The organism is Mycobacterium vicinigordonae (assembly GCF_013466425.1).
In the GTDB taxonomy this organism is placed as follows: Bacteria; Actinomycetota; Actinomycetes; order Mycobacteriales; family Mycobacteriaceae; genus Mycobacterium; species Mycobacterium vicinigordonae.
Map to the genome: position 1 here is coordinate 6,090,804 of NZ_CP059165.1, position 57,671 is coordinate 6,148,474.

Consider the following 57,671-nt stretch of genomic DNA (forward strand, 5'->3'; position numbering starts at 1 on the left):
TGAGGTCGGCAGTCACCTCCTGGTAGGCGGTGATCAGGGCATGGCCCTCAGGAGTGAGCCGGAACTCGTGGATGTCCGAGGATAGGTCTCCGCCGGGGGTGAGGGTGGTGAGCACGTTGTAGTGCTGGTCCGCGATGCAGTTGAAGCCGATACCGTGGCTGCCCATCCGCAGGCCCTGCCACCAGGTGAGCACCGGCCTGCCCTGATAGTTCTGCACCCGCAGGTTGCCGCCGACCTGGCCGGGCGGCAGCTCACGCTGCCACACCACGCGGCCGGCCTTGTCGGCGATGAGGAGGATCGAGACACCCCCATCGGCGTTGGGATCGGCCGCCGAGGTACCGGAAACGAAGAATACATAGCCGGGTGCGCCGCCAGGCTTGTTGACATTGACGGTGTAGCCCAACGAACGTGCCGACACCTCGATGTTGCCCGGCGCGGGCGGCGGGCCCGGTGAATTGGGTGCCGCGTCATGGTCCCGCGAACTGCACGCGACCGCGGTCGCTCCCAGGGCACCACCGGCAATTAACCCGAATCCTCGCCTCGATATCCCGTTGGGCACCCGGCCATTACATCAGGCGGCGCTGCGGGACCGATGAAACACTGGGCTGCATGGGGTCGAAGCGGCTGGGCATCGCCATGCTGGTGGCCGGCGTGTGCGCCAGCTGCGCGACACCGCCGCCGGCGGGTCCGGGGTCGGCGGCGCGCTCCCGCTATGTCGCGATGGGCGACTCCTTCGCGGCCGCACCCGGCGTACCGGAGCCCGCCGAACCCGAACGATGTCACAAGTCGACCAACAACTATCCTGCCGTGCTGGCCCGGCGGCTCGCATCGGCCGCCTTCCGCGACGCTACGTGCAGCGGCGCGACCGCCGACGACATCTACAGTCGCGCCCAGCAGACCGGCGATGGCCTCATGCCGCGCCAACTGGACGCGCTCGACGCATCCACGGAACTGGTCACGATCACCATCGGCGCCAACGACGTCGGACTGGCCGCCGACGCCGAGTCCTGCCAGGCCAAGGGCCCCGATCCGCAGCCGTGCATTGGGGGATTCGTCATCGACCAGGTCGACAGCGTTTCTCGGCTGATCGCTGACCAGGTACCGGTCTGGGCCGCAATGCTCGACGAGGTCCGCGCCCGGTCCCCGCGCGCGCGGATCATCCTGGTGGGGTACGGGCTGTTCCTGCGGGCCGACGGCTGTTATCCCGAGCAGCCGGTCTTGCCGCACGACGCCAATTATCTACAAGCCAAAATTGACGAGCTCGACGACAGGCAGCGGGAACTCGCGGCCGAAAAGGGGGTCGAATTCTTCGACACCCGTCCAATGTCGGTTGGCCACGACATGTGCGCACCTCACGCGGAGCGATATGTAGAGGGTTACGTCACCAAGAAACATGCGGTGCCGTTGCATCCAACTGCCCTGGGCGCGGCGGCGATCGGTAACGCGCTGACCGATTATTTGGTGTTGTCGCAGAACAAGTGAGGCCCGGCGTTCACCGGGTTCATCGGAATTTACGTTGCATCAACGCTTTTCGTAGGCCTCCGGAATGGCATCTGACTTACCGAATATTGACGTTAGATCAAATGCCAGGCGTTTCTCCCTGCAGAAATCAAGATCAGTCGGTAGTTAAGCGAACAAAATAGTCAATCGGCGGAAACCGAATGTTTGGTTTGGGGGAATTGCGTCAATATCTGGATCGCTATCAATGCGAAATCAGAGATTGGCAGGGCAATGCGTCCGATTCGATTGGGTTTACCCGCTGCGACAATCACTGTCCTCATGGCGTCGACGGTGATCTTGGGAGCGGGCGCGGCGGGCGCCACCGGGGCGATACCGATCAACGCCGTTCTCCGAAATTGCGACTTCAGTCAAGTCCAGACCGCCCTGGAGGTACCGCATTCCAACATGGGCCACGGCACCGCCCAGATCACCAGCACCGGATCAAGCGTCACCGCCCACGTGAATCTGCTCGTCGCCGGCGAACCCGGCCATCACTTCGACGTCGGACTGATCCAGGAACCGATGCCTTCGTCGGCAACCTGCGGTCCCGGCGCCCCGGGCACCACGTTCACCGGCGTGGATACCGACGCGAGCGGCCAGGTCGACGTGACCCTCCAGGCGCCGATTAGGCAAGGGACGACGGGCGTCTGGATCATGATCGAATCCGGCAACCCGCACAACAACGCCCCGGCCGAGTTCTACACCACCGAATTCCTGGCACCGGTCTAGCCCGAAAGAGTCCGGCGCTGTAATAGCGTCGAGTTCATGACGGAGTACGCCCCGGAGTCCGTGGATCGGCTACCGTTCTCCACGCCAGCCAAATCGCTGCGCTACCGAACCGAAAACTACCGCGGTGCAACGGGTCTCAACTGGTACCTGAGCGATCCCACGTTGCAGTTCACCATGGCCTACTATCTGCAGCCCGATGAGCTGGCCGTGGCCGAACCCCAGCTGAGGAACATCGGCGCACTGATGGGCGGGCCGGTCACGCGCTGGGCCGACGAGACCGACCGCAACCCGCCGCGGCTGGAACGCTACGACCGGTGGGGCCATGACATCAGTCGCGTCGTGTTACCCGAGTCGTTCCAGCAATCCAAGCGGGCAGTGCTCGATGCGCAGCAGGAGTTGCGTACGGCGATGCGCGGCGCGGGTTTTCGCTCAACACTGCCGCTGTTCGCGGCCAACTACCTGCTGGACCAGGCCGACATCGGGATGGCCTGCGCGCTGGGCACCGGAGGCGGCATGGTCCAGTCGCTGGTGGCCGCCTACGCGCCGCCCGACGTGCGTGAGCATGTGCTGGCCAAGTTCGAGTCCGGCGAGTGGGCCGGCGAGACGGCGCAGCTGCTCACCGAGCGCACTGGCGGGTCGGATCTGGGCGCGCTGGAAACAACGGCCACGCCCACGGGCGACGGCGGCGTTTGGCTCATCAATGGCTTCAAATGGTTCGCGTCCAACTGCGCCGGTGAGGCATTCGTGGTGCTGGCCAAGCCCGAAGGCGCCCCAGACTCCAGCCGCGGGGTTGCCAACTTCCTGGTGCTGCGGACACGGCGGGACGGCACCCGCAACGGGGTACGGTTGCGTCGGCTCAAGGACAAACTCGGCACCCGCTCGGTCGCATCCGGCGAGGTGGAATTTGTCGACGCAGAAGCGTTCCTGCTGTCCCAGGAACCCTCAGCCGAGGCCGGTCCGTCCGACGGCAAGGGACTGGGCCGAATGATGGAGCTGACCAACGCCGCACGGTTGGGCATCGCCCTGTTCGCGCTCGGCAACGCCCGCAGGGCCCTGGTCGAATCGCTGTGCTACGCCCGGCAGCGACAGGCGTTCGGCGGTCCGCTGATCGACAAGCCGTTGGTCCGTCGCAAGCTGGCCGAGATGATCGTCGACGTCGAGGCGGCCCAGACGCTGGTGTTCGACGGCACCGGCGCGGTCAACCATCGCCAACCGCGTAGCCTGCGCCAGCGCATCGCGGTACCGGTCACCAAGCTGCGGGTCGCCCGGCTGGGCATTACCGCCGCCTCGGACGCGATCGAGATGCACGGCGGCAACGGTTACATTGAAACCTGGCCGGTAGCAAGGCTTTTGCGTGACGCCCAGGTGAACACCATCTGGGAGGGCCCGGACAACATTCTCTGTCTGGACGTGCGACGCGGCATCGCGAAGGCGCGTGCGCACGAGCCGCTGCTGGCGCGGTTGCGAGACGCGGTGTCAGTGTCCGATGACGACGCCACGACCGGCCTGGTCGCCGAGCGGATCGAGGATCTGGCCGCGGCCGTGACGGCCTGGGAAAAGCTGGACGATCGGGCGGGTGAAGCGCGGCTGTTCCCGCTGGCTCAGTTCATGGGCGACGTCTACGCGGGCGCACTGCTCACCGAGCAGGCGGCATGGGAGCGGGATGCTCGCCATGGAGAACGCAAGGCGCTGGTGGCGCGGCTGTACGCGCAGCGCTACCTTGCCGATCGCGGACCGCTGCGCGGTATCGACACCGACTGCGACGAAGCACTGGAACGCTTCGACGAGCTGGCCGACGGCGCACTGGCGCAGTAATTCCCTCTCGACTGTGAGCCCCACGACGCTCAATCGGCGTGTCGCGCAGCAGGATTCACCCTCACCGGAGAAACGGGCCGACGGCAGAGACGGCGGAGCCGGCAAAGGGAGGCGACGGTAGGAAGACGACGAGGTGCTTAGACCGGGATCAGGCCGTGCTTACGGCCAACCCGCCACCACAACTGCTTGTCCCGCAACAGGTGCAGCGACCTGCGTAGCAGCAGTCGAGTGTCATGCGGGTCGATCACCGCGTCGATGAATCCGCGTTCGGCGGCGGTCCACGGGATCGCCATGTTGAGGTTGTAGCCCTCGATGAAGTCCTTCTTGATTTGCTGCGCCTCGGGCGTCGTCGGATCGGGGAAGCGCTTCATCAGCAACTGCGCAGCCCCCTCGGCGCCGATCACCGCGATACGCGCGGTCGGCCACGCGAAGTTGAAGTCGGCGGTCAGCTGCTTGGAGCCCATCACCGCGTACGCGCCGCCGAACGACTTCCGCACGGTGATCGTCACCTTCGGCACGTCCGCCTCGACCACCGCGTACAGGAACCGCCCACCGCGCTTGATGATGCCGTTCTTCTCCTGCTCGGCTCCGGGCAGGAAGCCGGGCGTGTCCACTACGAACACCAGCGGGACGTTGAACGCGTCGCAGAACCGGATGAAACGCGCCGCCTTGTCCGAGGCCTCGTTGTCGATCGATCCGGACAGGTGCATCGGCTGGTTGGCGATCACGCCGACAGGACGCCCGTCCACCCGGGCGAAGCCGGTGATGATGGCCGGTCCCTGACCGGCGGCGACGTCCAGGAAGTCGCCGTCGTCGAAGATCCGCAGCAGGATCTCGTGCATGTCGTAGGCCATGTTGTCCGAATCCGGCACGATCGAGTCGAGCTCGAGATCCGTCGGCGTGATCTCTGGCTCCAATCCCGGGTTGACGATCGGCGCGTTGTCGAAGCAGTTGGACGGCAGGAACGACAGGAAGTCCCGCACGTACTGGAAGGCGGCCTCCTCGGACTCGACCACCTGATGCAGGTTGCCGTACCGGGCTTGGGCGTCGGCGCCACCGAGCTCGTCCAGGCTCACCTCTTCGCCGGTGACCTCCTTGATCACATCGGGGCCGGTGACGAAGAAGTAGCCCTGGTCGCGGACCGCGACCAGCAAATCATCCTGGATTGGCGAATACACCGCACCGCCCGCGCACTTTCCGAAGATCAAGGAGATCTGCGGCACCTGCCCGGACAGGATCTCGTGACGCCGGCCAAGTTCGGCGTACCAGGCCAGCGAGGTAGCCGCGTCCTGGATGCGGGCGCCGCCGGAGTCCTGGATGCCGATAATCGGGCAGTTGACCATCGCGCACCACTCCATCAGGCGCGCGACCTTGCGGCCGAACATCTCCCCGACGGTGCCCTGGAACACGGTCTGGTCGTGCGAGAACACTCCGACCGGGCGACCGTCGATCAACCCGTGACCGGTGACCACCCCGTCGCCGTACAGCGCGTTCGGGTCGCCCGGGGTCTTGCACAGCGCACCGATCTCAAAGAAGGTGCCCGGGTCCAGCAGGGCATGCACGCGGGCCCGCGCACTTGGGATGCCCTTTTTCTCGCGCTTGGCGGCAGCCTTCTCGCCGCCGGGTTCCTTGGCCAGCTCCAAGCGGTCACGAAGCTCGGCCAGCTTCTCGGCGGTGGAATGGACGACGACGGGGGCTGGAGCTGCTTCGGTCACGTGGCTACCTAACTGGTCCGTGCGGCATCGATGTTGTCCAGGGCACGACTCATATGTTCGCCCACCTTGGCGATGATCGGCTCGTCGATGGCCTGGATGTGCTCACCACCGATCGGCACGACCTCGAGGTCGGAAACGTACTCACCCCAGCCGCCGTCCGGTTTGCGGACGGCATACCGTGGCTCGAACATGATCGCGTCGTCATGGTAGCGATCGGCCATGTAGAGCGTGACATGCCCATCGAACGGCTGGATCTCGGCGGTGTCGATCGCCCGGTTGTCCAGGTACGACGTCCGCTGGTGCTCGATGATGCCGGCCGGAATCTGCACCCCGCTCTGGCTCACCGCCTCCAGCACGAACCGGACCTGACCCTCGTCGTCGAGCTCCTCGAGCTGCTCGTACGGGATCGGCGGAACGGTGACGTTGAACGTCTTCTCGGCGAACTTGGCGTAGCGGTCCCAGCGTTTGCGGACCTCTTCCTTTGTCTGCGGGATCTCCTCGCCGGCGCGCACCGCGTCGATCAGCCCGACGAACCGGACGTCTTTGCCCAGTCGCTTGAGTCCGATCGCGCAGGCGTAGGCCAGCACCCCACCCAGCGACCAGCCGACCAGAATGTAAGGCCCGTCGCCCTGCATCTCGATCAGCTTCGGAACGTACTGCGCGGCACGCTCTTCGATCGACCCCTCGACTCGTTCGAAACCGTACATCGGGGTGTCCGCGGGCAGGCGGGCCAGCAGCGGCTCGTAGACCACCGTCGAACCTCCGGCCGGGTGGAACACAAAGACCGGCGCCTTGGTGCTGCCCTCCGGCCGTGCGCGCAGGGTGCGCACGAAGCCGTCGATCACCCCGGCCTCCAGGTACCCGCGCACCTTGTCGGCCAGCGCCTCAATGTTCTGCGAGCTCTGCACGTCTTCGGCGGTGATCGGACCTTCGGCGCGCTCGGACAACCGCTGCGCCATCTTGGCCGCCTTCTCGTCGTCCAGTTTGGGCAGCGGGTTGAAGATGCCGCCCGCGGACTTGCCGGTGACGATCGCCCACGTGGCGAAGACGACCCGTTCGGCCGCGTCACGCGGCGGCACATCGGAGTTCAGGGCCCTGGCCACGGCCTCCTGGTTGAGTGCCTCGGCGGCGCCCTTGAGGTCTGCCTTCGGCTGCTCACCGTTGGAGCCGTTAGCCGCCGGGCCGGCAGGGTTCGTCGGCGGCGGCGGGATCGGCACGTCGGACGGCGGCGGCGCGGGCGCCTCCGAAGGCACCTCCGCGGTCGCCTCGGCAGCCGGAGCCTGCGCGGGAGCCGCTTCAACCGGAGCCTTGACGGCCTTGGCGTGAATCAACTCTGCCTGCGCCCGCGCGATGTCCTCGGCCGTCTGCGTCTTCTGGTGCTCATGCAGCGCCTCGACCTCGTCGCGGTGCTCGATCGCATACTCGATCAGCTTCTCGACGTTGTACAGATTGGCGTCACGCACCGCCGTCAGCTGGATCGGGGGCAGGTCGAAGTCATACTCGACGCGGTTCTTGATCCGCACCGCCATCAGCGAGTCCAACCCCAGCTCGATCAGCGGCACCTCCCACGGCAGGTCCTCGGGCTCGTAGCCCATTGCCGCACCGACGATGGCCCCCAGCCGTTCGGCGATCGTCTCGCCAGACTCCGGTGACCACTTGGTGAAGCCGGCCGGCATATAGCGGGTGGTGAGGCTGTCGCCCAGCGTTTCGGCGTCATCGTCGTGGGCTTCCGGTGCCGCTGCCGCGACATCCGGCATGGCCTCGGCGGATGCGATCGCCGTCCCGGAGCTCACCTGAGCGACCGGCAATACCGATTCCGTACCACCCCGGGTCACCAGCGCGTCGTAGATCAGCGTGAACGACTCCTCGATGCGGGCGTGCACCTGCACCGATGCCCCGCCGGGATGCCGCGTCATCGTCGTCACCAGACGCGCACCCAGGCCGGGCACCGCGCGCTGCTCGGCGGCGGTCAACACGGCATCGGGCAAGACCGTCGTCGCGGCGGACCGTACCAACGCGGCGAGGTCGGTCTTCTCCCGCGGCGCGTACTCCCACACGTGCCGGCCGTCCGGCAACGCGACGTGGCTACCGGGCATCAGCACCGAGCTGTCACCGGCGAAGTGCGCGTCGAGCCAGTGCTCCTTGCGCTTGAACCGGGTCGGCGGAATAGCCGCAAAGTCCTGGGGCCCAGATGCCCGGGTGAACAGCGTCCGCACATCCAGGTCGTGGCCGTACACGTAGAGCTGAGCCATTGTCGAGATCATCGACTCGACCTCGTCCTGCTTGCGGGCCAGCGTCGCGATCAGCTGGGCATCATGCAGGCCCGCGTCGGCGGTGGTCAGACCCACCTGCATCAGCGCTACTGGGTTGGGCGCCAACTCCAGGAACGTGGTGTACCCACTGTCCACCGCGTTGCGGATGCCGTGGGTGAAGTAGACCGAGTGCCGCATCCCCTTCATCCAGTACTCCACATCGTGGATCGGCTCGCCGCCGGGCTTGACGAATGTGCCTTCGTGCACCGTCGAGAAGATGCCGACGGACGGACTCAGCGGCTTGATGCCCTGCAGTTCGGCGGAGAACTCACCGAGCAGCGGATCCATCTGCGACGTGTGCCCGGCGCCCTTGGTCTGCAGCTTGCGGGCGAACTTGCCCTCGGACTCCGCGCGGGCGACGATCGCGTCGATTTGCTCCGGCGGCCCGCCGATGACGGTCTGGCTCGGCGCGGCGTAAACGCACACCTCCAGATCGGGGAAGTCGGCGAACACCGTCTTGAGCTCGTCCGCGGAGTACTCGACGATCGCCATGAACCGGATGTACTCGCCGAACAGCATCGCCTCACCCTCGCCCATTAGGTGCGAGCGCGAGCAAATCACCCGGGTCGCGTCCCGCAGCGACAACCCGCCGGCGAAGTAAGCCGACGCGGGCTCGCCCAGCGACTGACCCACCACCGCGGCGGGTTTGGCGCCGTGGTGCTTGAGCAGTTCACCGAGCGCGATCTGGATCGCGAAGATGGTGACGTTGCTGGTTTCGATGCCGTACTCGTGCGAGTCGTCCAGGATCAGCTCGAGCACCGAATAGCCGCGCTCGTCCTGGATCAGCGCATCGACCTTCTCGATCCATTCGGCGAAGACCTCGTTGCGCAAGTACAGGCTCTTGGCCATCTTGCGGTGCTGCGCACCGAAACCGGCCATCACCCATACCGGGCCGTTGGTCACCGGCCCGTCGACGCTGAACACGTTGGGCCGTTGCTTGCCTTCGGCAACCGCACGCAGACCCTTGACGGCCTCTTCGTGGTTGTGGGCCAGCACCACCGCGCGGGAACGCCCATGGTTACGCCGCGACAGCGCGCGCCCAATCGACTCCAGCGAGGACGCCTGGCCCTCGGGGCTTTCCATCCAGTCGGCCAGCTCGGCGGCGGCCGCCTTCTTCCGGGAGGTCAGGAACGCCGAGACGACCAGCGGAATGAGCGGCTCGGCGACTTCCTGCGCCGCGAGCTCTTGCAGCGCTGCTTCCTTGAGCGCCAGTGCTTCTTCGGTGACACCGGGCAGCTCGTACGCCGGCTCCGCCACGGGTGCGGCGCCGTCGGCGAGGATCTCGCCGTACTCGTCGAACCGCAGCGAGTGGCCTGCACCTTCGGCCAAATCGCCACCGGCGGAGACAACCGCCGCCTGCGGTGCCGTTTCCACCTCGACCTCACGCTCGATGACATCGCGGGGCAGCACCTCACGCACGACCACGTGGGCGTTTGCGCCACCGAAGCCGAAGCTGGACACCCCGGCCAGCGCATAGCCGCCGTACCGCGGCCAGTCGGTGGGCTCGGTGACCACCTTCAGCCGCATCGCGTCGAAGTCGATGTACGGGCTGGGGCCGGCGAAGTTGATCGACGGGGGCAGCTTGTCGTGCTGCAGAGCCAGCACCACCTTGGCCATGCTGGCCACCCCGGCGGCCGCCTCGGTGTGGCCGATGTTGGTCTTGATCGCACCCAGCAGCGCGGGCCGATCGGCGGGGCGGCCCTTGCCGACCACGCGGCCCAGCGCCTCGGCCTCGATCGGGTCACCCAGGATGGTGCCGGTGCCGTGCGCCTCGACGTAGTCGACGGTGCGGGGATCGATGCCGGCGTCCTTGTAGGCGCGGCGCAGCACGTCGGCCTGAGCGTCCTGGTTGGGGGCAATCAGTCCGTTGGACCGGCCGTCGTGGTTGACGGCCGTGCCGGCGATCACGGCCAGAATCTGGTCGCCGTCGCGGCGGGCGTCGTCGACGCGTTTGAGCACCAGCATCCCGGCGCCCTCAGAGCGGGTGTAGCCGTCGGCGTCCGAAGAGAATGATTTGATCCGGCCGTCCGGCGCCAACACCGCGCCGATCTCGTCGAACCCGAGGGTGACCGCGGGCGTGATCAACGCGTTGACACCGCCGGCCACCGCCACGTCGGCTTCGCCGTTGCGCAGCGCCTGCACGGCCTGGTGGATGGCGACCAGCGAACTAGAGCATGCGGTGTCGACCATGACCGACGGGCCGCGGAAGTCGTAGAAGTAGGACACCCGGTTGGCGATGATCGCCCCCGAGTTACCGGTGATCGCATACGGGTGGGCCACGCTGGGGTCCGAGATGGCTAGGAAGCCATAGTCGTTATTGGTGACGCCGACGAAGACGCCCACCGACTCGCCGCGCAGGCTCGACGCCGGGATGCGCGCGTTCTCGAGTGCTTCCCAGGTCAGCTCCAGCGCCATCCGCTGCTGTGGGTCGATGTTGTCGGCCTCGGTCTTGGCGACCGCGAAGAACTCCGAGTCGAAGCCCTTGATGTCTTTCAGATAGCCGCCGCGGGTGCGCGCCTTTCCGACGCGTTCGGCCAGCCGCGGTTCGACCAGGAACTCCGACCAGCGCCCATCGGGCAGGTCGGTGATGGCGTCGCGGCCCTCCATCAGCGCCTGCCACGTCTCAGCCGGGGAGTTCATGTCGCCGGGCAACCGGGTGGAAAGGCCCACAACCGCGATATCCACCCGCTCGGCCGGTCCGGCGCGTGTCCAATCGAGGGCATCCGCGGCGTCTTCTTGTACCTCGGGTTCGCCCTCGATGATCCGAGTCGCCAGCGACTCGATGGTCGGATGCTGGAACGCGACCGCGACGGACAGGGTGACGCCGGTCAGGTCCTCGATGTCGGCGGCCATTGCCACCGCATCACGCGACGCCAGGCCCAGCTCCACCATCGGCACCGACTCGTCGATCGAGTCCGGCGACTTCCCGACCGCCTTGCCCACCCATTCACGCAGCCAGCGGCGCATCTCGGGGACAGTTGTGATGCCCTCGTTGCTTGTCGTCTTGGCGGGCAGGTTCTCCTGGGAATTCTCGATCTCAGACATAGTTACCTTGTTCAGTCTTGTTTCAGGCCGGGTTCAGTCCCGGGGGTCATTCCCGGCTTCATTCCTAGGTGGCGAAGGCCGTCGGCGAACTAACGCCGCTGCGCAAACTGCCGTCGATGTAGGCCGTGCGGCAGGCGCGGCGACCGATCTTGCCGCTGGAGGTGCGCGGAATCGAGCCGGCCTGCACCAGCAGCACGTCGCGCACGGTTACGCCGTGCCCCACGGCGATGGCCGCGCGGATGTCGTCGGCAATCGGCTGGTATTCCAGCTTATGCGCGCCGGCGGCACGCTCGGCGACGATCACCAGCTGTTCGGAGGTGTCGTCGGGGTCGGCGGCCAGACCGGCGTGCGGGTCGTCGAACACCTTCTGCGGTAGCTGGTTGGCGGGTACCGAGAAGGCCGCGACATAGCCCACCCGCAACGCCTTGCTGGCTTCCTGGGCGGTGTACTCCAGGTCCTGCGGGTAATGGTTGCGGCCGTCGATGATGACCAGGTCTTTGATCCGGCCCGCGATGTAGAGGTGGCCATCGTGGTAGGTGCCGAAGTCGCCGGTGCGCACCCACATCCCGTCGTCCGGTGCTCCCTCGGCGTGCGACTCGGCGACCCGGGACTTGAGGATGTTCTTGAAGACGTCGCTGGTCTCTGCTTCCTTGCCCCAGTAGCCGACACCGAGGTTGTTGCCGTGCAGCCAGATCTCGCCGATCTGTCCGTCCGGCAACTCGCTGGCCGAGTCGGCATCGACGATGACCGCCCACTCGTCGACGCCGACCTTGCCCGCCGAAACCTGTGCGACCGCGTTGGGCGCGTCGGCGGCGACCTCGACGAAACGCTGGTTGTTCAGCTCGTCGCGGTCGACGTGGATGATCCTGGGTTCTTGGTCCATCGGTGTGGTCGAGACGAACAGCGTCGCCTCCGCCAATCCGTAAGAAGGCTTGACTGCCGTGGGCTTGAGGCCGTAAGGCTCGAATGCTTTGAAGAACTTGCGCATCGAGGCCGGCGACACGGGCTCGCTGCCGTTGAGGATGCCCTTGACGTTGCTCAGGTCCAGCGGCGGCTCACCCTCCTTGGGCACGCCGCGCACCGCGGCGTGCTCGAACGCAAAGTTGGGTGCGGCCGAGTAGACGCCGCCGGTCTCGCCGGGCTTGCGGGCAAGTTCGCGGATCCAGCGCCCGGGCCGCCGCACGAACGCCGCGGGGGTCATGAAGGTGAAGCTCTGGCCAAGCACCGGTGCACATAGCGCGGTGATCAGGCCCATGTCGTGGAAGAACGGCAGCCAACTCAGGCCGCGGTCACCTTCGTTACCCTCCAGCGCGACCAGCGTCTGCAACACGTTTGTGGGCAGGTTCAGATGGGTGATCTGCACGCCGGTCGGGGTGCGGGTGGAGCCGGAGGTGTACTGCAGGTAGGCAATGGTGGTCTCGTCGGCGACCGGCTCCTGCCAGGTGGTGGCCACCTCGTTGGGCACCGCGTCGACCGCGATCACGCGGGGCCGCTCCTTCACCGAACGGGCCCGGATGAACTTGCGCACTCCCTCGGCGGATTCGGTGGTGGTCAGGATCGTCGAGGGCGTGCAGTCGTCGAGCACGGCGTGCAGTCGGCCGACGTGGCCGGGTTCGGCCGGGTCGAACAGCGGTACGGCGATCCGGCCCGAGTACAGCGCGCCGAAGAAAGAGATCAGATAGTCCAGGTTCTGGGGGCACAGGATGGCGATGCGGTCACCGGGCTGGGTGACCTGCTGCAGTCGGGCACCCACGGCCCGGTTGCGGGCGCTGAACTCCGACCAGAGGATGTCGCGTTCGATGCCGTCGCGTTCGGTGGAGTAGTCCAGGAACCGGTACGCCAGCTTGTCGCCACGAACCTTCGCCCACTTCTCGACGTGACGGACCAAGTTGGTGTTCTGCGGGAACTTGATCTTGCCGTTGACGATGAACGGGTTGTGGTAGGCCATGCGCCCTCTCTCCTGTTGCCAAGCTCACTGGTTTTCGGTTCACCTCGGTGGGTATTCCCGACGCGACCGGCTCACGCCGGGCGCAAGCCCGCGCGCAATCCGGCACCGAACCGCTCCGGACGAGGAGCTGGTCGTTGTCGGTTTCGCCCCGCGCGGACAAACCACTTGCTCTTAATTTTTTCTTAATGTTAAGGGTCGCTGAGCGGCAGACCAAATCACAAGGTACGCCTCATCGCAGCGGCAACCGCCGCACTGGGCGCTGTGTCCGGGTAAGTCACCCGTGTTTGGGGTGCGGGGCCTTGTCCAGCACCCCATGTGCCCAGTTCAACGTCCATTGGGTGGCCGACTGTCCGTCGGAGCTCCAGAAGTCGGTTGTGGCGTACAACGCATGGATGGGTTGGCCCGCGCCACCGGCCAGAGTGTTCAACGTGGTGGGCAGATTCGCGGGGCTGAACGCCTCCTTAGGCGCCGCACAGATCAGATCTCCCTCGGCGCAAATTTCGTTGGTCCGGGCATCCAGCGCTCCGAATCCTCCTGGTCGCGCGCCGGTCATGGTCAGGCCGAGTCCGGCCAGCACCGGTACCTCATGCAAGGTCACCTCCGCCCCTACGCCGGGCGGTGTCGGCGGGATGTTGTTACCTACCCCGCCCTCGCGGCGGCCGTCGGCGATCAACGTCACTCCCAGCACCAGATCCTCGTCGACGGGCCCGCGACCGTTGCCGATGTCGCTGGCGACGTCACCGCCGATCACCGCGCCCTGCGAGAATCCGATGATCACGTAGCTGGTGAGCGGGCACTTGTTATTCATGTCGGTGATCGCCTTGACAGTCGCCCGGGTGCCCTCCGCGCGGCTGTCGTTATAGCTCATCTGGTCGTCGGCACTCAGCGGGTTCCGGAACTGCGCTGTGTAGGGGACGGTGTAGGTCTCTACCCGGGACTGGTCGAACTGCTGCCTGATCGGACCGGTCACGTTGAGCAACAACGCCTTCGGAAACTGCACCGGGTTCAGCGGGTCTTGCGTCGGCCAGGACTCCCAGGTTCCCGGAATCGACACCAACTGCACGTCGGGGCAAGAGGCGTCCTGGGACGCCGGCCGCGGCTTCTTGTGTTGTGAGCTGGGCGAGGGACCCGGCGGCAGCACTCCGGGGGGCACCGCGCTGGGTGCGGTGCCGCGGTCACGCAACAGCGTCACCGCAGCAATGATGACCATGGTCACCGCCAAGGCCATCGAGGCGGCCGCCAGCCAGGCCAGTCGTCGTTGCCGCTTGCGGCGGGTGGTGTTGGCCATGTTCTCCTGCTAACACAGTCCGGTAGGAAGCCCGGCGGGTCCCTGGTGAATGGGCTGGGCGATAAGCGCACCGTCGCGCCCTGAGTCACCCGCACAGCGACACGTCCGTACTAGCCAGACCCGCTACTGCGCTCCTTATACGGTACCGGCCCGTCGCGGCGTGCTATCCAGGCGACGCGGGCGCCCGGTCAGCGGATGGCGCCGACGATGTCGCCGGACATGGCGCCCAGCTGGCCGGCCCACGAGCCCCAGCCGTTGTCGCCGCCGCCCGGGAAATCGAAGTGGCCGTTGTGGCCGCCGACCTCACGATAATGCTGGTAGAAGGACCTGCTGGTGCCCATCGCCGCGTCCCCAGCGCCCAGCATGGCGGCGGGATTGCTGGAGGCACCGGTGGTGGGGCTCCACACCCACACCCTCGTGTTGTTCTGCGCCAGCAGCGCCTCGTGCACCCACGGGTCGTGCCACTTCCAGCGGCCCAGCTGTGGGGCTCCCCACATGCCGTTGCCGTCCACCCCTCCGAACTGCTGCAGTCCCGCCAGGATCGCGCCGTTGGTGAAGGTTTCCGACGGGTACAGGAAGCCGGACAGCGACCCCGCAAAGCCAAACCGATCCGGGTGGAATGCGGCCAGCGCCATGGCGGCGTAACCGCCCTGCGAGGCGCCGACGACACCGTGTCCGCCGGGGGCCAGGCCCCTGTTGGCGGCCAGCCAGTCGGGCAGCTCACTGGACAGGAAGGTGTCCCACTGCTTGCTGCCGTCCTGCTCCCAGTTCGTGTACATGCTGTACGCACCGCCGGCGGGGGCGACCACCGAGATCCCCTTGCCACCCAGCGTGTTCATCGCGTTGCCAGCGGTAACCCAGTTGCTCACGTCGGGGCCGGCGTCGGCGGCGTCCAGCAGATACACCGCGTGCGGCCCGCCGGCCAGGAACGCCACCGGGATGTCGCGGCCCATCGCGGCCGAAGGCACCATCAGGGTCTCGTACGGGGCGGCCTTCGCGGTGCCCGTGGACCCCGACGGTATCCCCACGATCACGCCGAGCGTGATCGCCAGCGCGCCGACGCAGAGCAGTCGCAGCAGCACCGACAGACCCCTCATGTGCACCTCCATCGTGTCAACTACCGCCCCTGTGACAGGCCCCGGCAACAATCTGGCCCGAGAGGTAGCTAACCACACCCATATCGGCAGGATAAAGAGGCGCTTACGAGCCAATAACAAACGGCGGCGACCCCATGGGGTCGCCGCCGTCCGTTGCGTTGTGCTGTGAACGCCTAGCGGTGACTAGGTGCCCTGGCCCTGCGCGGGGGCTGCTGCGGTGGCAGGCCCGGCGCCGGGGGTGGCCCCCAGCGTCGACTGCAGGTCGCCCTTCATCGCGTTGAGCTGCTGGCCCCAGTACTCCCAGCTGTGCGTGCCGTTGGCGTCGAAGTTGAACGTAGCGTTGTGGCCACCGGCGCTGGTGTAGGCCTGCTGGAACTTCAGGTTGCTGTCGCGAACGAAGCCTTCCAGGAACTTGGCCGGCAGGTTGTCGCCACCCAGCTCGGACGGCTTGCCGTTACCGCAGTAGATCCAGATGCGGGTGTTGTTCGAGACCAGTCGGCCGACCTGCAGCGACGGGTCGTTGCGCTGCCACGCCGGGTCGTCCTTGGGACCCCACATGTCGGAGGCCTTGTAGCCACCGGCGTCGCCCATGGCCAGGCCAATCAGCGACGGCCCCATCGCCTGGGACGGGTCGAGCAGCGCCGACAGCGAGCCGGCATAGATGAACTGCTCGGGGTGGTAGGCGGCCAGGATCAGCGCGGACGAACCAGCCATCGACAGACCAACCGCGGCACTGCCGGTCGGCTTGACCTGCTTGTTGGCCGCCAGGTAGGCGGGCAGCTCACTGGTCAGGAAGGTCTCCCACTTGTAGGTGGTGCAGCCGGCCTTACCGCAGGCCGGGTTGTACCAGTCGGAGTAGAAGCTGGACTGCCCGCCGACCGGCATGACCACGGCCAAACCGGACTGCAGGTACCACTCGAATGCCGGGGTGTTGATGTCCCAGCCGTTGTAGTCCTCCTGGGCACGCATGCCGTCGAGCAGGTACAGCGCGGGCGCGTTGGCCCCACCGCTCTGGAACTGGACCTTGATGTTGCGGCCCATCGCCGCGGAGGGTACCTGCAGGTACTCCACCGGCAGGCCAGGCCGCGAGAAGGCACCCGCGGTCGCCGAGCCGCCGACGACGCCGACCAGACCCGATAGCAGGGCCGCACCTACGGCTCCCACCATGAGTCGGCGCGGCATACCTGTCACGGCGCCACGAAACCTGTCAACAAGCTTCATCCTTGCTTCCTCATCCTCATCCTTGTGGGCACATCCTTACGCATCGTTGTGCTTGGGGGCGCGTCCCGAATTGGGTCAGACTGCACGCACGCGGCGCTGCAGTGCTCGTTTAGTGAACCATACGTTGCGGCACCCGTTCTCCCCCGGGACGTCGCTCACGGCGCTATCGGCCCGGGTTTCGGTCTTATTGACACTGCTGAAACCCCGTCCGGGGAAGGCGTTTCCGCATGTGCCGATAACGGGTGGCTCGCTGGTGACAGCTCAGATGTGAAGTTGCTGGCAGTCCGGCTCCGGCGGCGGTGAGCACCGGTTCTGGTACGGCGGAAAAAAATTTCGTCGGGATTTGGCGGACGTTCAACTTCAGTCCCGGGGCGGGGCCGGTGGCAGTCGCGGCACCTCGAGGCCGCACTTGATGAGTTCGTTGAGCGGAATCCGGTCGATCCGATATTGGGTGAACTCATAGGCGTGCAGCACGTTGGACACGAATCGGCGCAGCGTCATGGGCGCGCGGACGGAGTTGAGCACCGCCTGGGTCGCGGGGCACTTCAGGGCGGCCTCGGCTTCGGCCACCCACTGTTGGTCGAGGTAGGCGGGGATGCCGGGCGGCCACTTCACCCACGGCCCGTCAGCCACCACCCAGTCGGGGAACAGGTTCTTGTCGTGGCCGATGCGGCCGTGTTTCAACCGTTCGGTGTGCGCGGCCAGTGGGTTCGCCAAGCCGATCTGGTCGATCACCCGCACGTTGAGACCCACGTTCATGCCCACCATGCCCAGGTTGGTGAAGAACACCGTGTGCTGCGGCTTGAGGTCGCCGGGGATGCCCGGTGCGCTGCCCGGCGGGATCATCGGTACCAAATCCCACTGGGTGTAATTGCCCGACGGCAGCAGCAGCGCACCCTGCGGGGTGTTGTTGAGTGCCACCAGGACCGCTGCCATCCGCGGGTAATCGAGGTAGTCCGCAGCGGTCAGCGGGTGCGCCCGGCCGGTGGCCTGGGCGTAGAAGCGGCGTTCATCGACGATCCCGGTATAGGTGACGTGCGTGGCGTCGTCGCCCATCCCTGGCGAGTTCGCCGCCCACAACGACCATCCCGCGAGGCCCAGCCACAGCGCACTCACCGCGCCGGCCAGCCAGTAGCCGGTCTCGCGGCTGAAGTCCTTTCCGTCCGGGATAAGCACCGGGATCACCGCGATCGGCGCCAGCAAACAGAACAACGGCGCTAGCAGCACGCGGCCGTGCATGAAGTCGCCGCCCTGACGGATCCAGTACAGCGCCTGCAAGAGACCGCTGACGAGCATCCAGACCACCACGGCTGTCGGGCTCTGCACCGACCGGGCCACCCGGCCATAGTCGGGCGCCAGCGTGGGACGCAGGAACGACGGCCGCCGCCGCATCAGCATCAGCACGATCCCCAGTGGCACCAACAGCACCACCGGGACCCACAGCAAGTACGGCTGGTTGAAGTTGGACAAATAGATCATTCCCTGCGCCCACTTGTCGCCCGCCGCGTCCTTGGCCAGGGCCGTCCCGGGCACCAGCAAGCCGTAGTAGCCCATCCGGAAGATCTGGTATGCGACCGGCAACAGACCCCCCGCCAGCACGATCAGCGCCCGGCGCCGCCAACCGCGCGCCGCGATCAGCATCATCACCAGCGCAGCACCGCCGATCAGCGCCAACTCGGGCCGCACCAGCACGCTGCAGCCCGCCACGAAAGCCAACGCGACAATGAACGCCTGGCTCTGCGGCCGGACCCGCAGCGGCTGCGCCCAGCAAACCATCATCCACCACAGCAGACCCAGGTATGCCAGCACCAGACCGCTTTCCAGACCCGAGGTGGCGAAGTCGCGTGCCGGCGGGACCGCGATGTAAACCAGCGCTCCGGCGGGCAGCATGACGGCGCGACGAGTTCGCAGGCTCGGTGCGAACAGCCGCGCAGTACCCAACATCAGCAGCACCACACCGAGCACCGACAGCGTCAGGGCGACGGCGAGTGCCACATACTCCAATCGCAGGGGTCCGCCCACCCAGCTGCCGACGTAGAGCAGATAGGTCCAAACGGTCGAGGTGTTCGCCTCGACCCGTTCGCCGGCGTTGAAAACCGGCCCATTGCCGGCCAGCAGGTTACGCACCGTGCGCAGCACGATCAGCCCGTCGTCGGCGATCCAGCGGCGCTGCCAGGCACCCCAGCCGAACAGCGTCGCGATCACCGCCACGCTGACCCACAGGCTGATCCGGGTCATCATCCCGAAGGGAAATGCCGGCCACTTGACGCGACGGACCGCCGGTCGGCGTGTTCCCACCTGCCGTGCCGCCGCTTGCAGCGCCTTGAGTCGTTGACTAGCCGAAAGCAACAGCAGCACCCACTGTTGCGATCCACGCCAGCGCTAGCAATTGCAGAACGCGGTCGCGCAGCGCGATGTCCTCGGGCTCCCCAGCCAGCCCGCCGTCGACGTCCACCGCGTAGCGCAGGATGGCGATCGTCCACGGGATCATCGACACCGCGTACCACGAGCCCTTGGCGCCGTCACGCTCGAAGGCCCACAGCCCGTAACACACCACCACGGCGGTGGCCGACATCGTCCAGACGAAACGGAGGTAGGTGCTCGTGTAACTTTCCAGCGACTTGCGGATCTGGGCCCCGGTGCGCTCGGCCAACTGCAGCTCGGCATAGCGCTTACCGGCCACCATGAACAGCGAGCCAAAGGCCGCCGTCAGCAGAAACCATTGGGACAGATGGGTATTGGTGGCCGCACCGCCGGCGATGGCCCGGATCAGATACGCCGACGACACGATGCACACGTCGAGCACCGCCTGGTGCTTGAGGCCGAAGCAGTAGGCGAGTTGCATGGCGAGGTACACCGCCATCACCACCGCCAGGTTCGGTGTCAGCAGCCAGGAAAGGACCAGCGAAGCCGAGCCCAGCAGCACAGCCAGCAGATACGCCAGCCATTCGGGCACGACTCCGGCGGCGATCGGGCGGAACCTCTTGGTGGGATGCTCTCGGTCGGCCTCGACATCGCGGACGTCGTTGACCAGGTATATCGCCGACGCCGCCAGGCTGAACACCGTGAAGGCGACAGCGACCTCGGTCGCCAGCTTGGCGAAGTCATAATGGCTGCCCCGTCCGGCCGCGGCCAGCGGCGCGGCGAGCACCAGCACGTTCTTCACCCACTGCCGCGGACGGATCGCCTTGATCACCCCGGTCAACAAGTTGCTCGGCGGCCCTAACACTTTGGCCGGCTTCTCGGCCTGCTCGGCCACGTCGCCACTCATCGCTTCCACCTCTTTCGGGCCGCGCCGTCCGCCCGGACGGCTATGCCGGCAACCCCCGCACCTAACGCGACTCCGGCCGCCACATCGCTGGGGTAATGCACGCCCAGCAGGATCCGCGACAACGCCATGGGCGCAACCAGCACCAGGGGAAGTGGGAGACCCCTTCTTGGGCCCAACGCCCGGCCCATCAGCATCGCCGCGGCCGTCGTGGAGGTGGCATGCGCCGAGGGGAAGCTGAGCTGGCTGGGGGTGCCGACATTGACCTCGATGGCCGGGTGGTGGGGCCTTTTCCGGCGCACCACACGCTTGACCAACACGGCCGCGGCATGCGCCACAAAGGCGCCGGCCCCCGCCACCAGCCACTCCCGGCGCCGCCGAGGCGACAGCACGGCACCAAACAGCGCGACGACGATCCAGCCGATGCTGTGCTCACCAAAATGAGATAGCGCGCGCGCCACGGTGAGCACCCCCGGACGGTCGGCCAGCGCGGCCTGGACCGCCACCATCGCGGCGACTTCGCCGGACGGCGGCTCCTCCGACGGAAGTGCGTCAGCCATGTCTGGACTCTTGCGATGCCGCGCCAGCTGCCGGCAGCAGCACCGTCTCCCACTTCTGCTTGCTGGACAGCACCGGAAGCGCCTCGCGGTACACCCGGCGCATCTCCTCGAAGCGCCGGGTCAGCTGACGCTGCCGACGCAGCGACTGGGTCAGCAACGTGAACATCTTGGTCCGGTCGCGCTGACGGTAGACGACGCCGCATCCGTCGGCCGTTGTCACCGTCACGCCGTCGACCGTGCACAACCGGAACCAGCGGGCGTCCTGAGTCGGCACGTTGTACTCCGGCCGTTCGTGGTTGACCGGGTTGGCGGCTTTGAGGTTGTGCAGGACACCGCGGGCCAGCCGGTAGCCGATCACCACCGGATTCACCGGCGGCTTCATCACCCTGTTCCTGTGCAACGGCGCCGGGAGCTCGCTGGCTGCCGGCAGCACCACCGCGTCCGGGTAGGACTTGCGCAGACGATGCACTTCCGGCAACGCCGATTCCAGGATGGAGAAGATGTGCTCGGGTCCGGCCAAGAAGTCGTCGATCGCCCGGTTCTGGATCTCCACCGTTGAATACTCAAGGCAGGCAAGGTGTTTCAGCGTGGCCTTGAGATGGCTGCGGACTAACCCAGAGACGTCACCGTCCCAGTGCAACGCGGCGACTACCAAGCGGTTACGCAGATGGAAATAGGCCTGCCAGTCGATCGCGTCGTCCTTGTCGCTCCAGGCCATGTGCCAGATCGCGGCGCCGGGCAGCGTGACGGTCGGGTAGCCGTGCTCGGCGGCCCGCAGCCCGTAGTCGGCGTCGTCCCACTTGATGAAAAGCGGCAACGGCTGACCCAGCTCCTCGGCGACCTGCCGCGGGATCATGCAAGTCCACCAGCCGTTGTAATCAACGTCGATGCGCCGGTGCAGCAGCTTGCTCTTGTCCTCTTTGTCGTTGAGCGGATATTCGGCGAAGTCGTGGTCGTACTCGGCGTGCGCGGCTGCGGTCCACATGAAGTTCGACCGGTCCACCACCTCGCCCATGATGTGCAGGTGCGACGGCTCCTGCAGGTTGAGCATCTGCCCACCCACCAGCATCGGGGACTTGGCGAACCGGCTCATTGCCAGCACCCGCAGGATGGAGTCCGGTTCGATGCGGATGTCGTCGTCCATGAACAGGATCTGTTGGCAGTCGGTGTTTTTCAGCGCCTCGTACATCACCCGGCTGTAGCCGCCGGAGCCACCGAGGTTGGGCTGGTCGTGGATGGAGAGCCGGGCACCCAATCGCTCTGCGGCCGCCGGAAAGTCCGGGTGGTCGCGCACCTTACGGGTGCCCTGATCCGGCACGATCACCGCGCCGATTACCTCGTCGACGAGTGGGTCGGCGGTAAGTTCGCGCAGTGCGTTGGCGCAGTCGGCGGGTCGGTTGAACGTCGGTATGCCCACGGCGACGTTGGCGGTGCCCGGCGCGGGGATAGGCGCGTACCACCCGCCACCGAGCAGGGTCACCTTTGTGTCGGTGGTGATGTCGAACCAGATCCAGCCGCCGTCCTCGAACGGACCCAGGCCCACCTCGATCTCGAGGGTTTCCGGGGCGTCGTCGGTGCCGGCGAAGCCGCGGCCCTCGACGAAGATGCGCGCGCCGGTGGCCTTGGTCCGGTAGACGTCCACGCGACCGGCCCCGGTCAGCTCGACTCGCAGCACCACCGAGCCGCAGATCGACCAGCGCCGCCAGTAGCTGGCCGGGAAAGCGTTGAAGTAAGTCGCGAACGACACCTCGGACTCGGCGCCGATCTGCAGCGAGGTGCGGCTGGCCGCGTGCGCCCGCCGGGCGTTGGTGGTCGACTCGGTCAGGTATAGCTTGCGCACGTCCAGCGGCTCGCCCGGGCGCGGCAGGATGATGCGGGACAGCAGGCTCACCGCGGTCATGCCGGGGCTCCCTCGAGCGGAGCGCCGTCCGTCAAGTGCGGCGCGAGGACGTTGTCGTACATGCTCAAAGCGCTGGCGATTGCCATATGCATATCCAGGTATTGGTAGGTGCCCAAGCGGCCGCCGAACAGCACCTTCGCTGCCGCGGTCTCGGACTTCGCCCTGGCCCGGTAGGCGGCCAACAGGGCGCGGTCGGCCTCGGTATTGATCGGATAGTAGGGCTCGTCGTCGTCTTCGGCGAACCTGGAGTACTCGCGCATGATCACCGTCTTGTCGGTCGGATAGTCACGCTCGGGGTGGAAGTGGCGGAATTCGTGTATCCGGGTGTATGGGACGTCGGCGTCGTTGTAGTTCATCACCGGGGTCCCTTGGAAGTCGCCGCGGTCCTCGAGCACCTCGAGCTCGAAGTCCAGGGTGCGCCACCCGAGCCGGCCTTCGGCGTAGTCGAAGTAGCGGTCCAGCGGCCCGGTGTACACCACGGGTGCATCCGGATTCGCGGCGCGCAGGTCGTCGCGGACGTCGAACCAGTCGGTGTCTAGCCGGACCTCGATGCGGTTGTCGGCGGCCATGTTCTGCAGCCAAGCGGTATAGCCGTGTACCGGCAGGCCCTCGTAGGTGTCGTTGAAGTACCGGTTGTCGAATGTGTAGCGCACCGGCAGCCGCGTGATGTTGGCCGCCGGTAGCTCCTTGGGGTCGGTCTGCCACTGCTTGGCCGTGTAGTGCTTCATGAACGCCTCGTAGAGCGGCCGGCCGATCAGCGATATCGCCTTCTCTTCGAAGTTCTGTGCATCAGCACTGTTGATCTCGGCCGCCTGCTCGGCGATCAGCTTGCGTGCTTCCTCCGGGGAGTAGTAGCGGCCGAAGAACTGCGCCACCAAACCCAGGCCCATCGGGAACTGGTAGGCCTGCCCGTTGTGCATTGCGAAGACCCGGTGTTGGTAGCCGGTGAAGTCGGTGAACTGCCGGACGTAGTCCCACACCTTCTTATTGGAGGTATGGAAAAGGTGCGCACCGTACTTGTGCACCTCGATCCCGGTTCGCGGCTCGGGTTCGGAATAGGCGTTACCGCCGATGTGTGGCCGCCGCTCGACGACAAGAACCCGCTTGTCGAGCTGGGTAGCCACACGCTCGGCAATCGTCAGACCGAAAAATCCGGAGCCGACGACGAAGAGGTCGAAACGATCGTGGGGGTCGAAACGCGCGGTCATCGGTTGCCTAGGGTATCCGACCTTGCCGCCAAAACCTGTTTTGGCGGGTCGCGCGGGACCAGGTTTCACCAGGTACGAGCGGACCGCAACTCAATATGTCGGTGCAACGTCACACCTGGGATCCACTCACCTCACGATTCGATATCGCCACACTAGTCACACCATTCTCACTCGTACCATCGGTCATGTGGGTTTCGCGCCCACACCCGAGTAGTCCAGATTGAGGAGACTTTCGTGCCGAACCGACGCCGACGCAAGCTGTCGACAGCCATGAGCGCGGTCGCCGCCCTGGCAGTCGCAAGTCCGTGCGCCTACTTTCTTGTTTACGACTCGACCGCCGACACCAAACCCGTGGAGCACCACGAGTTCAAGCGGGCAGCCAGCGTGGCCGACCTGCCGAACGAGTTAATTTCCGCGCTGTCGCAGGGACTATCGCAATTCGGGGTGAACCTGCCACCGGTTCCGGCCTTGGGCGGCACCAGCGGTGCGAGCACCGGACTGGGGACTACCGGCCTGGGCACCAGCCCGAGCCTGGCCAGCCCCGGCCTCGGCGGCACCGGCCTAGGCACCACCCCGGGTCTGGCCACCCCCGGCCTGACGCCGTCCACCCCCGGAGCGCTGACCTCACCGGGCACCGCGTTGTCCCCGACGGGTGCGGGAGTCAACCCGGCGCTGAGCAACCCCGGACTCACCAGCCCGACGGGGGTGACCCCCGGAACGGCCGGGCTGACTCCGGCCGCCGGCACCGGTGAGGTGCCGATCACCGCTCCTGCGGCCGGCTTGGATCCGGGTGCCGACGGCACCTACCCGATCCTGGGTGACACTTCCGGGCTCGGCGGCGGAACCGGCTTATCGCCGGTAGCGGCCGGGTCCGGCGGCAGTGGCGGTGGCGGTGGACTGGTCAGCGACCTCATGCAGGCAGCGAACCAGCTGGGTGCCAGCCAGGCGATTGACCTGCTCAAGGGCCTGGTCATGCCGGCGATCATGCAGGGTGTCCAAGGCGGGGCCGCGGGTGCTCCGGGGGCTGCCGCCGGCGCAACGCCGGCGCTCCCGTCGGTTGCCGGCATTCCCGCCGCAGCGGCCACAGTGCCGGGCGCGGCGGGCGCTCTGCCAGGCGCGGCGGGCGCTCTGCCCGGTGCGGCGGCGGCGCTTCCCGGTGCGGCGGCTGCCGTACCCGGTGCCGCGGCGGCGCTACCTGGCGCGGCGGCTGCGGTTCCTGGTGCCGCTGCGGCCATCCCCGCTGCGGCCACGGAAGCCCCGCCCGTTTAGGCCCGCTTCGGCGCATTTAATCGGCCTGAAAGCCTGTCCCCTGACGGCACCGCAGAGTCACGCCCGGCCCGCACAACCGGCCGGCGGCCAACCTCTGCGGTGTCGTCGACAGGTTTCTGAAACAGTTCACGTGTCGTCACACCAGAATCATTGGACACACACGTAACATCAGCTCGTGTCCCGCAGTCGCGTTCCGCCGATGCTGCTGACCGCCTTTGTTGCGACGGTGGTGATCGTGTCGTGGCTGCTGGTCCGTCCCGGGTCTGCCACCCAGCCGGTGCCTTCGGCAGGGGAGACCGAACTCGCCGAGCAGCCTCTAGTCGGCCTTGGTGGCGGAGTGACCGTCCGTGAACTCTCCCAAGCCACACCGTTTTCCCTGGTAGCGCTCACCGGCGACTTGGCAGGCACATCTGCCCGGGTGCGCGCCAGACGGTCCGACGGATCCTGGGGTCCCTGGTATCAGACGGAATATCAAACTTCGGCGCCCGACCCGGTCGGCACGGTCGGCGCGGGCACTCGCACTGACCCGCGCAGCACCGAACCGGTGTTCGTCGGAACGACGACATCGGTGCAGATCGCCGTCACGCGGCCGATGGATGCCCCGGTAACCCAAGCGCTGCCGGCGCCGGCTGATCTCGGATATCGGCCCGTCTCCAAGGAACAGCCGATCGGCCAGAATCTCAACGCGATCCTCATCTCCCCACCCCGAGCACCCGCCGAGACGCACTGGAATCCGCCGGCCGGTGTCACCATGCCGGGACAGGCCCCACCCATCATCAGCCGATCGGAATGGGGCGCCGACGAATCGCTGCGCTGCGGCACCCCGCAGTACGACCGCGCCGTCCGCGCCGGGGTGGTACACCACACCGCGGGCAGCAACGACTACTCCCCGCTGGAATCGGCCGGGATCGTCAAGGCGATCTACACGTATCACAGCAAGACCCTGGGCTGGTGCGACATCGCGTACAACGCGCTGGTCGACAAGTACGGACAGGTGTTCGAGGGCAGCGCAGGCGGCCTTACCAAGCCGGTCGAGGCATTCCATACCGGCGGGTTCAACCGCGAGACCTGGGGTGTGGCGATGATCGGCAACTTCGACGACGTGCCACCCACCCCTATCCAACTGCGCACGGTGGGGCGCCTGCTGGGGTGGCGCCTAGGCATGGCCGACGTCGACCCCAAGAGCACGGTGGACCTGGAATCCGCGGGTAGCTCTTACACCGTCTACCCCGCCGGCGCGATAGCGAAGCTGCCCGCCATCTTCACCCACCGCGACGTCGGCAACACCGACTGCCCCGGCAACGCAGCGTACGCGCTCATGGACGAAATCCGGGACATTGCAGCACATTTCAATGATCCGCCGGAGGAACTGATCAAGGCGCTGGAAGGCGGTGCCATCTACCGACACTGGCAGGAGATCGGCGGTATGAGCAGCCCGTTGGGCGCGCCCACCTCACCGGAAGCCGACGGCGCCGGCGCATCGCGGTTCGCCACCTTCGCCAAGGGTGCGATGTACTGGTCCGCCGCCACCGGTGCGCAACCGGTCACGGGCGCCCTCTACGAGGCGTGGGCATCGCAGAGCTACGAACACGGGCCGCTCGGACTGCCGACCAGTGCCGAGATCCAGGAACCGCTGCAGATCACCCAGAACTTCCAGCATGGGACGCTGAACTTTGAGCGGCTGACCGGAAACATCACCCAGGTACTGGACGGGATCGCCACGCCGCTGGCGACGCAGCCACCGAGCGGGCCGAACGTGCCGCCCGAACACTTCTCCATGCCCGCGCACCCGCCCAACTAGTCTGATCGGGTGGCGGGCACCCCTTACCTCACGATCGATCTGGATCGGGTGCGGGCCAATTTCCTGGCGCTGCAGCTGGCGCTGCCCGATGCGCGGATTCGCTACGCCGTCAAGGCGAATCCGGCCGCACCCATACTGCGCCTGCTCGCGGAGCGCGGCGCGGACTTCGACGTCGCGTCGATCGGTGAGGCCGAAGCGTGTATTGGGTCCGGCATCGACGGCGGGCGCCTAGCGTTCGGTAACACGATCAAGAAAGCCGCCGCGGTGGCTGCGGCGCACTCGCATGGAGTGCGGCTATTCAGCTTCGACACCCCGGAAGACTTGGACGTGATCGCCCTCAACGCGCCCGGCTCGCGGGTGGAATGCCGTATCGCTCCGCCATTTCCGTCTTCGGTGACGCCGTTCGGGCACAAGTTCGGCTGCGTACCCGCCGATGCTGCTGGCCTGTTGGTCCGCGCACGGTCGATCGGCCTCACTCCGTACGGTGTTTCCTTTCACGTGGGTTCCCAGCAGCTTGACGTTTCCGCGTGGGAACTCGGTATCCGCTGTGCCGCTGAGGTATTCGACACCGTCGATGGACTCACCGTGGTTAACGCGGGTGGTGGACTACCCCTCCGGTACGCCGGGACCGCCCCGTCACTTGAGGCCATCGCCGACACCCTGGCGGCTGCGCTGAGGGGCTACTACGGCACGGATACACCGCAACTCGTACTTGAGCCGGGCCGCGCAATCGTGGGCTCAGCAGGCACTATCGACTGCGAAGTCGTGGGGGTGCGCGCCGGCACGGACGGCCGTCGGTGGGTCTACCTCGACATCGGGCGTTACGGCGGCCTGGCCGAAACCGAGAACGAGTACATCAGATATCGACTGCGCACCCCGCGCGACGCGGATGCGTTGGCGGATGCCGTGATCGCCGGACCGACCTGCGATGGCGACGACGTGCTGTACCAGAGCTATCCACTTCCGGTCACGCTGCGTGCCGGCGATCGCATCAGGATCGAGGATGCTGGTGCCTACACCGCCAGCTATGCTTCCGTCGACTTCAATGGATTTGCCCCATTGCCAACGCTTTTCACTCCTCCCGTCGTTCCCGCGGCTGGAAGGGTCGTGGAGCCGCTAGCTCCGGGAATTTCCCGGATTTGGCTTCTCTCGGAGGTAATCTGTGAGGTTCACACCAATTTTCAGCATCTGGTGATCGGTCGCACCGAGCAGGGCGTGAGTTTATTCAGCGACGACGAGCGCCAAAGCACCGAGTTCAGCCAGCTGGTCTACCACGAGGCGCTGCTGGTACCCGCGCTCTTGTTGGCCGACAAGATCGAGCGCGTGCTCGTCATTGGCTCCGGCGAGGGCGTAGTGAGCCAAATTGCGGTGGCCGCCGGCGCTACCCACGTCGACCATGTGGACATCGACCACGACGCGGTGCGGCTATGCGCGCAGCACCTGCCCTACGGCTACACGACCGACGAATTGCACGCGGCAGAGCAAGGGCTCGGCCCGGTCAAGGTCCACTACACCGATGGGTGGGATTTTGTGGACCAAGTCACCGCGTCGTACGACATCGTGGTGGTCGACCTGCCCGACGAACGCACCGAACCCGCGCAGCACAACCGCCTGTACGACGCCGGCTTCCTGCAGCGCTGCCGAAGCGTCGGCCAGGTAGTCGTCGCCCAGGCTGGCTGCCCGACGTTGTGGCGCAACGAGACGTTGCGATCATCCTGGCGTCGCTTCGGCGAAACCTTCGACACGGTCGTGTATTTCGGTAGTGACGAGCATGAGTGGGCATTTCTGTGCGGGTTGTCAGAACGCGTCGCCGACGCGGCGGGGCTGATGTCGGCCAGGCTTCAGTCGCTGGCCTATCGGCCGCGCACCATTGACGCCGCGTCGCTGGTTGCGGGCACTGTCCCGCCGAAGTCGTTGCGCAGCTGAGAGCCGTTTCGCCGCGCGGTTACCTTCGCGATCTCGCCAATTCAGAGTATGGCGACCGCCACCACGATGCCGAGCGAAAACTGCGCCGCGGCCACCATGAGCGCGTCGTAGCTGAACTCGTCACCGTAGAACAGCCGGTCCAGGTCGACGCCTAGAGCGAACGTCGCAATCCGCATCATCAGCACCTGAGCCACGATCCCCACCAACCCGAAGATCGCCGAACCAGCTAAGCCTTCCAACAGTTTTCCCGACGAGGAATAGATCGCCAGCACCACAATCAGCGCCATGCTGACCATCCCGGCGGCCGCAACGATGATGGCGTTCGGCTTGCCGGCTTCGACCATCTTGCGCAACGGGCCCGGCGTGGTCAGGTCGATGGCGTAGAAGCCGATCAGCATCAGCACCAACCCGACGATCGCGTACAGGACGATGGCACCCGCGCCTCGACCGAGCACAGCCATGTAGCCGGCGTCCCAATAGCCGGAATTGGCTGCGACAGTGGATGTCGTCATCGAAGACCAACTTTCTTGTTGCGGTTACTTGAGTGGGATCCGATGCGGGACGAACGCCGCGCCGTCGTCGGTGATGAGTCCGGCGGTCTCCCGGATGCCAAGTCCCGCCGCGGTATCCCCGACCACCCACGCCCCGAGGGCGGGACGCATGCCGTCGAATTCCGGCAGCGGATCCAGCAGCTGGTAGACGAACCCCTCTTCGCCGTAGAAGCCGCCGGTAGCGGTTTCCATCCCGGCTCCGACGACGGTGACATTGGCGCCCTCCCGGCCCAGCTTGGGCTTTCGCACGTACTCGGTGAGTTCGTGCGGGTCGTCGAGGTAGGCCGGGAGCAGGTTCGGGTGTCCTGGATACATCTCCCACAGCACTGCCAGGATCGCCTTGTTCGACAGCAGCGTCTTCCAGAGTGGCTCGATCCACATCGTCTGCGGCAGAGTGGAAACCACGTTCTTACCGAACTGGTCATCGAGCACCCACTCCCACGGGTGTAGCTTGAAGATCGCCTGGATCGGGTCCTCCTCGAGGTCCACGAACCGCTCCAGTGCGGAATCCCATCCGACGTCTTCGATCAGCAGCCCGACGGTTTGGAAGCCGGCTTCCGCCGCGGTCTCCTGCATGTAGGTTGTGGTGATCTGATCCTCACCGGTGGTTTCCACGCCAGACCATGCGAAGTGCAATTCATTGCTGGGCAACAGATTCCGGACGGCTTTCCAGCGATCAACCAGCTGCTCGTGCAACGAGTTCCATTGGTCGTCGCCGGGGAACTTGTCCTTGAGCCAATACCACTGCACGATGGCGGCTTCCAGCAGCGTGGTCGGGGTATCGGCGTTGTATTCGAGCAGGGCCGCCGGCTTCTTTCCGTCGTAGCGTAAGTCGAAGCGGCCGTACACATGTGGGTCGGAGCGCCGCCAAGATTCGGCGATGTGCGGCCAACTCCATTCCGGCAGACCGAAATCGGCGTATCTCTCCATCAGGACGATCTGTTCGACGGCGTTCAGGCACATCGAGTGCAGTAATTCGACGTCGGCTTCCAGCGCCAGGATTTCGTCCATCTCGAACTCGTAGTAGACCGACTCGTCCCAGTACGGGCGGTCGCCGCCGCTCGCGTCGCGCGCCGGCGTGCCGTAAACCAGTCCCTGCGATTCGACGATCGCCGGCCAGTTCGGCCGCGGCGGTGTCCTGCCGCGTTTCACGAGCCGCCGCTCCCACCCTTGCCACCACTGCCACCGAGGCCGCCGCGCTGAATCGTGGTGCCCGATTTGGTGGTGACGGTCGCACCTTTGGGGATGGAGGTCGACCCGCCGATGGGCCGCTGACCGACCGACCCCGAACTGCCGTAGTAGTAGCGGTACTGGTGGCCGCCCCAGAAGAAAAATCCGTTCATGCCCGGCGTGTGCCCCGTGCAGTAGCTGTCGGGGACGATCACCGGTTGACCGCTCGCGTCGTCCTGCACGCACTGGGCGGTGACATGCTGCGGTGAGAGCAACCAATACCCCACGCCCGCGACCAGGCCGACGACCCCGACGGCGGCGGCGGAGCCCATCAGGATGCGCTTCTGCCGCTGGCGTTTGGCCTCGGCGGCCAGCCGCTCCTCTTCGGCCTCGCGCTGTTGATCCTCGTGCTTCTGCCGGGCGCGCAACTCAGCCGGGGTGGGCGGACGCGGCTTGGTGGTGGCCGCGTCCTGGAACTGCACGCTGCCGCGGGGCGTGGCAGGCTCGTCCGCTGTCGGCCAGTCAGTCTGGTTCGACCCCGTCGCTTCCGCGTCGGCCCCCCCAACGGGCGGCGGCGGTGTGTCGGCCTTACCGGGTCCGAGATTGCCCGGCCCGACCTTGTCGGGAAAATCCTTGTCGGGCAAGTCCTTGTCGGGCCGGTTCTTGTCGGGCCGGTTTGCCCCGAACGAACCCCTGCGGGGCCCACGTGGCGTGGACCCACCGTCATCAGCACCCTCAGGCGGACCTAGATCTGACCCCAACTACCCGCCCTCCGGTCCACTCCGGTCGCAACCCGGGCGATACGCGAACACGCGGGCAGTCTCCCACATCTCGGGAGCAACAATGTCAAGACCACCATCGCTCAAGGACCCGTGCCACGCCGTCGTCGCTGTTGGGGGCCGTCACCTCGTCGGCAGCGGCCCGCGCCTCGGGGTGCGCGTTGCCCATCGCCACGCCCAAACCCGCTTCCAGCAACATCGGGATGTCGTTGGGCATGTCGCCGAACGTGATCGCGTCGCCGATCTCGATGCCCAGCGGTCGGGCGACCTCGCGCAGACCGGTGGCCTTGCTGATGCCGCGCGGCACGATTTCGAGCAAACCGTTGTTAGTGGAGTACGTCAGATCGCCCTCGGCGCCGATCTGCCCGGCCATCGCAGCCGCCATATCGGCGCTGGACACCCCCGCCTTGCGGATCAGCAGCTTGATCGCCGGCGCACTGAGCAAATCGTCGAAGGACACCTCGGTGTTGTCGGGATTGAGCCAGGCGTGTTCATATCCCGGCGAGCTGACGAACTGCGGGGTCGCCGAGTCGTGTGCGCGTTCCCCGATCCGCTCGACCGCCAATCCCGCGCCGGGTATGACGCGGCGGGTGATGTCGGCCAGCACCGCCAGGGTCTCAACGGACAGGGTGCGCGCAGAGACCACCCGGTCGTGTTCGGGGTCGTAGACGACGGCGCCGTTGGCGCAAACGGCCATCGGCGCAAATCCCAGGGCCTCGACGACCGGCCTGACCCAGCGCGGGGGGCGGCCGGTGGCCAACACGAATTGAGCGCCGTCGGCGACAGCAGCCAGCACCGCCGCCCGGGTTCGCGGGGTGAGGGTCTCGTCCTCGTTGAACAGGGTGCCGTCGACGTCGCACCCGATGAGCGCAGGCCTACGGCTGGCGGGAGTCGTCAGCGTGGCCCGCCTTCTTCGGGTTTTTAGAGGTGACGCCGTCGTACCCGAGTTTCTGCGCTCGCTCAGCCAACTCGGCGATCCGGAATTCCTTGGACTCGTCCGGGGTCGGCGCGCTGCCACCCAGCCGTCGCGGCACCCAGTACTCGCCCTCGGGATGCGGATACTGCTCCTGCACCCAGTGCAGCATCGCTTCCATCGCCTGCCGAAGGATAGCGTTGAATTCTTCGGCGGTGCCCTGCGGCCACAGCGGCCGTCCGATTGCGGCGGTGATCGGCACCTTGCTGCGGAACAGCTTCTTCGGGTGGTCTTTGGGCCAGATCCGGTGCGCGCCCCAGACGATCATCGGGATGATCGGCACGTTCGCCTCGATCGCCATTCGGGCCGCGCCGGTCTTGAACTCCCGCAACTCGAAGCTGCGGCTGATGGTTGCCTCCGGGTGCACTCCGACGAGTTCACCCTCGCGCAGCCGCTGCACGGCCACCGCGTACGCCTCGGCGCCCATGGTGCGGTCCACTGGAATCAGCTGGATGTGCTTGATGACGTAGTTGACCGCTTTCACGTCTGCCATCTCGGCTTTGATCATGAACCGCAGCCGACGCTTGCGTTCCTTGGCGGCCAGCGACGCCGGGATCCAGTCCACGTAGCTCGTGTGGTTGAGCGCGATGATCGCTCCGCCGCGCTCGGGAATGTTCTCCAAACCCTGATAAGTGATCTTGTTGCCGTTCAGCGCCACGACCGACGGAACAAGATATTCCAGCATGCGAAATACCGGCTCAGCCATTTCACGATTCTCCTTCACACCTAGAGCTGGTGCGATGTCTGACACTCACTGCTCCGTGGCACCCCCTGGGTGGGCCTTTTCCGCACGCCGGGCGGCTTTGGCCGCCGCCTCCTCGGCATCCAGCTGAGCTGCCTCGGCCAGCGACGGCGCTCCGCCGCCCAGCCGGCGGGGCACCCAGAACTCGCCGGCCGGGTGCGGCCCGTACTGCTCTTGCGCGCGTACCAGCAAATGCTGCATCCGGGAACGCAGCAGGCCGTTCAGTTCGTCGACGGGCAGGGTCGGGGCGATCGGTTCGCCGACGATGATCTGAACGGGCACCTTGGGGCGGTAGATCTTCTTGGGGTGATCCTTCGTCCAGATCCGCTGTGCGCCCCAGACGATGTGCGGGACGATCGGAACCCCCGCGTCGATGGCCATCCGGCCCGCCCCGGACTTGAACTCCTTGATCTCGAAGCTGCGGCTGATCGTCGCTTCCGGGTAGACGCCGACCAGCTCACCGGCTTTGAGGTTCGCTACGGCGGCGCTATAGGAAGCGGCGCCGCTGTCTCGGTCCACCGGAATGTGCCGGAAGGAACGCATCAACGGCCCAGTGATCTTGTGGTCGAAAACCTCCTGCTTGGCCATGAACCGCACTTTGCGGCCGAGGCCCTGGCGGTAGGCGGGCAGACCGGCCAGCATGAAGTCCAGGTAGCCGGTGTGGTTAATTGCGACCACGGCGCCGCCACTGGTCGGGAGGTTCTCCACACCGCTGACGGAGATCTTGAGACCCTGCAGGCGAAAGATCATCCGGGCGAGCGTGATGGCAGTGCCGTATGCGGGTTCCACAGCAGTTCAGCCTAGTGCTCCAGCCCGTCGTGTGGCCCAAGTGGCAAAGAAAGGCGAGGTGAAACGCTGGTGTACCCCGAGTCGCCCCCCGAGGTGCCGGCGGTAGTCGACCGCCTGGCGGCAGGGCGTCCCGTGCGTGCGATATGGCGCAACGAGCTAGGCGGCGTCACCTTCCGGGTCGGCTCGTCCGCCGAGTCGCTCACCGAGTTCGTCAAGGTTGGTGGCGGCCACGACTTCGCCGGCGAAGCGCGCCGATTGCGCTGGGCGGGGCGGTACATTCCGGTGCCGCGGGTGTTGGACTTCGGTACCGACGAGCAGGGCCGCGCATGGCTGCATACCCGCGGGTTGCCCGGTGTGTCCGCGGTTCACCCGCGCTTTAGGTCGGCACCGGAGGTCGCGGTGCGGGCCATCGCTGTGGGCTTGCGCACAATGCATGACAGTCTGCCGGTGTCGTCGTGCCCGTTCGATTGGTCGGTGCCGACCAGGATGGCCGAGCTGTCTCCGATGCACCGGGCGAACCTGCCGGAGCCACCCCAGGTGGATCGGCTGGTGGTCTGCCACGGCGACGCGTGCGCTCCCAACACCTTGATCGACGACGTCGGCCGCTATTGCGGGCACGTGGACCTGGGCGCACTCGGCTTGGCCGACCGGTGGGCCGATCTGGCGGTGGCAACGCTTTCGTTGGGGTGGAACTTCCCGGGCCGCGACTGGGACTCGGAGTTCTTCTCCGCCTACGGCATCGACCCCGACCCGGTACGCATCGCCTTCTACCGGCGGCTCTGGCAGGACCCCGACCTCTGACTCAAGCTAAGCTCTGGACTGGGATTGCAGGCACCCGGATGGGTGAACGGAAGGTATTTGTGCAGGTCACAAGCGTCGGTCATGCTGGCTTTCTGATCCAGACCCATGCGGGCAGCATTCTGTGCGACCCGTGGGTCAACCCGGCCTACTTCGCCTCGTGGGTGCCGTTTCCGGACAACCGCGAGCTGGACTGGGACGCGCTGGGCGCCTGCGATTACCTGTACGTCTCACACCTGCATAAGGACCACTTCGACGCCAAGCTGCTGGCCGAGCACGTCAACAAAGATGCGCTGGTCCTGCTGCCCGATTTTCCGGTGCCCGACCTGCGCAACGAGTTCGAGAAGCTGGGGTTTCACCGGTTCTTCGAGACCACCGACTCAGTCCAGCACCGGGTGTCGGGACCCAAGGGCGACCTTGACGTCATGGTCATCGCCCTGCGCGCGCCCGCCGACGGCCCGATCGGAGACTCCGCGCTGGTGGTCTCCGATGGCGCGACCACCCTGTTCAACATGAACGACGCACGCCCGGTCGACCTGGATGTGCTGGCCGCCGACTTCGGCGCGATCGATGTGCATCTGCTGCAGTATTCGGGCGCGATCTGGTACCCGATGGTCTACGACATGCCGGTTCGCGCCAAGGAGGCGTTCGGTATTCAGAAGCGGCAGCGGCAGATGGATCGCGCCCGCCAGTACATCGCCCAGGTGGGTGCGACCTGGGTGGTGCCGTCGGCTGGTCCGCCGTGCTTCCTGGACGCCGAGCTGCGGCACCTCAACGACGACCATGGGGATCCGGCCAACATCTTCCCCGACCAGTTGGTGTTCCTGGATCAGATGCGCAGCCACGGCCACGACGGTGGTCTGTTAATGATCCCGGGGTCGGTGGCCGATTTCGCCGGCTCAACGCTGAATTCGCTGCGCCACCCGTTGCCCACCGACCAGGTAGAAGCCATCTTCACCACCGGCAAAGCGGCCTACATCGAGGCGTTCGCCGAGCGGATGGCGCCGGTGCTGGCCGCCGAGAAGGCCACCTGGGCCCCCGCAACCGGCGAGCCGCTGCTGGAGCCGTTGCGCGCACTGTTCGAGCCGATCATGCTGCAGAGCGACGAGATCTGCGATGGCATCGGCTACCCGGTGGAGTTGGTCATCGGCCCCGAGACCGTGATCTTGGATTTCCCGAAACGTGCTGTGCGGGAAGGTGTTCCCGACGAGAAGTTCCGTTACGGCTTCGCGATCGAACCGGAGTTGGTGCGCACGGTGCTGCGCGACAAAGAGCCGGACTGGGTCAACACCATCTTCTTGTCCACTAGGTTTCGGGCTTGGCGCGTCGGTGGCTACAACGAATACCTGTATACCTTCTTCAAGTGCTTGACCGACGAGCGAATTGCCTACGCCGACGGCTGGTTCGCCGAATCGCATGATGACTCGGCCTCGATCATCTTGGACGGGTGGGAGATTGCGCGTCGTTGTCCGCACTTGAAAGCGGATTTGTCCAAATTTGGTGTGATCGAAGGTAATACGCTGACGTGCAATCTGCATGGTTGGCAGTGGCGCCTGGACGACGGTCGCTGCCTGACCACGCGGGGGCACGAGCTGAGGAGCTGCCGCGCATGAGCACGGTGGCCGATCTGTGCTACGACGACGGCGCGGTCCAGTTGGACCGCGCGGCGCTCACGTTGCGCCGCTACCATTTTCCTTCCGGTACGGCGAAGGTGATCGGTTTGGACCAGATCCGTTCGTACAAGGCCGAAGACCTCGGCATTCTTACCTGCCGGTTCAACATTTGGGGCAGTCCGGATCTGCGCCGCTGGCTGCCGCTGGACCTGTACCGTCCGCTGAAGTCGACGCTGATCACCCTTGACATACCGGGTTCGCGGCCAGCGTTCACTCCGGCGCGGCCGGAGGAGTTCCTCGCTTGTCTGGACGAATTGCTGGGTGCCCGCGGCTGACTAGCGGTCTTCCAGCGCCGCGCGGCCGGCGTTGTAACCGGGCGTGAAGGTGATTCCCGGGCCGCCGTGGCAGCCGGCGCTGCCCAAATATAACCCCTGAATCGGAATCGGTTGGCCGATAAAGCCTCTGGGGCCCGGCCGGTTCTGCCCGACTTGGTCGGAGTGCAGCAGCCCGTGGCAGTAGTCGCCACCGGGCGCCCCGAACATCACCCCCATGTGCTTGGGCGTGAACGTGGTGTGCCGGATGATGCTGCGCTCGAAATTCGGCGCAAGGCGGTTGATCTTGTCGATCACCCGTTGGCCCATCTCGACCTTGGCCGCGCCGTAGCGCCCCTCTTCGTCCATGTTGCCTTCGACCGGGAACCACAGCGCGAACGCCGACGCCGCGTGCTTGCCCGCTGGCGCCAGGTCAGGATCGTGTACCGACGGGATCTGCAGCACCAGCGTCGGATCGGCGGGGACAACGCCGCGGCGGCAGTCCTCCCACTGTTGCTGCACCTCCTCGGGTGTGCAGAAGATGCCGATCGACGCCTGCAAGGTCGGGTCGTTCAGCGCCTCATACGGTGCTGCGAACTCCGGTGCCTCCTGCAGCGCGAAGTGCATCTGCAGGTAGCTGCCGCGGTGGTCGATACGTGCGTAGCGGTCCCGGATGTCGGCGGGCATGACGGAGGAATCGATCAGGTCGTTGACAGTGACGTCGGGTGCCACGGCGGAGACGACGGTCGGAGCGCGCAGCACCTCGCCCGATTCGAGACGCACTCCGCCTACCTGGTTGTCGGCGACGAGGATCTCGGCCACCTTGGAACGCAACCGAACTTCCCCGCCGTTGCTTTGCAGCACCTGGGCCAAATGCGCGGTGAGCGCACCGATTCCGCCGCGCAGTTTCTTCATCTGCACGAAATCGCCCTCGGGGATGCCGAGTCCGAAGGCCAGCGCGGCGGCGCTGCCCGGCGTGGACGGTCCACGGTAGAGGGTGTTGACGGCCAGCATCGTCATCGAGCCTCGGATGGCGCCGTGCTTCTCCCGGTCCGGGAAGTAGCGGTCGAGCACCTCGGTGACCGAACCGAACAGCATGTCATCGATCGCAGAACGTTCGAATTCGTTTGTGGCACAGGCATACATCTGGTCGAAGGTCTTGGGCAGGGTGCCGGCCTCGAAGCGGCCCAGCGCCCGGGTCGGCGCCTGCGCCCACATCAGCAGGCCCCCCATGCCGGCGACCGCGTCGGCCCCGTGCACCTCGTTGAGGTGTGTGAACATCTTCATCGGGTCGGAGTACTGGACCAACGGGTCGTCGCCGACACCGCGTAGGGCAACCGACATCACCTCCAGGTCCACGGTCGGCAGCGTGTCCAGACCCAGTTCGCTGATCACCTCCAGCGAGGTGGGGAACTGGACCGACCCGGCGATCTCGAACCGGTAGCCGTCGAACAGCTCCACGGTGGATGCCATGCCACCTGCATAGAGCTTGCCGTCCAGACATACCGTCCGTAGTCCGGCTTGCTGCAGCAGCACCGCGGCGGTGAGGCCGTTGTGTCCGGCGCCGATGACGATCGCGTCGTACTCAGATTCAGGCATGCCGACCTCCCGATAGGGAGGCTCGCACGTAGCGGAAGTTTTGTCAATTATGACGAAACTGCGGTGCGCCAAGTCCCAGCGAGGCCGGCCCGCAGCGACTCGAGTGCCAGCTGGCACACCCGGGCCAGTTCACCCAGCGACCGGTCCGCACCGAGCATCCACACCTCCATCGCGCCGAACACCGCGGCCGCGATGCTGCGCGCGATCACCGCGGTGCGCACCTTGGCGTCCGGCGTCTGGTTGGCCGCGCTGCGGCGTTGCAGCTGTGCGGCAATCGCCTCGGCGAAGTCGGTCTGCACATCCTGGATGTGCCGCACGATGCGACTAGGGTCCAGTTCGCCACCGCGCAGCGCAGCGACCTTCGTCACCGCCTCAACGTCGTAGGGAAAGGCGAAGATCGCAGTCTGCACCGAATCGATGATCGGTTCGTCGGCGGGCCGCGCGTCCAGCGCCGCACGAAACCAGTTGAGACCGGTGTAGTCGGCGAACAGCAGATCGTGCTTGGACCGGAAGTGACGGTAGAAGGTGCGCAGGGACACCCCTGCGTCGGCGGCGATCTGCTCGGCCGAGGTCTCCTCGACACCCTGGGCAAGGAACCGGGCCAGCGCGGCCTGGCACAGCGCGTCCCGGGTGCGTTCGCTTCGCACCGTCTGCGCAGGCCTGACCATGGCAGACAACGTACCCCAGGAAGTTGTTATGACAATATTGACAAAACTTCGGCGCCGGGGTGAGACTTCGGCAATGGTCTCGCTGCTCACTCACGCCGTCCTCGGTATCGCCGTGATTTTCTGGATCGTCAGATCGAACCCGGCGGTCTACGCCAAACCCGCGGACGGACCCTTGTTCTCGCCTTTGGAAATCGTCTACTACGTCGTGGGCGTCGCCTCGATCGCGCTGGGGTGGTACTTCAACATCCGCTTCGTGCAGGGGTACGCCCCGCAGGGGATCAGTGGGACGCACAACCCCATCTGGGGGCCCGGCAGCTGGACGCAGTACATCCAGTTGATGTTCGTCAATCCCGCTGCGGGCTCCGCCGGCCAGGATTACACGATCGCCAATGTCATTCTGCTACCGCTGTTTTCGATCACCGACGGCTACCGCCGCGGGTTCAAGCGGCCGTGGCTGTTCTTCGTCAGCAGCCTGTTCACCAGCTTCGCGTTCGCCTTCGCGTTCTACTTCGCCACCATCGAGCGACAGCATCGGCACGAACGCGCGGCGGGCGTTGCGGCGCCGAAGCTGGCCGCCTAGGCGTTTCGGCGCTCGATCCTTAGGCGCTCGGCCCTGAGGCGCTCACCCCGTCGCTGCGGCGGTCCATCAGGTGGTCGCCGTGGTGACAGGTCTGGTTGCCGCCACGGCGTTTGGCTACATACATCGCAGCATCGGCGGCGCAGATCAATTCGTTTAGGCGGGCTGGCGTGTCCAGTGCGGCCGGCACGCGGCGGCCGACCTCGGCGGCAGCCGTCCCGATGCTCCCGGTGATGTTGAAAGGCAACGCGGCGATGGCGTCGCAGAGCCGCTGCGCACGCGCGTATACCTCGGCCGGATGCCAGACATCAGCGATCACGAACTCCTCACCGCCCACCCGGCCGATCACCGCGGAATCGTCGGTGTGCTCCCGCAGTGCCTGCGCCACCGCCACCAGCGCGTCGTCGCCGGTGCTGTGCCCGAAGCGGTCATTGAGTTGTTTGAAGCGATCCAGGTCGATCACAGTGATCACCAGACAACCCGGATTCTGCCGCTCCAGCTGGCGCTTGGCGCGCAGATGGAAGGCGCGGCGATTCAGCAGACCAGTGAGCTGGTCATGTTCGGCCCGCATCGCGTCGATCCCCAGGACATGCGCTACGGCCTGGATACCGAAGGGCACTCCCAGGTTGAGCGTGATCACCACCGAAAATGCGCATGCCGCCGAGACAAAGCCGTACACACCCATCTGGCGCCACGCCTCCACGACGCCTATCGATGCCGCGACCAGGAAGTTGTACACCATCAGCGGAGCGGCGTGGAACAGCGCGATATAGCCTGCCATCGTCGCGAAGGTGGTGCAGGCCAACATCCCCGCAAGGGGATTGCTCTGGGCCAACGCGGCCAGCGCGATGCTGGCATTCGACAGCAGCGTGAAGCACACCGCTTGGCGGTGCGTCGGCCACCGCGATACCCACAGCAGCGCACCGACCGTCGCTCCGCCGACCGCACCCAGCGCACATGCCTGCTGGAACATCCCGCGCGGTCCCGTTGTGCTGAAGCTGGTCGCAAGGATCACGGCGGCCAACGCCAGGCCGATAACCGCTATTGCGGCGCGGGTACGACCTGCCATTCCGCGGGCCTGCAGCAGGGATCCGAGCTGGTCGTAGTGATCAGGCTGACGCCACCACACAGCAAACCAGCCCATCCTGGTCACCTCCCCCTGCGCTGCGCAAATCATAATTCAGCTGCATATCCGCAGCTAGGGGTCAAATTTCGCGGCTAGCAACGCGTCGGAAACCATCCAGAAGCGGCTCAGACAGGGCTCACGGGCTCGAGCACCTCGGCACCAACGAACGGCGCCAGGGCGGCCGGCACCCGCACACTGCCGTCGGGCTGCTGGTGGTTCTCCAGCACCGCGACCAACCACCGGGTGGTGGCCAGCGTCCCATTGAGGGTGGCCGCGACCTGCGGTTTTCCGTTGGCGTCCCGGTATCGGGTGGCCAGCCGGCGGGCCTGGAACGTGGTGCAATTCGACGTCGACGTCAGCTCACGGTAGGTCTGCTGGGTGGGCACCCAGGCCTCGCAGTCGAACTTGCGGGCGGCCGATGAGCCCAAGTCACCGGCGGCCACATCGATCACCCGGTAGGGCACCTCGATCAGTGCGAGCATCTCGCGCTGCCAGCCCAGCAACAGCTGATGTTCGGCCTCGGCCTCCTCGGGCCGGCAGTAGACGAAACCCTCGACCTTGTCGAACTGGTGCACGCGGATGATGCCACGGGTGTCCTTGCCGTAGCTGCCGGCCTCGCGCCGGAAGCACGACGACCAGCCCGCGTACCGCAGCGGCCCGTCGGACAGGTCCAGAATCTCCCCGGAGTGGTACCCGGCCAGCGGTACCTCCGACGTGCCGACCAGGTACAGGTCATCGGCCTCGAGCCGGTACACCTCGTCGGCATGGGCGCCCAGGAATCCGGTACCGCTCATCACCTCGGGCCGCACCAGTACCGGCGGGATCATCGGGATGAAGCCGTTGTCCACCGCGACCCGCAGCGCCAGTTGCAGGAGTCCCAGCTGCAGCAGCGCACCACGGCCGGTCAGGAAATAGAACCGCGAGCCGGAGACTTTGGCGCCGCGCTGCATGTCGATGAGGCCCAGCGATTCGCCGAGCTCCAGATGGTCCTTCGGGTCCGCCAGCTGCGGCACGTCGCCCACCACTTCGAGAACCGCGAAGTCGGCTTCGCCACCGGCCGGTACCCCGTCGATGATGACGTTGGGAACGGCCATGTGCGCAGTCGTGAATGCCGCTTCAGCAGCCGCCTGGTCGGTCTCGGCGGCCTTCACCTGCTCGGCGAGGTCTTTGGCGCGCTGCAGCAGCGCGGGGCGTTCCTCCGGCGAGGCCTTCCCGACGGATTTGCTAGCGGCCTTCTGCTCGGCGCGCAGCGCATCCGCCGCCGAGATTGCGGCACGGCGTGCGGCATCGGCCTCCAACAACGCTTCCACCGCCGCCGGGTCTTCGCCGCGGCTGAGTTGGGAACGTCGTACGGCGTCGGGGTCTTCCCGGAGCAGCTTTAGGTCGATCACGGCCGCAAGATTACTTTTGCGTGGTTTCAGGGGTCGCGGCAGCCAGCCAGGGCTCCGTCCCTTGTCTCACATCTGCAACATTGGTAACACCCCTGGGTGGGTGCTGTCAGAATGGGAACCAATGTTGGACGCGCCGGAGAAAGATCCGAAACCCGAGAACCCCGCCGATGGCGAGGTCGACGAGTCGTCAGCGACCACCGACGAAGCGACGCTGATTGACGATTCCGGAACGCTCGCCGACGAGTCGGATGACGAAACGGACGACGCTGCCCCAGTCTCCGGAGGTTTCCGCTGGCCTACTCCGCTGCAGGCCTCCGCAACTAGGCGGGCACTGTTGCTGACTGCCCTGGGCGCACTGCTGATCGCCGGCCTGCTCACCGCGTTACCGAACTTCGGCACTGGACCGGATCGGCTGGCTGGCTACATCAACAACGACCCGCTGCCCAATACCGGCTCCAAGACGAACACCGCATTCAGCCGCGCCAACAGCGGCGACTGCCTGAACTGGCCGGACGGCACACCGGAGTCCGCCACTATCGTCAGCTGCGCCGACGACCATAGGTTCGAGGTCGCCGAAGCGGTAGACCTGCGGACCTTTCCGGGTTCGGAGTACGGACCCAGTGCCGCTCCCCCGTCGCCGGCCCGTATCCAGCAGATCAACACCGAACAGTGCGAGCCCGCCGTCCGTCGTTACCTGGGCACCAAGTTCGACCCCAACAGCAAATTCACCGTCAGCATGCTGTGGTCGGGTGACCATGCCTGGCACCAGGGCGGCGAGCGCCGGATGCTGTGCGGTCTGCAGCTGCCAGGCCCGAACAACCAACAGGTCGCCTTCAAGGGCAAGGTCGCCGACATCGACCAATCCAAGGTCTGGCCCGACGGCACCTGCCTGGGCATTGACCCGGCCACCAACCAGCCGGTGGACGTCCCGGTCGACTGCGGGGCACCGCACGCGATGGAGGTCACCGGCACCGTCAACCTGGCCGAGAGGTTCCCCAACGGGTTCCCTGCCGAGGCAGATCAAGACGGGTTCATCAAAGATTCCTGCACCAAGATGACCGACGCTTACCTGGCGCCGACCAAGTTACGCACCACCACTCTGACTCTGATCTACCCGACCGTGTCGCTGCCCAGCTGGTCGGCGGGCAACCGCGAGGTCGCGTGCAGCATCGGCGCGACGTTGGGCAACGGCGGCTGGGCCACGCTGGTGAACAGCGCGAAGGGTCCGTTGTTGATCAACGGCCAGCAGCCGGTGCCCCCGCCCGACATTCCCCAGGAGCGGCTCAGCCTGCCGCAGATTCCGGCTCAGCTGCCGACACAACAACCCTCAGCGCCAACCCAACAGCAGGCCCCGACCACGCCGCCGGGCAACCAGCACCTGCCCAACCAGCAGCCGGTGGTGACACCGACGCGCGCGCCCTCCTCGCCGGCGTCGGAAGTCCCGCCCGCCCCGGCGCAACCCGCTCCGGCGCCGCCTGCTGACGGTGGCGGCCCGCCGCCTGCCCCGGCACCCGAAGGTCCCCCGCCTGGCGAACCCCCGGCCTAGCGGCGTGGGCGTGCGGATGAACCCACAGCGGTTCGACGAGCTGGTCTCCGACGCACTCGATCAGATTCCCGCCGAGCTGACAGCTGCCATGGACAACGTCGTGGTGTTGGTCGACGATCGCCACCCCGACGACGACGGGTTGCTCGGCCTGTACGAAGGGGTGGCGTTGACCGAGCGCGATTCCGACTACGCCGGAGCCTTGCCGGATGCGATCACCATCTACCGCGAGGCGTTGCTGGACGTATGCGAATCCGAGGAGGAGGTCGTGGAGCAGGTGGCGATCACGGTGATCCATGAAATCGCCCACCATTTCGGCATCGACGACGACCGGCTCGACGAACTGGGCTGGGGCTGATCATTTACGGCCCGGAACCGGCGGGGCAGCTCGGATTTGTCGGCATCCGGTGTTATGAACGGCGTATGAGCACAGGCTGCCGCGACTGCCGGGCCGGCTTAGAGCACTGCCACGGCACCTTGATTCTTCACTCTATGAGCAGGCCCGAATGCACCGAGTCGGACTGCACGGTTCCGGAGCTATTCACCCACGCGTTCGTCATCGACTGCGATGCGGTCGGGTGCGACTGCGCCAGGTCGGCGAGTTTGGACGAAGACGAAGGGGGATCAGCCCATCGGGTCGGTGCTTGACGCGACGGCGTCCTGCACCGGTGTGACGGTTGGTTCCGGGTAGAAGGGCGGGGTGAGAGCACCCCACTGCAGGCAGCTCCACCGCCCGTCGGTGATCGGGGCCAGCACCACCGATTCGGCGTTGTTCAGCGGGTTGTCCAGCACGAAACTGCCGTCCACGCCGGCCAGCACGGCCGACGCGAGCCGGATCGCTGCGCCATGACTGACCACCACGATGTCGCCTTGCCAGGCGTCGTCGTCCAGGTAGCGCATCCGCAGATCGGTGAGCACCGGCACGTAGCGGTCCAACACCTCTTGAGCGGTCTCGCCGCCGGGTAACGGCACGCGCAGATCTCCGAGATGCCAGCGCTTGTAGATGGCGTTGAATTCGGCGACTGCATCGTCGTCGTTGCGGTTCTCCAACTCGCCGACCTGCACCTCGTGGATGCCGGAGAGTTGCTGTGCCGCCACGTCGAGTTCCGCACCGATCACTGCCGCAGTCTCCGACGCCCGGGTGGCCACCGAATGCGCCAGGATGGCGGGTCGGCGCCGCGGGCCCGACCTGCGCTGCGCGAAGGCCCGCGCCTGGTCGCGGCCCAGTGGCGTCAGCGCAGCCCCGGGCGGCACGGTGTCCAACCGGCGCTCGACGTTGCCGAACGATTGCCCGTGTCGCAGCAATACCAACCGTCCGCTCATTGCGGCACCTCCCCCTGTCCGTCCCGCAACCGCGCCAGCCAGCCCGACGCTTCCGCCGACACCGGCGGCAACGCCCCCGCGGGCTGGCCGGTGGGCCAGGAACCCAAATAGCGCACGTCGACACAACGACGGTGCAGCGCCTTGAGTGCCTCGGCGACGGCGTCGTCGTCGATGTGTCCCACACAGTCGACGAAAAACATGTAGGTGCCCAGCCCGGTCCGGGTGGGTCTTGATTCGATGCGGGTCAGGTCGATACCGCGGATTCCGAATTCGGTGAGCACCAGCAGCAGGGCGCCGGGTGCGTTCTCGATCCGCAGGACCACCGACGTGCGGTCGGCCCCGGTGCGAGCCGGCGCCGGACCGGGCGAGCCGATCAGCACGAACCGGGTGCGTGCGCCGGACTCGTCCACCACGCCTTCGGCCAGGGCTGGCAGTGCGTAGTGGGTGGCCGCCAACGGCGACGTCACCGCAGCGTCGACGCGGCCCTCTACAACCTGCCGGGCGGCGTCGGCGTTGGAGTATGCCGGGCACAGTTCGACGGCGGGCAGGTGTGCGGCGAGCCATTGCCGCACCTGCGCTGCGGCCACCGGGAAGGCGGCCACGCTGTGGATGTCGGCGGCGCTCCGCCCGGGTTGCGCGACGATGGTGAAGGCCACCTCCAGCGTCGTCTCGGCGAATATCTGTAGTGGCGAGCCGATGGCCAGACTGTCCAGGGTTGGTGCCAGCGATCCGTCGATCGAGTTCTCGATCGGTGCGCACGCGTAATCCGCGGCGGCATTTCGCACCGCGTCCAGGGCCGCAGGCGTGCTCTCTACCGGGATGCGGTCAACGGGGCCGCACTCGGGGACCAGTCCAGCGTCCACGATTTGAAGCAGCGCGGCCTCAGTGAAGGTCCCCTCCGGACCGAGGTATGCGATGCGGGTCACACGCCCAACCCTAACGGCGCCCCACCACCCACCGTCGCCCCTTGCGACCTAGCTTAGCCTAAGTTACGTTAGGCTTACCTAAAAAGCAGGAGGTAAGCGTGTTACCGGTCACACATCCGACGCCGACCACAGCCGAGCGTATCCGCAGCGCCTGCGCGCGGGCCGGCGGCGCCCTGTTGGCGGTCGAGAACGCGGATCCGGTCGCCACCGCTGTACACCACCTGCTTTATGACGGCACCTTCGCCGTGGCGGTCCCCACCGGCTCCCCGGGCTGCGACGCCGACTGCGGATCGCAAGCGCTGCTGGAGCTGACGGACTATGCGCCGTTGCCGGTGCGCGAGCCGGTCCGCTCCCTGGTCTGGGTCCGCGGCCGATTGCACCGAGTCCCGCCGGGGGCGGTGGCCAAGGTGCTCGACCTGATCGCCACCGAGAACCCGAACCCGGTGTTGTTGCAGGTCGACACCCCCAAGTCCAGCCCCGCCGACGACGATGAGATGCGGTACACGCTGCTGCGTCTGGAGATCGACTCCGTCGTGGTCACCGACGCGACTGGCGCAGAGCCCGTCAGCGTCGGAGACCTGCTCGCGGCGCGACCCGACCCGTTCTGCGAAATCGAGTCGACGCTGCTGTGGCACCTCGCCACCTCTCACAACGACGTGGTGGCGCGGCTGGTTGCCCGGCTGCCCGCACCGTTGCGCCGCGGACATGTGCGTCCGCTGGGCCTGGACCGTTACGGGGTGCGCTTCCGTGTCGAGGCGAACGACGGGGACCGTGACATCCGGCTGCCGTTCCACAAGCCGGTCGACGACATGAACGGCCTGAGCCAGGCCATCCGGGTACTGATGGGCTGCCCCTTCGTCAACGGGCTGCGCGCACGCCCGTAAACCCACGTCACCGGCTACCCGAGCGCGGATCGACCGCGTAAGTTGACCGGGTGAACGGCGATCGGTCACTCGGAGGGCGGCCGGACGCTGGTCCACCTCGTCGGCCTGGCCCGGAACCGTCGCCGCTGCTTCGCCGCCCGACCCGGCCGCCCGCCGGGACCACCCGGCGATCCGAACCGCCACCCCTTCGCACTCCCCCACCGCACCGCGTTGCGCCCCCACCCCGGCCGGCCGCCCCCCGGTCACGGCGTAGCACTGGCAGGCGCCGCTGGTTGCGCATCGTGGCGCTGAGCCTGCTGATCGTCGCGCTGCTGGCCGCGGCCGGCGTCCTAGGTCTCACGCTCTGGGTCGACTCCGCCCTGCGCCGCGCGTCGGTGTTGGTGGACTATCCGGACCGGCCAGCGCCGGGCCGCGGCACCACTTGGCTACTCGTCGGGTCCGACAGCCGCGAGGACTTGACCGCCGCACAGCAGGAAGACCTCGCCACCGGCGGCGACGTCGGCTCTAGCCGCACCGACACCATCCTGCTGATCCACATCCCCGGATTGGGATCGGCAACCCCGACCACCCTGGTTTCGATACCGCGAGACTCCTACGTACCGATCCCCGGCTATGGCCGCGACAAGATCAACGCCGCATTCTCCCTTGGCGGCGCGCCACTGCTGGCCCAGACCGTCGAGCAAGCGACGGGGGTGCGCCTCGACCACTACGCGGAGGTCGGATTCGGCGGGTTCGCTGTCCTGGTCGACGCCCTGGGGGGTGTCACCGTGTGCCCCGCCGAGCCGATCCGCGATCCGCTGGCGGGGCTGGATCTGCCGGCCGGTTGCCAAAAAGTGGACGGTCGGCGGGCGCTGGGTTATGTCCGGACGCGGGCCACGCCGCGGGCCGATCTGGACCGGATGATCCACCAACGGCAGTTCATGGCGGCGCTGCTGAGCAGGGCCACCAGCCCGACGGTGTGGTTGAACCCGTGGCGCTGGTATTCGGTGCCGCAGGCGGCCGTCGCTGCCCTCACCGTGGACCGCGGAGTCCGTGCCTGGGACCTGGGCCAACTCGGCCTGGCACTACACGGGCACACCACGGCCCTGACGGTGCCGATCGGCGAGTTCACCGACAACGGCGCCGGCTCAGTGGTGGTGTGGAATCACGACTCGGCTCGCGCGTTGTTCGAGGCGATCGCCACCGACGCGCCGGTTCCGGCCGCGGCGCTGGACGAACAGCCGTGACGGCGCAATGGCCGACGAATTGCGCCTTTCGAGTTTGAATTACTTAGGTAACGCTGACCTGACGAGAACGTAATTATCGTGCGGCAGGAATGTCGCTGCCGTTAGGGAAACCTTTCCTGACTAAGTGAAACCTTTGTTGCCGGTGCTTGTTGAGCTGGGATAACCTGCGCTCATGACGGATTACGACGGGGCGAAGACAAAGTTTCACGCGTTAATGCAAGAGCAAATTTTCAACGAATTTACTGCCGCGCAGCAATATATTGCGATTGCCGTTTATTTCGATGGTGAGGATTTGCCGCAACTGGCCAAGCACTTTTACGCGCAAGCGGTCGAGGAACGCAACCACGCGATGATGCTCGTACAGCACCTGCTTGACCGCGAGCTGCGGGTGGAGATCCCCGGGGTGGACGCGGTGCGCAACCAGTTCGACCGACCGCGCGAAGCGTTGGCCTTAGCGCTGGACCAGGAGCGTGCGGTCACCGACCAGGTCACCCGATTGACCGCGGTAGCCCGCGACGAGGGCGACTACCTCGGCGAGCAGTTCATGCAGTGGTTCCTCAAGGAACAGATCGAAGAGGTCGCGCTGATGTCCACCCTGCTGCGCGTCGCCGACCGGGCCGGATCCAATCTGTTCGAGCTGGAGAATTTCGTTGCCCGGGAGGTACCCACGGCGTCGGCAGGGCCGAGCGCGCCGCCCGCCGCGGGCGGCGGCCTGTAGCGGGTCAGCCGGCGCGGCCGTTCTCCAACCACGCCTTGGTGCGACCGGGATGGTTCGTGGCGATCCACGCCACCCCAACCTCGCGGCAGAAGTCCACGTCGTCGTACTCGTCAACGGTCCAGCAGTACACCGACCGGCCCTGCGCCGCGGAGCGGTCTACCAGCTGCGGATAGTCGCGCAGCGCCGCCAGCGAGGGTCCTACCGCGGTGGCGCCGACCGCGGTGGCCGCGCTGCTGGTCAGGTACCGTCCAGTCTTGCCCAGCAGCACGGTTGGCAGCATCGGCGCCGCCCGCCGGATCCGCCACACGGCGGCCGCAGAAAACGACATCACCACCGCGCGCGACCGGTCCGCGGAGGGCGGTGCGGCGATGCCGAACCGGTGCAGCAGCGCCAGCAGCTTGCTTTCAACCAGCGAGCCATAGCGCACCGGGTGCTTGGTCTCGATGAAGATCTTCACCGGCCGGTTCCAATCGAGGACCAGTGCCACTAGGGCGTCCAGGGTCAACAGGCTGGTATCGCCGTGGGTCCCGTCGGCCCGCCAGCTGGCGTGCCAGGAACCGTACTCCAGCTCGTGCATCTCAGCCAGCGTCGCGGTGCTAACCAGACCCTCGCCCGTTGAAGTTCGGTCCAGACGTCGATCGTGCACGCAGACAAGGTGGCCGTCGCGGGTCAGGCGTACGTCGCATTCCACGCCGTCGGCACCCTGCTTGAGTGCCACGTCGTACGCCGCCAGCGTGTGTTCCGGCCGGGCTGACGACGCGCCGCGGTGGGCGACCACAAAAGGGTGCCCGGCGAGGACCTCATCCGCCCGCGTCATACGCCTATGCTGCCGGGTCCTGTCCCTCCGACTCAACCGTTGTGACCGGTGCGGGTCTACTTTGTCGATCCGGCTCGACCACGAGCCAACGGTGGGCGGGCCGTTGCACCGGCTTTCGTTCGAATCCTTCGAAGACTCGTGCTACGGCACCCACGGTGAGCGCAGCGACCAGGTACCCGAGCACCACCATGACGGTGTTGTTGGCGATGCCCTGGGCGTCGGAGGACAGGCAGGTGGCAATGGCGAACAGCGAGATCAGATAGCTGACAATCCAGGCAAGCCACCAGACAGCGATCGGCTTGCGCACCCGCTCGTAGTGGTCTTCGACGAGTGCGAGCTCGATTACGTACACGGGAGCCATCACCAGATTGGCGAAAGGCATCAGACACCCGGCCCACAGCCGGCCCGTCGAGCGGTGCTCCGGCAGGTCGTGATAGTCAAACGCCGCGGCCCGCCGCGCGATCAGCCATTCGATGAGCGCCACAAAGCACGCCAACAGTGCCAGTAGCGCCGCCACGCTGGCAGCGATACCCAACCAGTCCGCGGCCAAGGCCACCAGCGAGTTCAACAGCGAATCGCGGTTGTAGATCAGCAGCCCGTAGCGCACCGCGTACACCAGTGCTGCGCCGCAGAACACCAGCTGAGCCGCGAACATCAGCACTCGCAGCAGTTCTGGGCCAGGACCGGGCTTGGCGGGCGCATTCCGTGACGACGAGACGGCCTGCGGTACCCGGTCGACCAGTCCCCAGCGGGGTATCACGTTGTAGCGCGGCGTCGGGCCCAGTGGTCGGCGCCCGCGGCGCCTGGGCGGAGCGGCCCCGGGACGCACCGCTATCCAGCGGAAACCGGGTGGTAGCCGCGGCGCCTCTCGCGGCGTGGGAGCTACTGGCGGACGCCACCGCGGATCGCCGGGGGCTGGGTCCGCTAGTGGCGCCATCAGTGCCCCTCGGCAGCGAGGGCACCATGTGCGCTGCCGCTCGCGCACGTTCCATCGAGTGCCGCACTGGGAGCACACCTGGATCACCGCACCAGAGTAACCGCGCCCATCGCGACCGACGCGCAGCATTCGGCACCGGCAGCCGCTGTGCGTCGGCTAGGCTCGCCCAAAAATCGCAGCCGGGCCGAATACGTGACGTAGGCCACAGCTACCAATAGCTATCCACAATTTCCACAGGTTTATCCACAACCAGTCAGGGGGGTGGAGACACCGCCTATCGGCCAGATCTGGCGAAAGCTGTGGATAACATTGCGGTAACGACCGGAACCATCGACAGGTCTACGTAGCGTCTGAGCGAAATTTGCCGAACCGCCAATCAGAGGCGGATACCCCCCGGCGGTAGCGCCCAAACATCCACATCGACAACCTATTTGACGGTCGATCCGCTACCAGAAGACTAAGGATCACGAGGATTTTTCAAGCCGCCCACACCGCGCTATGATCGCGAACACTACATTCGATTGTGACTCAACTCACTAGCGATGCGCAGAGCGGTGAACATGCAGGTGGAGAGCGTTTAGATGGCCACACATTCATTCGGCCCGGGATCGACGCCGTCAAACCCGTACTCGGGTTCGCCCGCGTGGAACCATGCCTACGTCATTGCCGCCTTGCGCGCAGGTCTGATCGCGTTGGCATTGCTGGCCGTACTGGCGCTGATCGCGCTGTCTTGATCGCCGCTTGATCGTCGGCGGCGGGGGTATACGCATCCAACTAGCCATTGGGCTCATCCTTGCGGCATAGGCGGTCATGGAGCAGGGTTGAATAGGTCAGACCGCCGCGTGGCGGGACCCCGCGAACGATGCGTCAAGACGATCCGCTCATCGAAGGAAGGAATGCCGTGGCTGAATACACCCTGCCCGACTTGGACTGGGACTACGCAGCACTGGAACCACACATTTCCGGTCAGATCAACGAGATCCACCACAACAAGCACCACGCCACGTACGTCAAGGGTCTCAACGACGCGGTGGCAAAGCTCGAGGAAGCTCGAGCTAAGGACGACCACTCCGCGATCTTCCTGAACGAGAAGAACTTGGCGTTCCACCTCGGCGGTCACGTCAACCACTCCATCTGGTGGAAGAACCTGTCGCCCAATGGTGGCGACAAGCCCACCGGTGACCTCGCCGCCGCGATCGACGACCAGTTCGGCTCGTTCGACAAGTTCCGCGCCCAGTTCAGCGCGGCAGCCAACGGCCTGCAGGGCTCGGGTTGGGCGGTGCTGGGCTACGACACCCTGGGCGACAAGCTGCTGACGTTCCAGCTCTACGACCAGCAGGCGAACGTTCCGCTCGGTATCATCCCGCTGCTCCAGGTCGACATGTGGGAGCACGCTTTCTACCTGCAGTACAAGAACGTGAAGGCTGACTACGTAAAGGCGTTCTGGAACGTCGTCAACTGGGCCGATGTCCAGGACCGCTATGCCGCTGCCACTTCGAAGACCTCGGGGCTGATCTTCCCCTGATCCTCACCGCAACGACTTGGGCGTCGCGCCGGATGGCGCGGCGCCCTTGCCGTTCCCGGACTTTCGGTCATTTCCCGATGTTGCGGTTGCTTTCGGTGATGTCGCCGTGTCGAGTTGCGTGCCACGAAAACCCCGCGCATTCTTGGTTATTCAAGCTAGATTTACCTTTTGGCAATTCGAGCTACCAGCGTGGTTACTTCGGATGAAGGCAGTTCGGAGGGCGATATGGATGCCGGCACGGGTAGGCCTATCGGGGTTGCTCCCTTTCACTCTCGTGGCGCCCTGAAGGGATTCGTAATCTCTGGGCGCTGGCCCGATTCCACCAAGGAATGGGCCCAACTGTTAATGGTCGCGGTCCGGGTCGCCTCCCTGCCTGGATTGCTCTCCACCACAACGGTATTCGGCGCCCGCGAGGAACTGCCCGACGAGCCCCAGCCAGATACCGTCGGCCTGGTGCTTGCCGAGGGAACGGTGTTCGGCGACGAGGCCATTCAACCGGGGTACTTTGCGCAGCATCAGCCCCCGGCGCTGCTGATGCTGCATCCACCGTCGGAGACCATGCCGTCGTTGCCAGAGTGCAGCGGCGCGGCGTCGGGCTGCGTGCTGCTGCCCGGACTGCCGTATCTGGGCTTGGAGCACCGGGCGGCTTGGGTGGAGGCGGAAGCCGACGGCACCATCACCTCGATGGTGAGCCGGGTCGGCGTCGACCCGATCAGTCACCCGGACACCGCGATTCTGGCGATGCTGCTGGCCGCCTGACGGCCGCCCCCCATGCACTAGATCGAATCCCCTCCGCTTTGCGATGCGCTGTCTCGCGCCCAACGGGTGCTGGGCGCCGATCAGGGCAATTGCGCAAACTCGGTAGTGCCCGCTGGGTACGGCCGATTGCGCCGGACACCTCTCGCAGATCCGCTGGCGCAGGCGGTGCGGCGCCGGTCCGTAAGTCGGTAGCGCCGACCCGCCGCAGCCTCCGTTCTGGCTGAGCGGGCGAGCCCACCCGACACCGCGCACACCGATCTCCGCGCGACTCGCCGACGCCAGACAGCAAAGTAGGCAATCGCGGCCTGCGCTTCGTCGGCTGGTTGCCCGAGGCGGGGCGTCCCTGTCTGTCGCGACGCGGCTGACCCAACCGTCAATTGTCCTGCCACCGCGCCGTTCCACCCATTCTCGCGGTGTATTCTGCGGATAACCTGTGAATCCGGGCAACTCCGGGGCAGTCGGCCCTATCATTTGAGTGCTCAGCGCGGATATCCAGCGCAGGCGCCCGCAACCCTGGCACCGGATAGCCGCAGGTTTGCACTTGGTTGTGGACGACGGAAGTCGGTACCATGATCAGCAAATAACTAGGAATACCCGTTTTGTCTTATTGCCCGGTGGAGGTCATATCGATGAGCACGACGTTCGCTGCCCGCCTGAACCGCCTGTTTGACACGGTTTACCCTCCCGGACGGGGTCCGCACACGTCCGCAGAGGTGATCGCGGCACTCAAGGCGGAGGGCATCACGATGTCGGCTCCCTACCTGTCGCAGCTACGCTCTGGCAACCGCACAAACCCTTCGTCGGCGACCATGACCGCGCTCGCGAACTTCTTCCGCATCAAGCCCGCCTTCTTTACCGATGACGACTACTACGAGAAGCTCGACAAGGAGTTGCAGTTCTTTGCCACGGTGCGCGACGACGGAGTGCGCCGCATCGCGGCCCGGGTCCACGGGTTGTCCCACGAGGCGCAGCAAAAAGTGCTGGACCGTATCGAGGAGCTGCGCCACACGGAGGGGCTGGACTCCTGACCTGACGGACTGCCGGCGGCGTACTCGGATTAGGGTTGGCGCAGCGCTCGCGGATGCGCACGCGATAGTCCACAAGAGACCGGGAGGCGGCCGGGAATGGGCCTGTTCCGTAAGCGAAAGAGCCGTGCGACTCGTCGCGCCGAAGCCCGCGCGATCAAGGCCCGCGCCAAGCTCGAGGCCAGACTGTCCGCGAAAAACGAGCGGCGCCGCATCAAGTCAGCCCAGAAAGCCGCCGACAAGGCGTTCAAGGCGCAACTCAAAGCGCAGAAGGACAGCGATCGGGCGGCGCTGAAGGTCGCCGAGACCGAACTCAAGGCGGTACGCGAAGGCAAGGTGTTCTCACCTACCCGCATCCGCCGGGCGCTCACGGTTTCGCGGCTGTTGGCGCCGGTGTTGACGCCGCTGATCTACCGGGCGGCAATTGCCGCGCGCGGGCTGATCGACCAGCGTCGGGCCGATCAGCTGGGAGTCCCGTTGGCTCAGATCGGGCAGTTCTCCGGACACGGGGCTCGGCTGTCGGCCCGGATCGCCGGAGCTGAACAGTCGCTGCGCGCGGTTGCGGACAAGAAGCCCAAGGATGTGGAAACCAAGGAGTTCGTCACCGCGATCGGTGCGCGGCTCGCTGATCTGTCGGCGGCGGTCACCGCCGCCGAGAACATGCCGACCCAGCGGCGTCGGGCCGCCCACGCAGCCATCTCGTCGCAACTCGACGGCATCGAGGGCGATCTGCTGGCCCGGCTCGGACTCGGCTGACCTGGCATGGCTGAACAAGTCTTTTGCGCGAAACCGCAGGTGGCGCGCCTGCGGTGGTTGATCGCCCGATTGGCGCTGCTGTGGGCCGCCATGGCCGCATTCGCCGTCCTGACGGCCGCCGCCGCTTCGGCATACACCGCTGCCCCCGGCGAACGAGAGCCCAACATGCCCACGTGGCCGTTTGTGGTCGGGGCCATTGCCGCCGTCGCGGTGGTCGCGATCTGGCAGGTGCGGCGCAGGCCGTAACCAGCCCGGACGCGGCTGGCATGATGGACCCGGAGTGATCAGCGACCCTACGTGACGATTCAACGCTGCAAAGGAGCGGCCGCATGGCAGATCCGCAAGACCCACCCGAAGGCGAACCCGCCGCCAACCCGCCTGCCAAGAAGCAGCCCGCCAAGAAGGCGCCCGTGAAGGCTGCCAAGGCACCGGCCAAGAAGGCCCCCGCCAAGAAGGCGCCGGCCAAGAAAGCACCGGCCAAGAAAGCGCCGGCCAAGAAAGCGCCGGCCGAGAAGGTCCAACCCCCACCGCCACCTTTCGAGGCGCCAGCCCCGGCCGCCGCCGCCGACAAACCTGCCGTCCTGCAGCAGCACGCCGAAACCAACGGGCAGTTGGAAGCTGCAAAAGACGCTGCAGCACAGGCAAAGTCGACTGTCGAAAAGGCGCAGAACCCGCTGCCCGCCGAGGGGCCCGAGCCCGGTTCGTCACAATCGCCCGTGCCGTGGGTGGTTGCTGTCACGCTCAGTCTGCTCGCGCTGCTGTTGGTCCGGCAGTTGCGCCGTCGCTGAGCCATGCCTGTCTCATTCCGTGCGACGGCCGATTTGGTCGATGACATCGGCCCGGAAGTGCGCAGCTGCGATACGCAATTTCGCCAGTTCGGTGGCCGCGCGGAATTCGCCGGCCCTATTACGACGGTCCGCTGCTTTCAGGACAATGCATTGCTGAAATCGGTGCTTTCTCAGCCGGGCTTTGGCGGGGTTCTGGTGGTCGACGGTGCCGGGTCCCTGCACACCGCGCTGGTTGGTGACCTGATCGCGGAGTTGGCTCGCTCCAACGGCTGGGCAGGCCTGATCGTCAATGGTGCCGTGCGAGACTCCGCGGCGCTGAGCGGCATCGACGTCGGGATCAAGGCGCTGGGTACCAACCCGCGTAAGAGCACCAAGACCGGCGCCGGGGAATGTGGCGTCGAAATCACGCTCGGTGGCGTCACTTTCGTGCCCGGCGACGTGGCCTACAGCGATGACGACGGCATCGTCGTCATCGCTGCAAATTAAACCGTCACCGCCGCAGGCTTTTTGGCGAACAGCAGGCCCTCGTCGCCGATCTTGCCGCGCCGGATCAGGTGGATGTCGCGCAGGTAGTTCTGGTTGAGACGCCACGGGGTCCGCGAGCCCTGCTTGGGCAACTCGTCGAGAGAACGCAGCACGTATCCGGGTGTGAATTCCATGAACGGCCGCTCTTCGACATCGGCGGCCGGCTCGTCCACGACAACGGTTTCGTATCCGTGGTCATCCATGTAATTGATCAGGCGACAAGCGAATTCCGACACCAGATCGGCTTTGAGGGTCCACGACGCGTTGGTATAGCCGACGGTGTAGATCATGTTGGGCAGTCCGGACAGCATCATGCCCTTATACGCCGTCGTCTTGGTCAGGTCCACCGGTTGGCCGTCGATGCTTGTGGTCGCGCCGCCGAATAGCTGCAGGTTCAAACCCGTTGCGGTGACGATGATATCGGCCGGCAATTCGGTGCCCGAGTTCAGCCGGATACCGGTCGCGGTGAATCTGTCGATGGTGTCGGTCACCACATCGGCCTTCCCGTGCCTGATGGCTCGGAAGAGGTCACCGTTGGGCACCAGGCAGAGTCGCTGGTCCCACGGGCTGTAGTGCGGTCCGAAATGCTTTCGCACGTCGTAGCCTTCGGGTAGCTGACGCTGCGCCCACCCCATCAGGATCTTGCGCATCCGGCGTGGCCACTTTTTGCACGCACCGTACATCGCTGCCTGCCGGATCACGTTCTTCCAACGCGTCGCGGTGTAGGCCGCCCGGTCAGGGAGGGCACGGTTGAGCCGCTCGGCGATCGAGTCGCGTTGCGGCTGCGACACGATGTAGGTGGGCGAGCGCTGCAACATCGTGACATGATTCGCGCCCGAATTCGCCAGCGCGGGAACAAGAGTGACGGCGGTGGCGCCACTGCCGATCACGACGATGTTCTTGCCCTGGTAGTCGAGATCCTCCGGCCAGTGCTGGGGGTGGATGAGCGGCCCGGCGAAATCTTCGGAGCCGTTGAACCTCGGTGTATAGCCTTGCTCGTAGTTGTAATAGCCGCTGCACAGGAACAGGAAGGAGCAGGTGAGCGTGCTCGGTGTGCCGTCGTTGTCGACCTGCAGAGTCCAGCGTCGCTCGGCGGTCGACCAGTCCGCACCGGTGACGTTCTGGCGGTACCGGACGTGCTTGTCGATGCCGTACATGGCGGCAGTGCTCTTGACGTAGTCCAGGATCGGCTCGCCGTCGGCGATGGCCTGCCGTTCGGTCCATGGGCGGAACCGGAAGCCGAGGGTGTACATGTCGGAGTCGGAACGGATGCCAGGGTAACGAAACAGGTCCCATGTCCCGCCCATGTCGGCGCGCTTCTCCAAAATGGCGTAGCTCTTGGTCGGGCAGCGGTCCTGTAGATGCCAGGCTGCGCTAACCCCCGAGATGCCGGCGCCCACGATCACAACGTCCAGGTGCTCAGTCATGCAACCACGCTATCAACGGTGTGTCGAGTGGGTCAACGAAGTGTCGAGTCCTTCACGCAGGCGCGCGTCGGCACTACCCAGCCAGGAGCCGCAATGCCGGCTGAGGCACTGTCGACATCCTGTCGACATTCTCAACGCGGTGTAGTCTGCCGTGATGGCTTCCTCCACCGCGAGTCGCAGCCCACTGCCGCGCGGCAGGCGCAGCGCCCGGCCATCCGGCGACGAGCGCGAACTCGCCATCCTGACCACCGCCGAGCGCTTACTGGAAGACCGGTCGCTGGCCGACGTCTCCGTCGACGACCTGGCCAAGGGTGCCGGCATCTCGCGCCCAACCTTCTACTTTTACTTCCCCTCCAAGGAGGCGGTGCTGCTCACCCTGCTGGACCGGGTGGTCAACGAGGCAGACTCCGCGCTGCAGGGCTTGGCCGAGAACCTGGCCGAAGGCGGTGCGACCAGGTGGCGCACGGCCCTCAACGTCTTCTTCGAGACATTCGGGTCCCACAAGGCGGTGACCCGCGCCAGCATGTCGGCTCGGGAGACCGGTCATGAGCTGCGTGAACTCTGGTCGAACTTTATGCAGAAGTGGATCACCTTCACCGCGTTGGGAATCGACGCCGAGCGCAGCCGTGGAGCGGCCCCGCAGACCTTACCCAGTTTGGAGCTGGCGACCGCACTGAACCTAATGAACGAACGCGCGCTGTTTGCCTCATTTACCGCCGAGCAGCCGTCGGTTCCCGAGGCGCGCGTCCTGGACACCCTGGTGCACATCTGGGTGAGCAGCATCTACGGGCAGACGCGGTAGC

The 57,671-nt window shown here is 66.2% G+C and carries 51 protein-coding genes (1 of these 51 only partly in view); 24 read left to right on the forward strand and 27 right to left on the reverse strand.

Going from position 1 to position 57,671, the window contains the following annotated elements:
• Positions 1-559, reverse strand: the start of a protein-coding gene (locus tag H0P51_RS27415) for an arylsulfotransferase family protein (RefSeq protein ID WP_180915905.1). It extends 926 nt beyond the left edge of the window; the window shows 559 of its 1,485 coding nt (coding positions 1-559); its start codon is at positions 557-559; its stop codon lies beyond the left edge, outside the window.
• Between the two features lie 50 nt (positions 560-609).
• Between H0P51_RS27415 and H0P51_RS27420 the strand changes: the two genes are divergently transcribed.
• From H0P51_RS27420 to H0P51_RS27430, 3 genes are all read left to right on the forward strand, one after another.
• Entirely contained in the window at positions 610-1,482 is an 873-nt protein-coding gene (locus H0P51_RS27420) for an SGNH/GDSL hydrolase family protein (protein ID WP_180915906.1), read from the forward strand.
• A 297-nt stretch (positions 1,483-1,779) separates the two neighbouring features.
• Positions 1,780-2,229, forward strand: a complete 450-nt coding sequence (locus H0P51_RS27425) for a hypothetical protein (RefSeq protein WP_246398253.1) — start codon at positions 1,780-1,782, stop codon at positions 2,227-2,229.
• A gap of 36 nt (positions 2,230-2,265) precedes the next feature.
• Positions 2,266-4,044 (forward strand): acyl-CoA dehydrogenase family protein, encoded by a 1,779-nt coding sequence (locus H0P51_RS27430; RefSeq protein WP_180915908.1) that lies wholly within the window; start codon positions 2,266-2,268, stop codon positions 4,042-4,044.
• 137 nt (positions 4,045-4,181) lie between these two features.
• Here H0P51_RS27430 and H0P51_RS27435 read toward each other — a convergent pair whose 3' ends face one another.
• The 11 genes from H0P51_RS27435 to glf all read right to left on the reverse strand — a co-directional run bounded on the left by H0P51_RS27435 (position 4,182) and on the right by glf (position 23,606).
• The gene (locus H0P51_RS27435) at positions 4,182-5,759 is read right to left on the reverse strand and encodes an acyl-CoA carboxylase subunit beta (protein WP_180915909.1); all 1,578 of its coding nucleotides are present in this window, start codon (positions 5,757-5,759) and stop codon (positions 4,182-4,184) included.
• 8 nt (positions 5,760-5,767) lie between these two features.
• The gene (gene pks13, locus H0P51_RS27440; RefSeq protein WP_180915910.1) at positions 5,768-11,116 is read right to left on the reverse strand and encodes a polyketide synthase Pks13; all 5,349 of its coding nucleotides are present in this window, start codon (positions 11,114-11,116) and stop codon (positions 5,768-5,770) included.
• Between the two features lie 64 nt (positions 11,117-11,180).
• Positions 11,181-13,064 carry a long-chain-fatty-acid--AMP ligase FadD32 gene (gene fadD32 / locus H0P51_RS27445; protein WP_180915911.1) on the reverse strand — a complete coding sequence of 628 codons (1,884 nt, stop codon included), beginning with the start codon at positions 13,062-13,064 and terminating at the stop codon, positions 11,181-11,183.
• A gap of 274 nt (positions 13,065-13,338) precedes the next feature.
• Positions 13,339-14,352, reverse strand: a complete 1,014-nt coding sequence (gene culp6, locus H0P51_RS27450) for a carboxylesterase Culp6 (protein ID WP_180915912.1) — start codon at positions 14,350-14,352, stop codon at positions 13,339-13,341.
• A gap of 188 nt (positions 14,353-14,540) precedes the next feature.
• Positions 14,541-15,449, reverse strand: coding sequence for an esterase family protein (locus H0P51_RS27455; protein WP_180915913.1), 909 nt, complete (start codon positions 15,447-15,449; stop codon positions 14,541-14,543).
• Between the two features lie 183 nt (positions 15,450-15,632).
• Positions 15,633-16,670, reverse strand: coding sequence for a diacylglycerol acyltransferase/mycolyltransferase Ag85B (gene ag85B / locus H0P51_RS27460; protein WP_180915914.1), 1,038 nt, complete (start codon positions 16,668-16,670; stop codon positions 15,633-15,635).
• A gap of 360 nt (positions 16,671-17,030) precedes the next feature.
• Positions 17,031-18,911, reverse strand: coding sequence for a terminal beta-(1->2)-arabinofuranosyltransferase (aftB, locus tag H0P51_RS27465; RefSeq protein WP_281374065.1), 1,881 nt, complete (start codon positions 18,909-18,911; stop codon positions 17,031-17,033).
• Between the two features lie 94 nt (positions 18,912-19,005).
• Positions 19,006-19,941 carry a decaprenyl-phosphate phosphoribosyltransferase gene (locus H0P51_RS27470; RefSeq protein ID WP_180915915.1) on the reverse strand — a complete coding sequence of 312 codons (936 nt, stop codon included), beginning with the start codon at positions 19,939-19,941 and terminating at the stop codon, positions 19,006-19,008.
• The gene (locus H0P51_RS27475) at positions 19,938-20,498 is read right to left on the reverse strand and encodes a phosphatase PAP2 family protein (protein WP_180915916.1); all 561 of its coding nucleotides are present in this window, start codon (positions 20,496-20,498) and stop codon (positions 19,938-19,940) included. The genes H0P51_RS27470 and H0P51_RS27475 overlap by 4 nt, the downstream gene beginning before the upstream one ends.
• Positions 20,491-22,398, reverse strand: coding sequence for a glycosyltransferase (locus H0P51_RS27480; RefSeq protein WP_180915917.1), 1,908 nt, complete (start codon positions 22,396-22,398; stop codon positions 20,491-20,493). Before H0P51_RS27480 ends, H0P51_RS27475 begins: the two co-directional genes overlap by 8 nt.
• On the reverse strand, positions 22,395-23,606 hold the full coding sequence (gene glf / locus H0P51_RS27485; RefSeq protein WP_180915918.1) for a UDP-galactopyranose mutase: 1,212 nt from the start codon (positions 23,604-23,606) through the stop codon (positions 22,395-22,397). The genes H0P51_RS27480 and glf overlap by 4 nt, the downstream gene beginning before the upstream one ends.
• A 234-nt stretch (positions 23,607-23,840) precedes the next feature.
• Here glf and H0P51_RS27490 point away from each other — a divergent pair, with 234 nt between their 5' ends.
• The 3 genes from H0P51_RS27490 (at position 23,841) to H0P51_RS29055 (ending at position 28,602) form a co-directional block, all read left to right on the forward strand.
• Positions 23,841-24,875: a PirG gene (locus H0P51_RS27490; protein WP_180915919.1), complete on the forward strand. Its 1,035-nt coding sequence runs from the start codon at positions 23,841-23,843 to the stop codon at positions 24,873-24,875.
• A 175-nt stretch (positions 24,876-25,050) separates the two neighbouring features.
• Positions 25,051-26,676 carry an N-acetylmuramoyl-L-alanine amidase gene (locus tag H0P51_RS27495; RefSeq protein ID WP_425488938.1) on the forward strand — a complete coding sequence of 542 codons (1,626 nt, stop codon included), beginning with the start codon at positions 25,051-25,053 and terminating at the stop codon, positions 26,674-26,676.
• A 9-nt stretch (positions 26,677-26,685) separates the two neighbouring features.
• A complete protein-coding gene (locus H0P51_RS29055) occupies positions 26,686-28,602 on the forward strand; it encodes a spermine/spermidine synthase domain-containing protein (protein ID WP_281373837.1) in 1,917 nt (638 codons plus the stop codon).
• 41 nt (positions 28,603-28,643) lie between these two features.
• Here the strand turns inward: H0P51_RS29055 and H0P51_RS27510 are convergent, their stop codons facing one another.
• The 6 genes from H0P51_RS27510 to H0P51_RS27535 form a co-directional block, all read right to left on the reverse strand.
• Complete coding sequence (locus H0P51_RS27510) at positions 28,644-29,114, reverse strand: DUF350 domain-containing protein (protein ID WP_180915920.1); 471 nt, start codon at positions 29,112-29,114, stop codon at positions 28,644-28,646.
• A gap of 24 nt (positions 29,115-29,138) precedes the next feature.
• The gene (locus tag H0P51_RS27515; protein WP_180915921.1) at positions 29,139-30,305 is read right to left on the reverse strand and encodes a glutathionylspermidine synthase family protein; all 1,167 of its coding nucleotides are present in this window, start codon (positions 30,303-30,305) and stop codon (positions 29,139-29,141) included.
• Positions 30,302-31,084, reverse strand: a complete 783-nt coding sequence (locus H0P51_RS28775) for a hypothetical protein (RefSeq protein WP_246398255.1) — start codon at positions 31,082-31,084, stop codon at positions 30,302-30,304. Before H0P51_RS28775 ends, H0P51_RS27515 begins: the two co-directional genes overlap by 4 nt.
• 85 nt (positions 31,085-31,169) lie before the next feature.
• Positions 31,170-32,000, reverse strand: a complete 831-nt coding sequence (locus H0P51_RS27525) for an HAD family hydrolase (protein ID WP_180919269.1) — start codon at positions 31,998-32,000, stop codon at positions 31,170-31,172.
• Positions 31,978-32,781 (reverse strand): lysophospholipid acyltransferase family protein, encoded by an 804-nt coding sequence (locus H0P51_RS27530; protein ID WP_180915922.1) that lies wholly within the window; start codon positions 32,779-32,781, stop codon positions 31,978-31,980. Before H0P51_RS27530 ends, H0P51_RS27525 begins: the two co-directional genes overlap by 23 nt.
• A gap of 45 nt (positions 32,782-32,826) precedes the next feature.
• The gene (locus tag H0P51_RS27535) at positions 32,827-33,606 is read right to left on the reverse strand and encodes a lysophospholipid acyltransferase family protein (RefSeq protein ID WP_180915923.1); all 780 of its coding nucleotides are present in this window, start codon (positions 33,604-33,606) and stop codon (positions 32,827-32,829) included.
• Between the two features lie 66 nt (positions 33,607-33,672).
• On the opposite strand from H0P51_RS27535, the gene H0P51_RS27540 reads away from it, so the two are divergent.
• The 3 genes from H0P51_RS27540 to H0P51_RS27550 are packed head-to-tail and all read left to right on the forward strand — an operon-like array spanning position 33,673 to position 36,352.
• Positions 33,673-34,407, forward strand: a complete 735-nt coding sequence (locus H0P51_RS27540; RefSeq protein ID WP_180919270.1) for a phosphotransferase — start codon at positions 33,673-33,675, stop codon at positions 34,405-34,407.
• 59 nt (positions 34,408-34,466) lie between these two features.
• On the forward strand, positions 34,467-36,017 hold the full coding sequence (locus H0P51_RS27545; RefSeq protein WP_180919271.1) for an MBL fold metallo-hydrolase: 1,551 nt from the start codon (positions 34,467-34,469) through the stop codon (positions 36,015-36,017).
• Positions 36,014-36,352: a hypothetical protein gene (locus H0P51_RS27550; RefSeq protein WP_180915924.1), complete on the forward strand. Its 339-nt coding sequence runs from the start codon at positions 36,014-36,016 to the stop codon at positions 36,350-36,352. Before H0P51_RS27545 ends, H0P51_RS27550 begins: the two co-directional genes overlap by 4 nt.
• Here the strand turns inward: H0P51_RS27550 and H0P51_RS27555 are convergent, their stop codons facing one another.
• Complete coding sequence (locus tag H0P51_RS27555) at positions 36,353-37,927, reverse strand: phytoene desaturase family protein (RefSeq protein WP_180915925.1); 1,575 nt, start codon at positions 37,925-37,927, stop codon at positions 36,353-36,355.
• Positions 37,928-37,974: 47 nt separating this feature from the next.
• Entirely contained in the window at positions 37,975-38,595 is a 621-nt protein-coding gene (locus H0P51_RS27560) for a TetR/AcrR family transcriptional regulator (protein WP_180915926.1), read from the reverse strand.
• Positions 38,596-38,668: 73 nt separating this feature from the next.
• Between H0P51_RS27560 and H0P51_RS27565 the strand changes: the two genes are divergently transcribed.
• The gene (locus H0P51_RS27565; protein WP_180919272.1) at positions 38,669-39,175 is read left to right on the forward strand and encodes a DUF2834 domain-containing protein; all 507 of its coding nucleotides are present in this window, start codon (positions 38,669-38,671) and stop codon (positions 39,173-39,175) included.
• 19 nt (positions 39,176-39,194) lie between these two features.
• Here the strand turns inward: H0P51_RS27565 and H0P51_RS27570 are convergent, their stop codons facing one another.
• Together H0P51_RS27570 and serS are read right to left on the reverse strand one after the other, a co-directional pair.
• Positions 39,195-40,316, reverse strand: coding sequence for a GGDEF domain-containing protein (locus tag H0P51_RS27570; RefSeq protein WP_180915927.1), 1,122 nt, complete (start codon positions 40,314-40,316; stop codon positions 39,195-39,197).
• 107 nt (positions 40,317-40,423) lie between these two features.
• On the reverse strand, positions 40,424-41,689 hold the full coding sequence (serS, locus tag H0P51_RS27575; RefSeq protein ID WP_180915928.1) for a serine--tRNA ligase: 1,266 nt from the start codon (positions 41,687-41,689) through the stop codon (positions 40,424-40,426).
• Between the two features lie 121 nt (positions 41,690-41,810).
• Here serS and H0P51_RS27580 point away from each other — a divergent pair, with 121 nt between their 5' ends.
• The gene (locus tag H0P51_RS27580) at positions 41,811-43,235 is read left to right on the forward strand and encodes a septum formation family protein (RefSeq protein ID WP_180915929.1); all 1,425 of its coding nucleotides are present in this window, start codon (positions 41,811-41,813) and stop codon (positions 43,233-43,235) included.
• Between the two features lie 4 nt (positions 43,236-43,239).
• Positions 43,240-43,590, forward strand: a complete 351-nt coding sequence (locus H0P51_RS27585; RefSeq protein ID WP_180915930.1) for a metallopeptidase family protein — start codon at positions 43,240-43,242, stop codon at positions 43,588-43,590.
• A gap of 266 nt (positions 43,591-43,856) precedes the next feature.
• Here the strand turns inward: H0P51_RS27585 and H0P51_RS27590 are convergent, their stop codons facing one another.
• Positions 43,857-44,555, reverse strand: coding sequence for a histidine phosphatase family protein (locus H0P51_RS27590; RefSeq protein WP_180915931.1), 699 nt, complete (start codon positions 44,553-44,555; stop codon positions 43,857-43,859).
• The gene (gene pheA, locus H0P51_RS27595; RefSeq protein ID WP_180915932.1) at positions 44,552-45,481 is read right to left on the reverse strand and encodes a prephenate dehydratase; all 930 of its coding nucleotides are present in this window, start codon (positions 45,479-45,481) and stop codon (positions 44,552-44,554) included. The genes H0P51_RS27590 and pheA overlap by 4 nt, the downstream gene beginning before the upstream one ends.
• Before the next feature lie 98 nt (positions 45,482-45,579).
• On the opposite strand from pheA, the gene H0P51_RS27600 reads away from it, so the two are divergent.
• From H0P51_RS27600 to H0P51_RS27610, 3 genes are all read left to right on the forward strand, one after another.
• The gene (locus tag H0P51_RS27600) at positions 45,580-46,365 is read left to right on the forward strand and encodes a DUF2470 domain-containing protein (RefSeq protein WP_180915933.1); all 786 of its coding nucleotides are present in this window, start codon (positions 45,580-45,582) and stop codon (positions 46,363-46,365) included.
• Positions 46,366-46,415: 50 nt separating this feature from the next.
• Positions 46,416-47,591 carry an LCP family protein gene (locus tag H0P51_RS27605; RefSeq protein ID WP_180915934.1) on the forward strand — a complete coding sequence of 392 codons (1,176 nt, stop codon included), beginning with the start codon at positions 46,416-46,418 and terminating at the stop codon, positions 47,589-47,591.
• 172 nt (positions 47,592-47,763) lie between these two features.
• The gene (locus H0P51_RS27610) at positions 47,764-48,309 is read left to right on the forward strand and encodes a ferritin (RefSeq protein ID WP_180915935.1); all 546 of its coding nucleotides are present in this window, start codon (positions 47,764-47,766) and stop codon (positions 48,307-48,309) included.
• 4 nt (positions 48,310-48,313) lie between these two features.
• Here the strand turns inward: H0P51_RS27610 and H0P51_RS27615 are convergent, their stop codons facing one another.
• Complete coding sequence (locus tag H0P51_RS27615; RefSeq protein WP_180915936.1) at positions 48,314-49,126, reverse strand: glycerophosphodiester phosphodiesterase; 813 nt, start codon at positions 49,124-49,126, stop codon at positions 48,314-48,316.
• 4 nt (positions 49,127-49,130) lie between these two features.
• Positions 49,131-50,150, reverse strand: a complete 1,020-nt coding sequence (locus H0P51_RS27620) for a DUF4328 domain-containing protein (RefSeq protein ID WP_180915937.1) — start codon at positions 50,148-50,150, stop codon at positions 49,131-49,133.
• Between the two features lie 494 nt (positions 50,151-50,644).
• On the opposite strand from H0P51_RS27620, the gene H0P51_RS27625 reads away from it, so the two are divergent.
• From H0P51_RS27625 to rraA, 8 genes are all read left to right on the forward strand, one after another.
• Positions 50,645-50,797, forward strand: a complete 153-nt coding sequence (locus H0P51_RS27625) for a hypothetical protein (RefSeq protein ID WP_180915938.1) — start codon at positions 50,645-50,647, stop codon at positions 50,795-50,797.
• Between the two features lie 167 nt (positions 50,798-50,964).
• Positions 50,965-51,588 (forward strand): superoxide dismutase, encoded by a 624-nt coding sequence (locus tag H0P51_RS27630; protein WP_180915939.1) that lies wholly within the window; start codon positions 50,965-50,967, stop codon positions 51,586-51,588.
• Between the two features lie 225 nt (positions 51,589-51,813).
• A complete protein-coding gene (locus H0P51_RS27635; protein ID WP_180919273.1) occupies positions 51,814-52,347 on the forward strand; it encodes a peptidase in 534 nt (177 codons plus the stop codon).
• A 629-nt stretch (positions 52,348-52,976) separates the two neighbouring features.
• Positions 52,977-53,375 (forward strand): helix-turn-helix transcriptional regulator, encoded by a 399-nt coding sequence (locus H0P51_RS27640; RefSeq protein ID WP_180915940.1) that lies wholly within the window; start codon positions 52,977-52,979, stop codon positions 53,373-53,375.
• A gap of 96 nt (positions 53,376-53,471) precedes the next feature.
• The gene (locus H0P51_RS27645) at positions 53,472-54,128 is read left to right on the forward strand and encodes a DUF6474 family protein (protein ID WP_180915941.1); all 657 of its coding nucleotides are present in this window, start codon (positions 53,472-53,474) and stop codon (positions 54,126-54,128) included.
• 6 nt (positions 54,129-54,134) lie between these two features.
• Positions 54,135-54,374 (forward strand): hypothetical protein, encoded by a 240-nt coding sequence (locus tag H0P51_RS27650; protein WP_180915942.1) that lies wholly within the window; start codon positions 54,135-54,137, stop codon positions 54,372-54,374.
• 83 nt (positions 54,375-54,457) lie between these two features.
• Positions 54,458-54,916 carry an Rv3852 family protein gene (locus tag H0P51_RS27655; RefSeq protein WP_180915943.1) on the forward strand — a complete coding sequence of 153 codons (459 nt, stop codon included), beginning with the start codon at positions 54,458-54,460 and terminating at the stop codon, positions 54,914-54,916.
• A 3-nt stretch (positions 54,917-54,919) separates the two neighbouring features.
• The gene (gene rraA / locus H0P51_RS27660) at positions 54,920-55,402 is read left to right on the forward strand and encodes a ribonuclease E activity regulator RraA (protein WP_180915944.1); all 483 of its coding nucleotides are present in this window, start codon (positions 54,920-54,922) and stop codon (positions 55,400-55,402) included.
• Here the strand turns inward: rraA and H0P51_RS27665 are convergent.
• A complete protein-coding gene (locus tag H0P51_RS27665; RefSeq protein ID WP_180915945.1) occupies positions 55,399-56,868 on the reverse strand; it encodes a flavin-containing monooxygenase in 1,470 nt (489 codons plus the stop codon). The two genes, rraA and H0P51_RS27665, sit on opposite strands and share 4 nt — an antisense overlap.
• 154 nt (positions 56,869-57,022) lie before the next feature.
• On the opposite strand from H0P51_RS27665, the gene H0P51_RS27670 reads away from it, so the two are divergent.
• Positions 57,023-57,670 (forward strand): TetR/AcrR family transcriptional regulator, encoded by a 648-nt coding sequence (locus tag H0P51_RS27670; protein WP_180915946.1) that lies wholly within the window; start codon positions 57,023-57,025, stop codon positions 57,668-57,670.
• Position 57,671 lies beyond the last annotated feature (1 nt).

Excerpts from the sequence above, each read along its gene's own strand:
- H0P51_RS27420 (WP_180915906.1), top strand. The coding sequence starts at position 610 with ATGGGGTCGAAGCGGCTGGGCATCGCCATGCTGGTGGCCGGCGTGTGC.
- H0P51_RS27425 (WP_246398253.1), top strand. The coding sequence starts at position 1,780 with ATGGCGTCGACGGTGATCTTGGGAGCGGGCGCGGCGGGCGCCACCGGG.
- H0P51_RS27430 (WP_180915908.1), top strand. The coding sequence starts at position 2,266 with ATGACGGAGTACGCCCCGGAGTCCGTGGATCGGCTACCGTTCTCCACG.
- pks13 (WP_180915910.1), bottom strand. The coding sequence starts at position 11,116 with ATGTCTGAGATCGAGAATTCCCAGGAGAACCTGCCCGCCAAGACGACA.
- fadD32 (WP_180915911.1), bottom strand. The coding sequence starts at position 13,064 with ATGGCCTACCACAACCCGTTCATCGTCAACGGCAAGATCAAGTTCCCG.
- culp6 (WP_180915912.1), bottom strand. The coding sequence starts at position 14,352 with ATGGCCAACACCACCCGCCGCAAGCGGCAACGACGACTGGCCTGGCTG.
- H0P51_RS27455 (WP_180915913.1), bottom strand. The coding sequence starts at position 15,449 with ATGAGGGGTCTGTCGGTGCTGCTGCGACTGCTCTGCGTCGGCGCGCTG.
- ag85B (WP_180915914.1), bottom strand. The coding sequence starts at position 16,670 with ATGAAGCTTGTTGACAGGTTTCGTGGCGCCGTGACAGGTATGCCGCGC.
- aftB (WP_281374065.1), bottom strand. The coding sequence starts at position 18,911 with ATGATGACCCGGATCAGCCTGTGGGTCAGCGTGGCGGTGATCGCGACG.
- H0P51_RS27470 (WP_180915915.1), bottom strand. The coding sequence starts at position 19,941 with ATGAGTGGCGACGTGGCCGAGCAGGCCGAGAAGCCGGCCAAAGTGTTA.
- H0P51_RS27475 (WP_180915916.1), bottom strand. The coding sequence starts at position 20,498 with ATGGCTGACGCACTTCCGTCGGAGGAGCCGCCGTCCGGCGAAGTCGCC.
- H0P51_RS27480 (WP_180915917.1), bottom strand. The coding sequence starts at position 22,398 with ATGACCGCGGTGAGCCTGCTGTCCCGCATCATCCTGCCGCGCCCGGGC.
- glf (WP_180915918.1), bottom strand. The coding sequence starts at position 23,606 with ATGACCGCGCGTTTCGACCCCCACGATCGTTTCGACCTCTTCGTCGTC.
- H0P51_RS27510 (WP_180915920.1), bottom strand. The coding sequence starts at position 29,114 with ATGACGACATCCACTGTCGCAGCCAATTCCGGCTATTGGGACGCCGGC.
- H0P51_RS27530 (WP_180915922.1), bottom strand. The coding sequence starts at position 32,781 with ATGGCTGAGCCGGTATTTCGCATGCTGGAATATCTTGTTCCGTCGGTC.
- H0P51_RS27550 (WP_180915924.1), top strand. The coding sequence starts at position 36,014 with ATGAGCACGGTGGCCGATCTGTGCTACGACGACGGCGCGGTCCAGTTG.
- H0P51_RS27555 (WP_180915925.1), bottom strand. The coding sequence starts at position 37,927 with ATGCCTGAATCTGAGTACGACGCGATCGTCATCGGCGCCGGACACAAC.
- H0P51_RS27560 (WP_180915926.1), bottom strand. The coding sequence starts at position 38,595 with ATGGTCAGGCCTGCGCAGACGGTGCGAAGCGAACGCACCCGGGACGCG.
- H0P51_RS27565 (WP_180919272.1), top strand. The coding sequence starts at position 38,669 with ATGGTCTCGCTGCTCACTCACGCCGTCCTCGGTATCGCCGTGATTTTC.
- H0P51_RS27570 (WP_180915927.1), bottom strand. The coding sequence starts at position 40,316 with ATGGGCTGGTTTGCTGTGTGGTGGCGTCAGCCTGATCACTACGACCAG.
- H0P51_RS27580 (WP_180915929.1), top strand. The coding sequence starts at position 41,811 with ATGTTGGACGCGCCGGAGAAAGATCCGAAACCCGAGAACCCCGCCGAT.
- H0P51_RS27590 (WP_180915931.1), bottom strand. The coding sequence starts at position 44,555 with ATGAGCGGACGGTTGGTATTGCTGCGACACGGGCAATCGTTCGGCAAC.
- H0P51_RS27610 (WP_180915935.1), top strand. The coding sequence starts at position 47,764 with ATGACGGATTACGACGGGGCGAAGACAAAGTTTCACGCGTTAATGCAA.
- H0P51_RS27615 (WP_180915936.1), bottom strand. The coding sequence starts at position 49,126 with ATGACGCGGGCGGATGAGGTCCTCGCCGGGCACCCTTTTGTGGTCGCC.
- H0P51_RS27625 (WP_180915938.1), top strand. The coding sequence starts at position 50,645 with ATGGCCACACATTCATTCGGCCCGGGATCGACGCCGTCAAACCCGTAC.
- H0P51_RS27635 (WP_180919273.1), top strand. The coding sequence starts at position 51,814 with ATGGATGCCGGCACGGGTAGGCCTATCGGGGTTGCTCCCTTTCACTCT.
- H0P51_RS27640 (WP_180915940.1), top strand. The coding sequence starts at position 52,977 with ATGAGCACGACGTTCGCTGCCCGCCTGAACCGCCTGTTTGACACGGTT.
- H0P51_RS27645 (WP_180915941.1), top strand. The coding sequence starts at position 53,472 with ATGGGCCTGTTCCGTAAGCGAAAGAGCCGTGCGACTCGTCGCGCCGAA.
- H0P51_RS27650 (WP_180915942.1), top strand. The coding sequence starts at position 54,135 with ATGGCTGAACAAGTCTTTTGCGCGAAACCGCAGGTGGCGCGCCTGCGG.
- H0P51_RS27655 (WP_180915943.1), top strand. The coding sequence starts at position 54,458 with ATGGCAGATCCGCAAGACCCACCCGAAGGCGAACCCGCCGCCAACCCG.
- rraA (WP_180915944.1), top strand. The coding sequence starts at position 54,920 with ATGCCTGTCTCATTCCGTGCGACGGCCGATTTGGTCGATGACATCGGC.
- H0P51_RS27665 (WP_180915945.1), bottom strand. The coding sequence starts at position 56,868 with ATGACTGAGCACCTGGACGTTGTGATCGTGGGCGCCGGCATCTCGGGG.
- H0P51_RS27670 (WP_180915946.1), top strand. The coding sequence starts at position 57,023 with ATGGCTTCCTCCACCGCGAGTCGCAGCCCACTGCCGCGCGGCAGGCGC.